Annotated in this window: 51 protein-coding genes, 2 pseudogenes and 1 riboswitch (1 of these 54 running past the window's edge); of the genes and pseudogenes, 12 read left to right on the top strand and 41 right to left on the bottom strand. The window is 71.0% G+C overall.

Annotated elements, in window-relative coordinates:
- Positions 1 to 19: 19 nt before the first annotated feature.
- Genes ACFY0T_RS14805 through ACFY0T_RS14775 form a run of 7 tightly spaced genes read right to left on the bottom strand, consistent with a single transcriptional unit; the run spans position 20 to position 4741 of the window.
- A complete protein-coding gene (locus ACFY0T_RS14805; protein ID WP_388869209.1) occupies positions 20 to 475 on the bottom strand; it encodes a PH domain-containing protein in 456 nt (151 codons plus the stop codon).
- Positions 476 to 489: 14 nt separating this feature from the next.
- The gene (hisG, locus tag ACFY0T_RS14800; RefSeq protein WP_388869206.1) at positions 490 to 1338 is read right to left on the bottom strand and encodes an ATP phosphoribosyltransferase; all 849 of its coding nucleotides are present in this window, start codon (positions 1336 to 1338) and stop codon (positions 490 to 492) included.
- A 50-nt stretch (positions 1339 to 1388) separates the two neighbouring features.
- Entirely contained in the window at positions 1389 to 1661 is a 273-nt protein-coding gene (locus ACFY0T_RS14795) for a phosphoribosyl-ATP diphosphatase (RefSeq protein ID WP_266530748.1), read from the bottom strand.
- Positions 1662 to 1694: 33 nt separating this feature from the next.
- Positions 1695 to 2180, bottom strand: coding sequence for a 6,7-dimethyl-8-ribityllumazine synthase (gene ribH / locus ACFY0T_RS14790; protein WP_388869203.1), 486 nt, complete (start codon positions 2178 to 2180; stop codon positions 1695 to 1697).
- A 19-nt stretch (positions 2181 to 2199) separates the two neighbouring features.
- Positions 2200 to 3489 (bottom strand): bifunctional 3,4-dihydroxy-2-butanone-4-phosphate synthase/GTP cyclohydrolase II, encoded by a 1290-nt coding sequence (locus ACFY0T_RS14785; RefSeq protein ID WP_388869200.1) that lies wholly within the window; start codon positions 3487 to 3489, stop codon positions 2200 to 2202.
- Entirely contained in the window at positions 3486 to 4130 is a 645-nt protein-coding gene (locus tag ACFY0T_RS14780) for a nicotinamide riboside transporter PnuC (protein WP_388869197.1), read from the bottom strand. Before ACFY0T_RS14780 ends, ACFY0T_RS14785 begins: the two co-directional genes overlap by 4 nt.
- Complete coding sequence (locus ACFY0T_RS14775; protein WP_388869194.1) at positions 4127 to 4741, bottom strand: riboflavin synthase; 615 nt, start codon at positions 4739 to 4741, stop codon at positions 4127 to 4129. The genes ACFY0T_RS14780 and ACFY0T_RS14775 overlap by 4 nt, the downstream gene beginning before the upstream one ends.
- 153 nt (positions 4742 to 4894) lie before the next feature.
- A riboswitch (FMN riboswitch) is annotated at positions 4895 to 5025 on the bottom strand.
- A 312-nt stretch (positions 5026 to 5337) separates the two neighbouring features.
- Between ACFY0T_RS14775 and ACFY0T_RS14770 the strand changes: the two genes are divergently transcribed.
- Both ACFY0T_RS14770 and ACFY0T_RS14765 read left to right on the top strand, forming a co-directional pair.
- The gene (locus ACFY0T_RS14770) at positions 5338 to 6234 is read left to right on the top strand and encodes an RNA polymerase sigma-70 factor (RefSeq protein ID WP_388869192.1); all 897 of its coding nucleotides are present in this window, start codon (positions 5338 to 5340) and stop codon (positions 6232 to 6234) included.
- A gap of 170 nt (positions 6235 to 6404) precedes the next feature.
- On the top strand, positions 6405 to 7160 hold the full coding sequence (locus ACFY0T_RS14765) for an SDR family oxidoreductase (protein ID WP_388869189.1): 756 nt from the start codon (positions 6405 to 6407) through the stop codon (positions 7158 to 7160).
- Between the two features lie 284 nt (positions 7161 to 7444).
- Here the strand turns inward: ACFY0T_RS14765 and ACFY0T_RS14760 are convergent, their stop codons facing one another.
- Positions 7445 to 8635 carry an ROK family transcriptional regulator gene (locus tag ACFY0T_RS14760; protein WP_388869417.1) on the bottom strand — a complete coding sequence of 397 codons (1191 nt, stop codon included), beginning with the start codon at positions 8633 to 8635 and terminating at the stop codon, positions 7445 to 7447.
- A 168-nt stretch (positions 8636 to 8803) separates the two neighbouring features.
- On the opposite strand from ACFY0T_RS14760, the gene ACFY0T_RS14755 reads away from it, so the two are divergent.
- The gene (locus ACFY0T_RS14755; RefSeq protein WP_388869186.1) at positions 8804 to 10015 is read left to right on the top strand and encodes an MFS transporter; all 1212 of its coding nucleotides are present in this window, start codon (positions 8804 to 8806) and stop codon (positions 10013 to 10015) included.
- On the opposite strand, the gene ACFY0T_RS14750 is transcribed toward ACFY0T_RS14755, so the two are convergent.
- Together ACFY0T_RS14750 and ACFY0T_RS14745 are read right to left on the bottom strand one after the other, a co-directional pair.
- Positions 9975 to 10436 carry an acyl-CoA thioesterase gene (locus ACFY0T_RS14750; RefSeq protein ID WP_388869183.1) on the bottom strand — a complete coding sequence of 154 codons (462 nt, stop codon included), beginning with the start codon at positions 10434 to 10436 and terminating at the stop codon, positions 9975 to 9977. The two genes, ACFY0T_RS14755 and ACFY0T_RS14750, sit on opposite strands and share 41 nt — an antisense overlap.
- A gap of 87 nt (positions 10437 to 10523) precedes the next feature.
- A pseudogene (locus ACFY0T_RS14745) lies at positions 10524 to 10673 on the bottom strand (alginate lyase); the annotation flags it as partial.
- Positions 10674 to 10924: 251 nt separating this feature from the next.
- Here ACFY0T_RS14745 and ACFY0T_RS14740 point away from each other — a divergent pair.
- Positions 10925 to 12319 (top strand): uracil-xanthine permease family protein, encoded by a 1395-nt coding sequence (locus tag ACFY0T_RS14740; protein ID WP_388869180.1) that lies wholly within the window; start codon positions 10925 to 10927, stop codon positions 12317 to 12319.
- Here ACFY0T_RS14740 and ACFY0T_RS14735 read toward each other — a convergent pair.
- Positions 12301 to 13416, bottom strand: a complete 1116-nt coding sequence (locus tag ACFY0T_RS14735; RefSeq protein ID WP_388869414.1) for a glycoside hydrolase family 6 protein — start codon at positions 13414 to 13416, stop codon at positions 12301 to 12303. The genes ACFY0T_RS14740 and ACFY0T_RS14735 overlap by 19 nt on opposite strands.
- Positions 13417 to 13606: 190 nt before the next feature.
- On the opposite strand from ACFY0T_RS14735, the gene ACFY0T_RS14730 reads away from it, so the two are divergent.
- A complete protein-coding gene (locus ACFY0T_RS14730; protein ID WP_388869178.1) occupies positions 13607 to 14281 on the top strand; it encodes a DUF5995 family protein in 675 nt (224 codons plus the stop codon).
- Between the two features lie 97 nt (positions 14282 to 14378).
- Positions 14379 to 15308: an LLM class F420-dependent oxidoreductase gene (locus ACFY0T_RS14725; RefSeq protein ID WP_388869175.1), complete on the top strand. Its 930-nt coding sequence runs from the start codon at positions 14379 to 14381 to the stop codon at positions 15306 to 15308.
- 27 nt (positions 15309 to 15335) lie between these two features.
- Here the strand turns inward: ACFY0T_RS14725 and ACFY0T_RS14720 are convergent, their stop codons facing one another.
- The 7 genes from ACFY0T_RS14720 to ACFY0T_RS14690 all read right to left on the bottom strand — a co-directional run bounded on the left by ACFY0T_RS14720 (position 15336) and on the right by ACFY0T_RS14690 (position 24071).
- Complete coding sequence (locus ACFY0T_RS14720) at positions 15336 to 17030, bottom strand: flavin monoamine oxidase family protein (protein ID WP_388869173.1); 1695 nt, start codon at positions 17028 to 17030, stop codon at positions 15336 to 15338.
- Positions 17031 to 17085: 55 nt separating this feature from the next.
- Positions 17086 to 17874 (bottom strand): carbon-nitrogen hydrolase family protein, encoded by a 789-nt coding sequence (locus ACFY0T_RS14715; protein WP_388869171.1) that lies wholly within the window; start codon positions 17872 to 17874, stop codon positions 17086 to 17088.
- A 551-nt stretch (positions 17875 to 18425) separates the two neighbouring features.
- Entirely contained in the window at positions 18426 to 19901 is a 1476-nt protein-coding gene (locus ACFY0T_RS14710) for an HAD-IA family hydrolase (RefSeq protein WP_388869168.1), read from the bottom strand.
- Between the two features lie 212 nt (positions 19902 to 20113).
- Complete coding sequence (locus ACFY0T_RS14705; RefSeq protein WP_388869165.1) at positions 20114 to 21193, bottom strand: ABC transporter ATP-binding protein; 1080 nt, start codon at positions 21191 to 21193, stop codon at positions 20114 to 20116.
- A 3-nt stretch (positions 21194 to 21196) separates the two neighbouring features.
- A complete protein-coding gene (locus ACFY0T_RS14700; protein WP_388869162.1) occupies positions 21197 to 22015 on the bottom strand; it encodes an ABC transporter permease in 819 nt (272 codons plus the stop codon).
- Entirely contained in the window at positions 22003 to 22917 is a 915-nt protein-coding gene (locus ACFY0T_RS14695; RefSeq protein ID WP_388869159.1) for an ABC transporter permease, read from the bottom strand. The genes ACFY0T_RS14700 and ACFY0T_RS14695 overlap by 13 nt, the downstream gene beginning before the upstream one ends.
- Entirely contained in the window at positions 22914 to 24071 is a 1158-nt protein-coding gene (locus tag ACFY0T_RS14690) for an ABC transporter substrate-binding protein (protein ID WP_388869156.1), read from the bottom strand. The genes ACFY0T_RS14695 and ACFY0T_RS14690 overlap by 4 nt, the downstream gene beginning before the upstream one ends.
- Before the next feature lie 211 nt (positions 24072 to 24282).
- On the opposite strand from ACFY0T_RS14690, the gene ACFY0T_RS14685 reads away from it, so the two are divergent.
- Positions 24283 to 25023 (top strand): GntR family transcriptional regulator, encoded by a 741-nt coding sequence (locus ACFY0T_RS14685; protein ID WP_388869153.1) that lies wholly within the window; start codon positions 24283 to 24285, stop codon positions 25021 to 25023.
- Positions 25024 to 25124: 101 nt separating this feature from the next.
- Here the strand turns inward: ACFY0T_RS14685 and ACFY0T_RS14680 are convergent, their stop codons facing one another.
- Positions 25125 to 25577 (bottom strand): Lrp/AsnC family transcriptional regulator, encoded by a 453-nt coding sequence (locus tag ACFY0T_RS14680; protein ID WP_015661832.1) that lies wholly within the window; start codon positions 25575 to 25577, stop codon positions 25125 to 25127.
- 10 nt (positions 25578 to 25587) lie between these two features.
- Complete coding sequence (locus ACFY0T_RS14675) at positions 25588 to 27078, bottom strand: amino acid permease (protein WP_388869149.1); 1491 nt, start codon at positions 27076 to 27078, stop codon at positions 25588 to 25590.
- Positions 27079 to 27451: 373 nt separating this feature from the next.
- Between ACFY0T_RS14675 and ACFY0T_RS14670 the strand changes: the two genes are divergently transcribed.
- The 3 genes from ACFY0T_RS14670 (at position 27452) to ACFY0T_RS14660 (ending at position 30383) form a co-directional block, all read left to right on the top strand.
- The gene (locus ACFY0T_RS14670; protein WP_388869145.1) at positions 27452 to 28564 is read left to right on the top strand and encodes an LLM class flavin-dependent oxidoreductase; all 1113 of its coding nucleotides are present in this window, start codon (positions 27452 to 27454) and stop codon (positions 28562 to 28564) included.
- Positions 28565 to 28659: 95 nt separating this feature from the next.
- Positions 28660 to 29442, top strand: a complete 783-nt coding sequence (locus ACFY0T_RS14665; RefSeq protein ID WP_388869143.1) for an SDR family NAD(P)-dependent oxidoreductase — start codon at positions 28660 to 28662, stop codon at positions 29440 to 29442.
- Positions 29439 to 30383: a GDSL-type esterase/lipase family protein gene (locus ACFY0T_RS14660; protein WP_388869140.1), complete on the top strand. Its 945-nt coding sequence runs from the start codon at positions 29439 to 29441 to the stop codon at positions 30381 to 30383. Before ACFY0T_RS14665 ends, ACFY0T_RS14660 begins: the two co-directional genes overlap by 4 nt.
- Positions 30384 to 30596: 213 nt before the next feature.
- Here the strand turns inward: ACFY0T_RS14660 and ACFY0T_RS14655 are convergent, their stop codons facing one another.
- From ACFY0T_RS14655 to rpe, 7 genes and pseudogenes are all read right to left on the bottom strand, one after another.
- Positions 30597 to 30992, bottom strand: a complete 396-nt coding sequence (locus tag ACFY0T_RS14655) for a hypothetical protein (RefSeq protein WP_388869137.1) — start codon at positions 30990 to 30992, stop codon at positions 30597 to 30599.
- Positions 30993 to 31023: 31 nt separating this feature from the next.
- Positions 31024 to 31454 (bottom strand): annotated as a pseudogene (locus tag ACFY0T_RS14650) (GNAT family N-acetyltransferase).
- 84 nt (positions 31455 to 31538) lie between these two features.
- Positions 31539 to 32981 (bottom strand): GuaB1 family IMP dehydrogenase-related protein, encoded by a 1443-nt coding sequence (locus ACFY0T_RS14645; RefSeq protein WP_388869134.1) that lies wholly within the window; start codon positions 32979 to 32981, stop codon positions 31539 to 31541.
- A gap of 107 nt (positions 32982 to 33088) precedes the next feature.
- A complete protein-coding gene (locus ACFY0T_RS14640; RefSeq protein WP_388869131.1) occupies positions 33089 to 33466 on the bottom strand; it encodes a barstar family protein in 378 nt (125 codons plus the stop codon).
- Complete coding sequence (locus tag ACFY0T_RS14635) at positions 33463 to 33882, bottom strand: ribonuclease domain-containing protein (RefSeq protein ID WP_388869128.1); 420 nt, start codon at positions 33880 to 33882, stop codon at positions 33463 to 33465. Before ACFY0T_RS14635 ends, ACFY0T_RS14640 begins: the two co-directional genes overlap by 4 nt.
- A gap of 51 nt (positions 33883 to 33933) precedes the next feature.
- Positions 33934 to 34977 (bottom strand): sugar-binding transcriptional regulator, encoded by a 1044-nt coding sequence (locus tag ACFY0T_RS14630; protein WP_388869125.1) that lies wholly within the window; start codon positions 34975 to 34977, stop codon positions 33934 to 33936.
- A 78-nt stretch (positions 34978 to 35055) separates the two neighbouring features.
- Positions 35056 to 35742 carry a ribulose-phosphate 3-epimerase gene (rpe, locus tag ACFY0T_RS14625; protein WP_388869123.1) on the bottom strand — a complete coding sequence of 229 codons (687 nt, stop codon included), beginning with the start codon at positions 35740 to 35742 and terminating at the stop codon, positions 35056 to 35058.
- Positions 35743 to 35876: 134 nt separating this feature from the next.
- Here rpe and ACFY0T_RS14620 point away from each other — a divergent pair, with 134 nt between their 5' ends.
- On the top strand, positions 35877 to 38048 hold the full coding sequence (locus tag ACFY0T_RS14620) for an MMPL family transporter (protein ID WP_388869120.1): 2172 nt from the start codon (positions 35877 to 35879) through the stop codon (positions 38046 to 38048).
- 74 nt (positions 38049 to 38122) lie between these two features.
- Here the strand turns inward: ACFY0T_RS14620 and ACFY0T_RS14615 are convergent, their stop codons facing one another.
- Positions 38123 to 39556, bottom strand: a complete 1434-nt coding sequence (locus ACFY0T_RS14615) for an RsmB/NOP family class I SAM-dependent RNA methyltransferase (protein ID WP_388869117.1) — start codon at positions 39554 to 39556, stop codon at positions 38123 to 38125.
- Positions 39557 to 39818: 262 nt separating this feature from the next.
- Complete coding sequence (fmt, locus tag ACFY0T_RS14610) at positions 39819 to 40751, bottom strand: methionyl-tRNA formyltransferase (protein WP_388869115.1); 933 nt, start codon at positions 40749 to 40751, stop codon at positions 39819 to 39821.
- Positions 40752 to 41178: 427 nt separating this feature from the next.
- Between fmt and ACFY0T_RS14605 the strand changes: the two genes are divergently transcribed.
- Positions 41179 to 41721 (top strand): hypothetical protein, encoded by a 543-nt coding sequence (locus tag ACFY0T_RS14605; protein ID WP_388869112.1) that lies wholly within the window; start codon positions 41179 to 41181, stop codon positions 41719 to 41721.
- 209 nt (positions 41722 to 41930) lie between these two features.
- On the opposite strand, the gene ACFY0T_RS14600 is transcribed toward ACFY0T_RS14605, so the two are convergent.
- From ACFY0T_RS14600 to ACFY0T_RS14545, 12 genes are all read right to left on the bottom strand, one after another.
- Entirely contained in the window at positions 41931 to 44078 is a 2148-nt protein-coding gene (locus tag ACFY0T_RS14600; RefSeq protein WP_388869109.1) for a primosomal protein N', read from the bottom strand.
- A 434-nt stretch (positions 44079 to 44512) separates the two neighbouring features.
- Complete coding sequence (gene metK / locus ACFY0T_RS14595) at positions 44513 to 45721, bottom strand: methionine adenosyltransferase (RefSeq protein ID WP_388869107.1); 1209 nt, start codon at positions 45719 to 45721, stop codon at positions 44513 to 44515.
- Between the two features lie 239 nt (positions 45722 to 45960).
- Positions 45961 to 47163 (bottom strand): bifunctional phosphopantothenoylcysteine decarboxylase/phosphopantothenate--cysteine ligase CoaBC, encoded by a 1203-nt coding sequence (coaBC, locus tag ACFY0T_RS14590; protein ID WP_388869104.1) that lies wholly within the window; start codon positions 47161 to 47163, stop codon positions 45961 to 45963.
- 96 nt (positions 47164 to 47259) lie between these two features.
- The gene (gene rpoZ / locus ACFY0T_RS14585; protein ID WP_003982715.1) at positions 47260 to 47532 is read right to left on the bottom strand and encodes a DNA-directed RNA polymerase subunit omega; all 273 of its coding nucleotides are present in this window, start codon (positions 47530 to 47532) and stop codon (positions 47260 to 47262) included.
- A gap of 37 nt (positions 47533 to 47569) precedes the next feature.
- A complete protein-coding gene (gmk, locus tag ACFY0T_RS14580; protein ID WP_388869101.1) occupies positions 47570 to 48127 on the bottom strand; it encodes a guanylate kinase in 558 nt (185 codons plus the stop codon).
- 37 nt (positions 48128 to 48164) lie between these two features.
- The gene (locus tag ACFY0T_RS14575; RefSeq protein WP_016638838.1) at positions 48165 to 48488 is read right to left on the bottom strand and encodes an integration host factor; all 324 of its coding nucleotides are present in this window, start codon (positions 48486 to 48488) and stop codon (positions 48165 to 48167) included.
- A 310-nt stretch (positions 48489 to 48798) separates the two neighbouring features.
- Positions 48799 to 49641, bottom strand: a complete 843-nt coding sequence (pyrF, locus tag ACFY0T_RS14570; RefSeq protein WP_388869099.1) for an orotidine-5'-phosphate decarboxylase — start codon at positions 49639 to 49641, stop codon at positions 48799 to 48801.
- Positions 49638 to 50744 (bottom strand): quinone-dependent dihydroorotate dehydrogenase, encoded by a 1107-nt coding sequence (locus ACFY0T_RS14565; protein ID WP_388869411.1) that lies wholly within the window; start codon positions 50742 to 50744, stop codon positions 49638 to 49640. The genes pyrF and ACFY0T_RS14565 overlap by 4 nt, the downstream gene beginning before the upstream one ends.
- A gap of 91 nt (positions 50745 to 50835) precedes the next feature.
- Positions 50836 to 54144: a carbamoyl-phosphate synthase large subunit gene (carB, locus tag ACFY0T_RS14560; protein ID WP_388869096.1), complete on the bottom strand. Its 3309-nt coding sequence runs from the start codon at positions 54142 to 54144 to the stop codon at positions 50836 to 50838.
- A complete protein-coding gene (carA, locus tag ACFY0T_RS14555) occupies positions 54137 to 55279 on the bottom strand; it encodes a glutamine-hydrolyzing carbamoyl-phosphate synthase small subunit (RefSeq protein ID WP_388869093.1) in 1143 nt (380 codons plus the stop codon). Before carA ends, carB begins: the two co-directional genes overlap by 8 nt.
- On the bottom strand, positions 55276 to 55818 hold the full coding sequence (locus tag ACFY0T_RS14550; protein ID WP_388869409.1) for a hypothetical protein: 543 nt from the start codon (positions 55816 to 55818) through the stop codon (positions 55276 to 55278). The genes carA and ACFY0T_RS14550 overlap by 4 nt, the downstream gene beginning before the upstream one ends.
- Before the next feature lie 14 nt (positions 55819 to 55832).
- Positions 55833 to 56803 carry the 3' portion of a dihydroorotase gene (locus ACFY0T_RS14545; RefSeq protein WP_388869090.1) on the bottom strand. It continues 316 nt past the right edge of the window, so the window shows 971 of its 1287 coding nt (coding positions 317-1287); its start codon lies beyond the right edge, outside the window; it ends in the stop codon at positions 55833 to 55835.

Here is a 56803-nt window from a genome sequence, read left to right as displayed (position 1 = left end):
CAGGGTGGAAGGCTGAGAGTCAGCCCTCATGTTTCTCGGAGTCTGCGATGGAACGGGCCTCGGCGAGCGCGCGCAGGGCGCGGGCGTCCTCGATCGCGCGCTGCTTGGCGATGCCCGGCTGGATGCCGAGCGCGGGAAGGCTGGTGCCGTCGCTGAGGTTGAGGAACACCCAGGGGTCGCCCGGGCGCAGGTTGACCTGGAGGATCTCCGCCCAGTCCAGATGCCGCTTGCTGGCGATGTTGACGACGGTGACCCCCCTCTCGTCGGCGACGACCTTGGGCCGGGAGAGCAGCAGGAGTACGCCGAAGAGCAGCGCCGCGGTGAAGACGAAGCTGAGCCGCTCCCCCGGGCCGAGCTGCTCCAGGAGCATCGCGACCGTCGTGATGACCACGAAGATCGCGGCGCCCGCGGTGAGCAGCACGGCCCGAGTGCGGGACGGGCGGAAGGTGACGGGAAGGGTGGGAAGGTCTGACATGTCCGGCGGTCCCGTCAGAGCCGGCAGGCGTGGATGGCCGTGGTCAGGATGGCCCGCGCGCCGAGCGCGTACAGGTCGTCCATGATCCGCTGGGCCTCCTTGGCGGGGACCATGGCGCGCACGGCGACCCAGCCCTCGTTGTGCAGCGGCGAGATGGTCGGCGACTCCAGGCCCGGGGTGAGGGCGACGGCCTTCTCCAGGTGCTCGGCGCGGCAGTCGTAGTCCATCATCACGTACGTCCGTGCCACCAGGACGCCCTGGAGGCGGCGCAGGAACTGCTGCACCTTGGGCTCTTCGGTGTCGGCTCCGACGCGGCGGATGACGACGGCCTCGGACTTCATGATGGGGTCGCCGAAGACCTCCAGGCCGGCGTTGCGCAGCGAGGTGCCGGTCTCGACGACGTCGGCGATGACCTCGGCGACGCCCAGTTCGATGGCGGTCTCGACGGCACCGTCGAGGTGCACGACGGAGGCGTCGACGCCGTGGTCGGCGAGGTGCTTGGCGACGATGCCCTCGTACGAGGTGGCGACCGTCATGCCGTTCAGCTCCTCGACGCCGTTCGCCGTGCCCGGCTTGGTGGCGAAGCGGAAGGTCGAGCGGGCGAAGCCGAGCGGGAGGATCTCCTCCGCGTTGGCACCCGAGTCGATGAGCAGGTCGCGGCCGGTGATGCCGATGTCGAGGCGGCCGGAGGAGACGTAGATCGCGATGTCGCGGGGGCGGAGGTAGAAGAACTCGACCTCGTTCTCCGGGTCGACGATCCTGAGCTCCTTGGACTCCCGGCGCTGCTGGTAGCCGGCCTCATGCAGCATCTCCGCCGCAGGGCCTGACAGGGAACCCTTGTTGGGGACGGCGATGCGCAGCATGAGGTCGGCTTCCTTTGTTCGTTTCGTACGGGGATGTGTGCGGGTGCGGATCAGAGGTGGGCGTACACGTCGTCGAGGGAGATCCCGCGGGCGACCATCATCACCTGGACGTGGTACAGCAGCTGCGAGATCTCCTCGGCGGCCGCCTCCTTGCCCTCGTACTCGGCGGCCATCCAGACCTCGGCGGCCTCCTCGACGACCTTCTTGCCGATGGCATGGACGCCCTTGCCGACCAGCTCTGCGGTGCGGGAAGTGGCGGGATCGCCGTGGGCGGCCTTCTGCTGGAGCTCGGTGAAGAGCTCCTCGAACGTCTTATTGGACATGGTGGCGCCCACTTTACGCGTGTGCCGGCCGACCTAGCGCCACGGTTCAGATACTGAGCGGAGGGTGGCCGCGGTCGCCACCGCCGCCGTCACCGCCTCGTGCCCCTTGTCCTCGTTGGAGCCCTCCAGACCCGCGCGGTCCAGGGCCTGCTCCTCGGTGTCGCAGGTGAGGACGCCGAAGCCGACGGGGACGCCGGTGTCGATCGAGACCTGGGTGAGGCCGTTGGTGACGCCCTGGCACACGTACTCGAAGTGCGGGGTGCCGCCGCGGATGACGACGCCGAGGGCGACGATCGCGTCGTAGCCCCGTCCGGCCAGCACCTTGGCGACGACCGGGAGCTCCCAGCTGCCGGGGACCCGGAGCAGGGTCGGCTCGTCGATCCCCAGGTCGTGCAGGGCGCGCAGGGCGCCGTCCACCAGACCGTCCATTACCTTTTCGTGCCACTGTGCCGCGATGACGGCGACCCGCAGGTCACCCACATTGCTCACGGACAGTTCCGGTGCACCCTTGCCGCTCACGTCTCTCCTCGTTGGTCTCTTACTGGTTGCCGCAGGCCGACACGGGGGCCGTGTCCAGCCAGGGCAGGTCGTGCCCCATCCGGTCCCGCTTGGTGCGCAGGTAGCGGAGGTTGTGCTCGCCCGCCTGTACGGGCATCGGCTCCCGCCCGGCGACCTTGAGGCCGTGCCGGACGAGCGCGTCGGTCTTGTCGGGGTTGTTGGTCATCAGCCGCAGGCTGCGGACGCCGAGATCCTCCAGGATCTGCGCGCTCGCGCCGTAGTCCCGGGCGTCGGCGGGCAGGCCCAGCTCCAGGTTGGCGTCGAGGGTGTCCCGCCCACGCTCCTGGAGCTCGTACGCGCGCAGCTTGGAAAGGAGGCCGATGCCACGGCCTTCGTGCCCGCGCAGGTAGACCACGATGCCGCGGCCCTCGGCCTGGATGCGCTCCATGGCCGTCTGCAGCTGGGGGCCGCAGTCGCAGCGCAGCGAGTGGAAGACGTCGCCGGTGAGGCATTCGGAGTGGACGCGGACGAGAACGTCCTCGCCGTCGCCGATCTCGCCGTGCACGAGGGCGACGTGCTCGACGCCGTCGACGGTGGAGCGGTAGCCGTACGCCGTGAACTCGCCGAAGGCGGTGGGCAGGTTGACCTCGGCCTCGCGGCGGACGGTCGGCTCCGCGGTGCGGCGGTAGGCGATCAGGTCCTCGATGGAGATGATCGTCAGGCCGTGCTTGCGGGCGAAGGGGATGAGCTCGGGCAGCCGGAGCATCCGGCCGTCCTCCCCCGCGATCTCAACGATCGCGCCGGCCGGGCGCAGACCGGCGAGGCGGGCGAGGTCGACAGCGGCCTCGGTGTGGCCGTTGCGGACGAGGACGCCGCCGGGCTTGGCGCGCAGCGGGAAGATGTGGCCGGGGCGCACGAAGTCGTCCGCCTGGGCGGTGCCGTCCGCGAGGAGCTGAAGCGTGGTGGCGCGGTCGGATGCCGAGATGCCGGTGGTCACACCGTGAGCGGCGGAGGCGTCCACCGACACGGTGAACGCGGTCTTCATCGACTCGGTGTTGTCGTCGACCATCTGGGGGAGCCGGAGCCGGTCCAGTTCGTCGCCCTCCATGGGCGCGCAGATCAGCCCGCGGCACTCGCTCATCATGAAGGCGACGATCTCGGGGGTCGCCTTCTCGGCGGCGATGACGAGGTCGCCCTCGTTCTCCCGGTCCTCGTCGTCGACGACCACGACCGGGCGGCCCGCCGCGATGTCGGCGATGGCCTTCTCGACCGGGTCGAGCGCGAAGTCCTCGATGTTGTCGGTGCTGTACCAGACCGGCGCGGTTGTCATGCCGGGGCTCCTTCCAGGACGGGCTGCCCGGCCTTGCGGGAGCGCAGCCACCAGTCGCGCAGGCCCCACAGGACGAGCGCGCCGTACAGGACGTAGACGAAACCGGAGAAGGCGAAGCCGTTGGCGAAGTTGAGCGGCACGCCCACCAGGTCGACCAGCAGCCAGGCGAACCAGAACTCGACCATGCCGCGCGCCTGGGCGTACATGGCGACGATGGTGCCGACGAATATGTACGCGTCCGGCCACGGGTCCCAGGAGAGGGACGGGTACGCGAGGAACAGGCCGGCGACCACGAGGGTGCCGACGGCCGCGGCGCCGATCATGTAGCCGCGCTCGCGCCAGGTGGCGAAGCGGACGGCGATGGAGCCGTCCTCCGTCTGCCCCTTGCCGCGGTTCCACTGCCACCAGCCGTACCCGGCGACGAGCATGACGACGACCTGCTTGCCGGCGCTGCCGGACAGGTGGGCCGTCGCGAAGGCCGCGAAGAGGACGACGCCGGACAGGAACTGTGCGGGCCAGCTCCATATGGAGCGCCGCCAGCCGAGGGCGAGGGCGATCAGACCGATCACGTTGCCGATCATGTCCGACCATTTGATGTGCTGGTCGAAGAGGACGAAGGCCTCGGAGTTGAGCCAGTTCACTTCCCGGCCCCCTCGGCGGCGGCGCGGTCACCGAGCAGCCGCTCGACGTACTTGGCGATGACGTCGACTTCGAGGTTGACCGGGTCGCCGGGCTGCTTGAGGCCGAGCGTGGTCAGCGAGAGGGTGGTCGGGATGAGGCTCACGGTGAAGTAGTCCGGGCCGGCGTCGACGACGGTCAGGCTGATGCCGTCGACGGTGATGGAGCCCTTCTCGACCACATAACGGGAGAGGTCCGCGGGCAGCGAGATCTTGACGATCTCCCAGTTGTCGGACGGCTTGCGCTCGATGACCGCGCCCGTGCCGTCGACGTGTCCCTGCACGATGTGCCCGCCGAGGCGCTCGCCCACGGCCATGGGGCGCTCCAGGTTCACGCGAGAGCCGACGGCCAGAGCGCCGAGGCTGGAGCGGTCCAGGGTCTCCGCCATGACGTCGGCGGTGAATTCGTCGCCCTCGTGCTCGACCACCGTGAGACAGACGCCGTTGACGGCGATGGAGTCGCCGTGCTGCGCGCCCTGCGTGACGACGGGGCCGCGCAGACGGAAACGGGAGGCGTCGTCGAGGATTTCGACGGCGGTGACCTCACCCAGCTCTTCGACGATTCCGGTGAACACTTCCCGGGTCCTCCTGCCTCATGGGGCACGGACTCCGGGGCCTGTCGATGACGACAGAATGAAGCGGACGACGACACCGGGAGCGACGCCGAAAGAAGACTCGTCCCACAGGACGAGTCGCATCAAACGGCGGCGCGCACGAATGCCCGCCCGCCGCGCACTGCCTCCCATCCGGACTTTAACCGTCGGTCCAGGAATTTCACCTGGTCAACCGGCCGCTGGAAGCGACCGGGTCGCGGACTGTAACCGCCGGTTCGGAATTTCACCGACCCCGGAGTGCGCTGCTTCTGGTACAGGGCCAGTGTGCCACGCCTGATCGACACCTATGCGGGCGAACGCCTGTGGGGTGCCTCACAGGCCATACGGATGGACTTCTCGAGCGACGCGCGGGCGCCCAACTTCCGCCCCGCTCCCCCTCCTTGATGATGGTCCATACCTATTGACGCTTTGGTCTAGTCCATTTAAGGTCGGCGATCACTGCTTGTTGAAACCGGTTTGCCGACACCGAATGGTCGCCCCCGATCGACCCGGCGGCGGTGACGGAGGCCCTTGCCCCGCCGCCGGGTCTCCAACCCGGTCTCTGCCAGGCTGGGGGCGTGACGACGAGCCTCGCCGATGAGTTCGAGACGTATCGCCCGCGGCTGTTCGGGCTGGCCTACCGCATGCTCGGTTCCGCCGCGGACGCGGAGGACACCGTGCAGGACGCGTATCTGCGCTTCAGCGGCGCCGACCGCGCGGCCATCGGGCAACTCGGCGCCTGGCTCGCCAAAGTCGTCACCAACCTCTGCCTCACCCGGCTGGCCTCGGCCCGCGCACGGCGCGAGCAGTACGCCGGGCCGTGGCTGCCCGAGCCGGTGATCACCTCGGACGGCACGCTCGGCCCCCTGGAGTCGGCCGAGCGGCGCGACGCCGTGTCCCTGGCCCTGCTGGTCCTCCTGGAGCGGCTCACCCCGACCGAACGCGCGGTGTACGTGCTGCGGGAGGCCTTCGCGTACGGCCATCGGGAGATCGCCGGCGTACTGGAGCTGAGCGAGGCCAACTGCCGTCAGCTGTACCGGCGGGCGGTGCGGCGGGTCGCCGCGCCGGAGGCCCGCTTCGAGGCCGCGCCCGAACAACAGGCCGGGCTCGTCGCGTCCTTCCTCACGGCGGCCCGCGAGGGCGATCTCGCCGGTCTGGAGAGTCTGCTCGCGGCCGAAGTGACCTGGTGGTCCGACGGCGGCGGCAAGGTCTCCGCGGCGCTCCGGCCGATCGAGGGGCGCGAGAAGGTCCTGCGTTTCCTGGCGGGCATCGTGGGCTCGTTCGCGAGGGACGACGTCGACGTCACGGTGGCCGAGGTCAACGGAAGCGCGGCGCTGCTCGCCCGGGCGGACGACCGTCTCCTCGGTGTCGTCACGTTCGAGGTCCACGACGGCCTGTGCACGCAGGTGCGGGCGGTACTGAACCCGGACAAGCTGGAGTTCGTGGGGCGCCAGGTGGCGCGGGCCCAGGCCTGATCGAGGTCTGATCCACGGCTTCGGATCCGGCGAAGGCCTGGTCGGCCGCAGAGTCGTGTCGGCCGCGACGTCATGGCCGGACGTTGTCACATTCGCGGTGCCTGCCTCGGTCTCAACTGACAGAGGGCGCTCCACCTGGGAGCGTCCGACGTCCGAAGGGGCTGAAGAGCATGACCACGATCCTGGTGACCGGCGGCACCGGAACCCTCGGCCGGCTCGTCACCGAGCGGCTGCGGGCGGACGGCCACGAGGTGCGGGTGCTCAGCCGGCACGCGCAGCCGTACGCCGTCGATCTGCGCGAGGGCGGGCCGGGGCTGGACGCCGCCGTGGCCGACGTGGACGCCATCGTGCACTGCGCGAGTTCGCCGCGCGGGGGCGACGAGCGGGCGGCCGCGCATCTGATCGGGGCCGCGCGCGAGGCGGGTGTCGCGCACCTGGTCTACATCTCGATCGTCGGCGTGGACGTGGTGCCGTTCGGCTACTACAAGACCAAGCTCGCCGTGGAAAAGCTGGTCGAGGAGTCGGGGCTCGGCTGGACGATCCTGCGCACCACCCAGTTCCACGACCTCGTACTCCAGGTCCTCGCGGCGCTGGCCAAGCCGCCGGTCCTGCTCCTCCCCGCCGGCGTCAGCGACCAGCCGATCGAGGTCGCCGAGGTCGCCGACCGGCTGGCCTCGCTGGCGGTCTGCGCTCCCGTGGGGCGGGTGGAGGACATGGGCGGGCCCGAGGTGCGTACGTTCCCCTCGCTGGCCCGTGCCTATCTCCGGGCCGCCGGGAGGCGGCGCCCACTGGTCAATGTCCCCCTTGCGGGGAAGGGGTATCGGGCGTTTCGGGCTGGGGGGCATCTGACGCCGGGGCACGCCGTGGGGAAGGGCACGTTCGAGGAGTACCTGGCGGCGCGGTTCGGGGGCGGACGGCAGGGGTGACCCGGGCGGGGTGCTGGTGACCAGGGTTTTCGCCCCCTCCGCCCCTACCCGTCCCGTACCTGGGGCTCCGCCCCAGACCCCGCTCCTCAAACGCCGGAGGGGCTGAATCTTTCACCGGCCGGGGCTGAAAACTTTCAGCCCCGGCCGGGCATCTTCAGCCCGTCCGGCGTTTGAGGACGAGCGCGTCAGCGCGATAGCGGGGGTCTGGGGGCGGCAGCCCCCAAGGACGAGACCGGGTAAGGGCGGAGGGGGCGAAAAACCACCCCCAGTCACCCACCCCCGGGCTACCCGGCGCGCGGTGCGAAGAGTTCCTCCTGCGCGCCGTCGCGGGCGGTGAGCAGCGCGCCGCGCAGTACCGCCCCGCCGCCCAGCGCACTCGCACGCACCTCGGTAGGAAGGGGCGACATCCGCACCAGCCGCGAGGCGACCCGCGCGGCGAGCACGTCCCCGCCCGCCCGGCCGACCTCACCGCCCAGGACCACGCAGCCGGGGTCCAGCACGGCAATCACGGAGGCGGCGCCGATGGCGAGGCGGTCGGCGAGGGCGTCGAGGAAGCGGGCGGAGGCCGGGGCGTCGGAGGTCGCGGCCGCCTGCCGCACCAGGGTCGCCGCGTGCGGTTCGTGCGGCGCGGCCTCCGCCACGACGACGCCGCACTCCGCCGCGAGCCCGGCGACGGCCGCCGCCCCCGCCAGCGAGTGGAAGCCGCCCTCGCAGTCCGTCGCCGAGGGCAGGGTCGACGTGCCGGGCACAGGGAGGAAGCCGATTTCGCCGGTGCCGCCGGAGGCACCGCGGCGGAGCTTTCCGTCGAGAATCACCGCGGCACCGGTGCCGTGGCCCAGCCACAGCAGCACGAACGTGTCGCGGTCGCGCGCGGCACCGTCGCGCTGTTCGGCGAGCGCGGCGAGGTTCGTCTCGTTCTCGACCAGGACACGGGCGGGCAGGCGTTCCTGAAGGGCGGCGACCAGACGGCGGTGCCACTCGGGCAGGCCCGAGGAGTCGCGCAGTTCGCCGGTCGCCGGGTCGATGAGACCGGGGGCCCCGATGCCGACCGTGTGCAGACGCTCGGCCCCCGCCTCCTTGGCCGCGCGCTCGACCAGCGTGACCGCCTGCTCGACGGCGGGCCCCGTGCCGGTGTCGTCCGCGATGGGCACCGACGCCCGGGCGAGCTCCGCGCCGAGCAGGTCGGAGACGACGACGGACACGCCCTCGGTCCGCACGTCGAGGGCGGCGAGATGGGCCCGGTCGGCGACGATCCCGTACAACCGGGCGTTCGGGCCGCGCCGCTGCTCCCCGGACTCCCCCACCACGGAGATCAGCCCGGCCGCCGTAAGGCGTTCCACGAGGTCGGCGACCGTGGGCCGGGACAGTCCGGTGAGCTGCTTCAACTGCCCTGCCGTCAAAGGGCCTTCCTGCTGGAGCAGGCGCAGGGCGAGCCGGTCGTTGATGGCCCGGGCGGTGCGCGGTGATGCGGGCATGCCGGGATCCTCCCAGATCGCGGAATCCTTCCGGCTCACGGGTTCCTCCCGGATCAGTGGGGCTGGACCCCGGACTCCCCCTCCCTTAAATCCGCTATTTATCAGGCAGGGTTCCTGATAGTTTACGGCGGCAGCATGGGGAGGACGTCCGGGAGGGGCAGCGGCACCATGGGTGAAGTGGTCTACGACATGCGCGAATTGAAGCGCGCACGGTACGCGGTGGCCGCCGTGTTCGCGGTGCACGGCGCGGTCACAGGGTCGTTCGCGACCCGCGTGCCCTGGATCCAGGACCACGCCTCGGTGGGCGCGGGGCAGCTCGGCATCGCCCTCGCGTTCCCGGCGATCGGCGCATCCGTGGCGATGCCGCTCGCGGGCCGGATCAGCCACACCTTCGGCGCCCGTACGGCGCTGCGGGGACTGATCTCGCTGTGGACGCTGGCCCTGATCCTGCCGTCCCTCGCGCCGAACCTGTACACGCTGTGCCTGGCGCTCTTCACCTTCGGTGCCACGGCGGGCATGGCGGACGTCGCGATGAACGCCCTGGGCGTGGAGGTCGAGAACCGCCTCGACAAGTCGATCATGTCCGGGCTGCACGGCATGTGGAGCGCGGGCGCCCTGATCGGCTCGGCGGCGGGCACGCTCGCCGCGCACCTGGGCTCGGACGCACGCCTGCACCACGCGCTCGCCGCCGCGGTGCTGACCGTGCTGGGCCTGGTCGCCTGTCAGTGGGTGCTCGACATCAAGCCGACCGAGGACGAGGAGCCGCCGCCGCGCTTCACCCTGCCGCCCAGGTCGGCGCTGCTCATCGGCGCGGTCGGGTTCTGCGCGGTGTTCGCGGAGGGCGCGAGCCTGGACTGGTCCGCGGTCTATCTGCGCGACCAGCTGGACACGTCGGCGGGTCTCGCGGCGGCGTGCACCACGGGCTTCACACTCACCATGGCCCTCGCGCGGATCGCGGGCGACCGGATCGTGGACCGCTTCGGCGCCGTACGCACCGTACGCGTCGGTGGTGTCTGCGCGGCGCTCGGCGGACTGCTCGTCGTGGTCGCCGACACCCCGGCGGTCGCCATGGGCGGCTTCGCCCTGCTGGGCCTCGGCATCGCGGTCGTCGTCCCGCTCTGCTTCGCCGCGGCCGGCCGCAGTGGCCCCAACCCCAGCCAGGCCATCGCGGGCGTCGCCACCATCACGTACACCTCGGGGCTGGTCGCGCCCGGCGCGATCGGCACGCTGGCGCAGGCGACGAGCCTGGTGGTGTCGTTCGGGCTGGTGACCGTGCTGGCCTGCGGGCTCGTCGCGTTCGCGGGGGTGCTGCGGGCGGGTGACCGGGGTCGGCCGAAGGTCAGCCCCGCGAGCGCAGCAGTTCCCGACCCAAGGCCCTGAACCTGTCGCTCCACGGCGTCGGGCGCAGCGTCCCGGCGTCGAGCCGGACGAGGACCCGGGTGCCGTGCGCGTACGTCACCGCGCCGTCGGCCGAGCAGAAGCGGAACCCGTACGTCAGTCCGGTGTTCCCGAGCCGCTCCAGCCAGAGGTGGACGGCGTACGCGCCCGGCCGGTTGACCGGGGCCTCGTAGCTGATCCGCAGCTCCTTGACGGCGTTGCAGAAATCGCCCGCCGCCTCCCAGTCGCCCGCGAAGCCGAAGCCGCGCTCGTTCCACAGCGTGGTCCACGCTCGCTCGACCATCACCGGGTAGCGGGCGTTGTGCAGCAGCCCGAGCGCGTCGAGGTCGTCGAAGTGGACGGTGACGGGGATCAGCCGTCCGTAGGCGAGGACGGGGGCGGCGGGTGGTGCTTCGGCGGTCACGGGCGGGGCTCCTGAGGTGCCGGAGGGGACGGCGGGGTCACCCCATCCTAAGCGGCCGCTCAGGAGCCCCTGTCTGTGCGGGACTGGTCAGCCCGCGATCGAGTCCAGCTGCTCCGCCGCCGGTCGTAGCACCCACAGGTCGCCGCCGGGCGGCGTTTCGAGCTGCGGCACGGCGGCCTGCGCGGCCCGGTCCCCCGCGTCGGCGGCCGCGTGCACGACGTCGCTCGCCGCGAACCGGTGCTTGTCGACGACCGTCCAGGGGCTCCTTCGGGACCTTGGGCGCGGCGTGCGCCGAGGCGGAGGGGACGACGACGGCCGCCAGGTCACCACGGCGGCGACGACCACGCCCAGTCGGGGTCTGGCACTCATTGACCACTCCGATCAGCGATATGAACGCAGTTCATCAGTAGGGCCGAGCGAGCGTAGGGCGGCTGGTTACCCCTGACAATGGTCCGGACAGATTCACGTACAGAAAGCGAAGCCTCACTATGGACCTCGGCGTGCGCTGGAAACTGCACGGCGACGGGCGCACGCCCGCCCCCGGAGCGGTCGTCCGCCCCGATGAACGCCTCTCCTGGCCCCGCACGGCCGGGCTCGGCGCCCAGCACGTGGTGGCCATGTTCGGGGCATCCTTCGTCGCCCCCGTCCTCATGGGCCTCGACCCGAACCTCGCGATCATGATGTCCGGCGTCGCGACGGTCATCTTCCTGCTCGCCACCCGCGGCCGTGTGCCCAGCTACCTGGGCTGTTCGCTCTCCTTCGTCGGCGTCGCCGCGGTGATCCGCGCGCAGGGCGGCACCAGCGCGACGGTGACGGGCGCGGTCTTCGTGGTCGGGATCGCCCTGTTCCTGGTGGGACTCGCCGTGCAGCGCTTCGGGGCGCGGATCATCCACGCCGCGATGCCGCCGATCGTGACCGGCGCGGTCGTGATGCTGATCGGCTTCAACCTGGCGCCCGTGACCGCGTCCACGTACTGGCCGCAGGACCAGTGGACGGCGCTGCTGGTGATGCTCTTCACCGGTCTGGCCGTGGTGTGCCTGCGCGGTTTCTGGTCACGGATCGCGATCTTCCTGGGTCTGGTCTTCGGATACGGGATCTCCTGGGCCTTCGACCGGATCTTCGGCAAGATCCACTCGGTGGACGCGAGCGGCAAGCTCACCGACCACTGGCGGCTCGATCTGTCCGGTGTGGGCAAGGCGGACTGGATCGGGCTGCCCAGCTTCCACGGCCCGTCCTTCCAGTGGTCGGCGATCCTCGTCGCGCTGCCCGTCGTGATCGCGCTGGTCGCCGAGAACGCCGGTCACGTCAAGGCCGTCGGTGAGATGACCGGCGACCCGCTGGACGACAAGCTGGGCACCGCGATCTCCGCGGACGGCGTCGCCTCGATGCTCTCCACCGCGGTCGGCGGCCCGCCCAACACCACCTACTCCGAGAACATCGGCGTGATGGCCGCCACCCGCGTCTACTCGACCGCCGCCTATTGGGCCGCCGCGGGCTTCGCCCTCCTCTTCGGCCTCTGCCCCAAGTTCGGCGCGGTCGTGGCGGCGATCCCGGGCGGCGTCCTCGGCGGCATCACCGTCATCCTGTACGGCATGATCGGCCTGCTGGGCGCCCAGATCTGGCTCCATGCCCGGGTCGACCTGCGCAACCCGCTGAACCTGGTGCCGGCCGCCGCGGGCATCATCATCGGCGTCGGCGGCGTCACGCTGAAGTTCACGGACACCTTCTCGCTGAGCGGCATCGCCCTCGGCACCCTCGTCGTGATCACCGGCTATCACGCGCTGCGGGCGATGGCACCGGCCCACCTCAAGACGCAGGGGCCGCTCCTCGACGAGGGCACGTCCTCGTACGACGAGTTCGAGGATCAGCGCGCCAACTCATAGGCGTACTCCGCCGAGAAGGTCCCCGGCGTGCCCTTGCAGCCGTCGGACTCGCCCGGCAGCTTCACCCACAGATAGGCGTCGATCCTGGCCTGCCCGGTGGTCAGGGTCGGCGCCTGGCCGATCTTCCGGCCCGGAGGATCGCACCACTCGCCGTCGGCCGGGGCACCGGCGCCGTTCCGGCTGGTGTCGATGACGGCGCCCAGGCCCGCGGGGCCACCGAGCGCGGACAGCACCTGTCGGGCGTACGCGATCTCGTCGCTCGTACGGTGGAAGTTGGACACGTTGGTGAAGATGCCGTCGGAGGAGGCGGGTGAGGCGGCGCCCGCCTGGTCGAGCAGCGAGGCCTGTTTGACGGCGGGGTTCCAGTCGGAGTGGCCGGCGTCGTAGTAGACGCGGGCCTTGGGGTTCGCGGCCTTGAAGACGCGGCCCGCGCGGGCCAACGAGGCGAACCGGTCGGCCTGTTGGCCCTCGCTGAGACAGTCGGACTGGGCGATCGAGTCGGGCTCAAGGACGATGACGACCTCGCCGGAGCCGAGCCCCGCCGCGAATTTGTCGATCCAGCCGTCGTAAGCGGCGAGGTCCGGCGCCCCGCCCTCCGAGGCGCCGCCGCAGTCGCGCTGCGGGACGGTGTACGGCACGACGACCGGGACCCGGCCCTGCGCGGCGGCGGCCGAGGTCACCGCCCTGACCTGTGCGGTGATGGTGGACGGTGTGAAGTCGGCGAACCAGACGGCGGCCGGGCGGTCGGCTATCCGGGACTCGATCACCTCGTGCCGGGAGTCGCCGGGATGGGCCTTGACCCAGTCGAGGACCTGGGAGTCGGGGTGGCGGTAGAGCAGGGCGGGCGCGGCCGCGGTCTCCGGCTTCCTCTTGCTGGTGGACGGCTTGGGGCTCGGCTTCGGGGACGCTGACGTGGGCGAAGTCGGCGACGGCGAGGCCGACGTGGGTGACGGGCTCGGTACCGCGGGCAGCGTCCGGAGGCTGGGCGAGCGGGTCACCAGCGGTCTGGCGTCGTCGGAGGGGCGCCCGTCGTCGAGCGCGGACAGCATCCCGGTCACCGTACCGACGGCGACCACGACCGAGGCCGCCGCGACCATGGCGCCGCGCCGGGCGGCCCGCCTGCGCTCTGCCCTGCGCGCCGCCAGCCGCTGGGCACGTAAGCCTGACACGTACTGCTCCCCCCACTCCCGCCACGGACCCACTCCCGCCACGGACGCGTTCCCCCGTTCTGGGGAAGCGTCCGGCCCGGCGGCGCTCCCGCCAGCCTAGGACTGGGACGCTGCCCCTATGGCGCAGTTGGCACAGTTCACCACTCCTGTAGACGCGGTCGTCTCCCGTATGCGCACCCTCGACGCGACGCTGCCCGAGCGGGACGGGATCGCGGTCTTCAACCGCGTCTACCTCACCGTCACCGAGGAGGTCGACCGGCGCCTGGACGCCGGGGAGTTCCCGGATCCCGAGGCCGCGATCACGCTGGACGTGCGGTTCGCGGAGCGCTATCTGGCGGTGGCCGAGGAGGGCCGTCCACCGGCCTGCTGGCGCCCGCTGCTTCAGTTCCGGCGTCATCCCGGTGTACGTCCGCTGCAGTTCGCGCTCGCGGGCATCAACGCGCACATCGGGCACGATCTGGCGCTGGCCGTCGTGGACACCTGTCGTACGCTCGGCTGCGAACCGGCCGATCTGGAGGACGAGTTCGACCGCGTGGGCGACCTCCTCGTCTCGCTGGAGGAACGCGTCCGCGAAGATCTGATGCCGGGCCCCGACCTGCTCCAGATCGCCGATCCGCTCACCCATCTGCTCGGCTCGTGGAGCCTCGAGCGAGCCCGCGACGCCACCTGGTCGGCGGCGCGGGCCCTGTGGGCGCTGCGCGGCCTGCCCGACCTGGCGGAAGAGTTCGGCGACCGCCTCGACGCCGCGGTCGGCTTCGCCGGCCGGATGCTGCTCACACCGCTGCCGGGCTGATCAGGTCACACCACCGCGTACGGCGCGGAACGCGACGTAGTAAGCGATACGTTGCTGATCGATACGTCTGATGCATCTGATGCAAAGGAGCACAAGCATGGCCACTCGGCTCGGGCTGAGTCTTCCGCAAACGCACCAGTACGACATCGGACGCGATGTGCCGGACGTGGCGCGCCTGGCCGAGGAGATCGGCTACGAGAGCCTGTGGGTGTTCGAGCGCGCCCTGTTCCCGGAACCCGCGACTCAGGGGCTGTACGGCATGCCGGGAGTGCCCTGGCCCTCGTCGTACCGCGGCCTCGCCGAGCCACTGGTGACGCTGACGCTGGCCGTCCCGGCCACTCGGCGGGTCCGGCTCGGCACAAGCGTCCTGGTCGCCCCGCTGCACGGCCCGTTCCAGCTGGCCAGGGCCCTGGGCACGCTGGACGCGGCGAGCGGCGGCCGGGTCGTCGCGGGTCTGGGCACGGGCTGGTCGCTCGACGAGTACGCGGCAGCGGGGGTGGCGCCCTTCGAGGAGCGCGGTCAGGTCCTGGACGAGGTCCTCGACGTGTGCCGCGCGGTATGGGGTCCGGACCCGGTGGAGTACGAGGGCCGCTTGACCAAGATCGCGTCGGCCGTGGTCTCCCCCAAGCCCGCCCGGCCGATCCCGATCCTGCTGCCCGCCTTCACCAAGAAGTCGCTGTCCCGGCTCGTCGAGCGCGGAGACGGCTGGATGCCGGTGGCCATGGGGGCCGAGCAGCTCGCCACGCAGTGGCAGGGAGTGCGGAACTACGCGGCCGAGCGCGGGCGGACGGAGCCCATCCAGTCGGTGGCGCGGGCGAACCTCCAGTACACGGCCAAGGCGTACGACGGCTCGGACCGCGCCCCCTTCCAGGGCAACATCGACCAGATCGTGACGGACCTCGCGGCCCACGCCGAGGTCGGCCTCGACGAGTTCTTCCTCGACTTCGGCGACGCCCCGCGGGACGCCGGGGAACTCAAGGACCTGGCCGCCGAGCTGTACACGGCGGCTCGGGCGGCCGGAATCTGAGCCCCGGGGACGAACCCGCCCCCGGCCTCAGTCCTCGGGCAGCTCGACCGGCGCGATCTCGTCGTAGACGTCGCCGGGCCCGGGGTTGGTCGGGTCGGTCGTCCCGCCCAGCTGGTGCATGACGCCCCAGACCGCGTTCAGCGCGGTCTGCACGGCGCCCTCGGCCCAGCCGGCCGTCCAGGAGATGTCGTCGCCCGCGAGGAAGATACCCCGCTTGTCCTCGGGCAGCCGGTCCTGCATGAAGTGGGTGAACAGGCGCCGCTGGTAGCGGTAGTGGCCCGGCAGGTTGGCCTTGAACGCGCCCATGAAGTAGGGCTCGTTCTCCCAGGACACGGTCACCGGGTTGCCGATGATGTGCTTCCGGATGTCGACCTTCGGGTAGATCTCGCCGAGCGACTTCAGCATGACCTCCATCCGCTCGTTCGCGGACAGCGGCAGCCACTTGAGGCTGTCGTCGCACCACGTGTACGAGAGACAGATGACGGCGGGCTTGTCCGGACCGTCGTCCAGCAGGTAAGTCCCGCGCGTCATACGGTCGGTGAGCGTCATCGACATGACGTCCCGGCCGGTCTCCTCGTCCTTGTCCAGCCAGAAGGGCCGGTCGACCGGCACGAAGAGCTTCGAGGACTCCATGTAGTGAGTGCGCTCGATGGCGGTCCAGTGGTCGATCGGGAAGAGCGAGTCGTCGCAGGCGATCTTGGAGAGCAGCATCCAGGACTGGGCGGTGAAGACGGCCGCCTTGTACGTACGGATGTCGCCGTTCGCGTCCGTGACGGTGATCTGGTTGCCGGCGGTGCGGTGCAGGCGGGTCACGGCCGGGCGCGGGGTGCCGTCGTGCAGCTTGGCGAGCGACGTGCCGTACGCCCAGTGCACGATCTTCTCCGGCTCGCGCTCCCACAGGCGCAGCGGCAGCTGCTGGGAGCCGCCGACGATGCCGCGGTGGTGGTCGTCGGCCTCGGTGTAGACGACGCGCAGGATCTCGAGGATCGAGTTCGGGAAGTCGGTGTCCCAGCCGCCGGTGCCGAAGCCGACCTGGCCGAAGATCTCGCGGTGCCGGAAGGACTTGAAGGCCTCCGAGTCGCACAGGAAGCCGTAGAAGGTCTGGTTGTCGAGCTTCTCGACGAGCTTCGCCCAGATCTCGCGGATGCGCGGGACGTCGCGCTCGCGCATGGCCTGGTTCATGTCGGAGAAGTCGGCGCCGTCTTCGAGGCAGGCGTTCCAGGCGTTCATCACATCGCGGTAGACCTGCGGCAGGTCGTCGACGGTGGTCGCGTAGTGCGACTCGCCCTTGAGGTCGACGACCGTCGAGGGCGTCGCCTCGGCGAGGGGGTTGGGGAACGGCCGGGTCTGAAGGCCCACCAGGTCGATGTAGTGCTGGAGGGCGGTGGAGGACGGCGGGAAGCGCATGGCGCCCATCTCGGCGGTCAGCGAGGGGTCGCACCCGTCGAAGCCGACCGTCCGCAGCCGGCCGCCGATCTCGTCGGCCTCGTACACGACGGGCTTGAGGCCCATCTTCATCAGCTCGTACGCGGCCACGATGCCGGACAGGCCGCCGCCGATGACCGCGACCTCGGTGCCGTGCTCGGTCGCGGGTATCTGGCCGAGACCCGCGGGGTGCGCGAGGAAGTCGTCGTACGCGTACGGGAAGTCCGGGCCGAACATGGTGATCGGCGGCTGCTGCACATCGGCGTGCTGGACGGCGTTGGGCACCGTGGACGTCATGGGGTACGGACTCCTTGCGGGAAAGCTGGTGAGGGGGAAGCTTGGCGAGTGACCGTCAGATGAGGGACCCGTAGAGACCGGGGCGGCGGTCCTTCAGATACGGGTTCTCCTCGCGCGAGGCCGCGAGGAAGACGGGGTCGGCGTCGGCGAAGACCAGTTCCTCACCGCGGCCGGCCCGGACGCGGGCGACCCCGTCGGGTCCGGCGAGGGTGGAGAGCCCGACGAACTCGAACTCCCCTTCCTGGCCGACCCGGTTGACGTACGCGACGTACATCTGGTTCTCGAAGGCGCGCACCGGGACGACGGACTCGGCGACGAACTGGAACGGGTGCATCTGCGCGGTCGGCACGAGCAGGAGGTCGGTACCGGCGAGGGCGTGCCCGCGGACGTTCTCCGGGAACTCGACGTCGTAGCAGATCATGAGGCCGACGCGGAGGCCGTTCAGCTCGGCCTGCACGACCGGCTGCTCGCCGGGCGTGAAGTGGTCGCGCTCGAAGCAGCCGAAGAGGTGGGTCTTGCGGTAGTTCGCGAGGCGGGTGCCGTCGGCTGAGATCAGCTGGGCGGAGTTGAAGACGGACTCGCCCGCGCGCTCGGGGTAGCCGTAGACGACCGCTACACCGTGCCGGGTGGCGATCTCGGCGATCGCGTCCGCGGAGTCGCCGTCAGCGGGCTCGGCGAGGCGGGCGATGTCGTCGCCGATGGCGTACCCGGTCAGGAACATCTCCGGCGCGACCAGGAGCCCGGCGCCAGCGGCGGCGGCACGACCCGCGGCCTCGTCGAGCACCTTGAGGTTCTCGACGATCGAGCCGGGGCGGCCGGAGCTCTGGAGCAGGGCTGTGCGCATGCGTGTTCCTCACCGGTACGGAGGGGTTGGGGGTGAGCGGCGCCGGGGAACTGCGGGTGCGTTCCCGCGTCGTGCGGCACGTGCCCTCGGCGTGCCGGACGAAGGCCCTCGTAGCGCGGAGCTACTTGGGCCTTTGACTGGTGCGGCGAGAGTGCGTGCCGGGCGGCGTGGGGCCTGCCCGCACTTCCCCGGGGTCGCTCAGTTAGACGGTACGGTCGGCGGGCTCGGCCGGACAAGAAGGAGCCGTTGCGCGCCACTGAACGAATCGTTGCGTGGACCATGGGCTCCGCGGCGATTCGTTGCGCGCCCTCAGTCGGAGCCCGGATCCCCCTTGAGACGCAGGTCACAGACACGGCCCCGGGCCGGACGGCGGGAACCTGCCCGGGGCTCCCCCGGAGCTGCCCCTGGCCCCCTTGGGGCTCCGCCCCTGGACCCCCGCTCCTCTCCAGCCCGTCCGGCGTTCGAGGACGAGCGCGAAGCGCGACACGGGGGTCTGGGGGCGGAGCCCCCAGAACGGGACGGGTAGGGGCGGAGGGGGCGAAGAAACGCTTCTAGCGGAGCCCGAACGTGGTGAGCACCGCCGCGTGGTCCGACGGCCAGTCGTTGCCGGCGACGTCGGGCCACACCCGCGGGGCGCCCGTGACGACGGTGCGGGAGTCGAGCACGCTCAGGCCCCGGTGCAGCACGAAGTCGATCCGGTCCTGCGGCTCCGGACGTCCACTGCCGTCCTCGTGCTCCACGTGGACCGGCGACCAGGTGTACCCGGGATCCCGGACGGGATCGGGGTGGGCCTCGCGGTACGAGTCACGCAACCCCGCGTCCTCGGCGGCCTTCGTCACAGGCCACTCGACATCCGCCCAGTCCAGGTGCGAGGGGGCATTGAAGTCACCGACCAGCAGGACGGGGACACCGTCCGCCGCGGATTCGGCGATCTGCCGCAGGATCTCCCGCATCTGCGCCAGCCGCCCGCCCTCGTGGGCGACCAGCTCAACCGCCAAAAGCCCGTCGAAGCGGGCCTCGTAGGGCCCGTACGGCGTGTAGTCGAGGTGGGCGCTCCAGACGTCCACCTCCTCCCCGCCGTCCAGCCGAATCCGTACCCCGGTCCCCCCGTAGAAGCCGACGTCCGGGTCGCCGAGACGGGCGGTGATCGGGTACCGGCTGATGACGCCGAGGTTCTCGCCCGCCCGGTGGTGGTGCCAACCGAGGGCGGCGGCGAGTTCGGCCGCCGAGTTCCCGTACGTCTCCTGGAGACCGACCACATCCGCACCGGTCTCCACGATGACCTTGAGCTGCTTCTCCCGGTGGTCGTCGACCTTGGTTCCGCCGTACCAGAGGTTCCAGGTCATCACCCGCAGCGCGCGGGGCGCGACCATGGCGCGCAGCCGTGCCGGTGTCACCTGCTCCAGGCTGGCGAGGATGGTGCGCCCGGCCGCGGGGGCGATCGGCGCGAGGGAGGGCACCGCGAGCACGGCGCAGCCGGCGGCCTCCGCGGAGGTGACGCCGGTCTGGGTGTCCTCGACGGCCACGCACGCGGCGGGGTCGACGCCGAGGGCACGGCAGGCGGCGAGGTAGGGATCGGGGGCGGGCTTGGTGCGCTCGGTGTCGTCGGCGGTGACGGAGGCGGCGAAGCGTTCGGCGCCGAGGGCTTCGAGGACCGTGTCGGCCACCGCTCTGGGGGACGCGGTCACCAGGGCGGTGGGGACGCCGTCACGGGCCAGGGCATCCAGCAATTCGGTCGCCCCCGGGCGGGGCACGATGCCGGTGCGGACCCGGTCCGCGAACTCCCGGTGCAACTCGGCGGCGATCCCCTCCGCCGACGCACCCGTGATCCCGCCGAGCCACCCGGCCGTGTACTCGACGGGCCGCCCGAGCACCTCCGGCTGATCGGCGCGGGCCAGCGGCCGCCCGAGCCCGTCGGCCACCTGCTCCACCGCCTCCCACCACAGCCGCTCGGTGTCCACGAGCGTGCCGTCCATGTCGAACAGGACGGCCTGGAGCGGAAGTTGGGGGGTGGTGCGGTGGGTCACGGTGCTCTCTTTCGTCGGTGGGGAGATCTCGGCGAGGGGCCTCGGCGGGGACCTCACCGGAATCCAGTGGGACCCGTGGGACCCACTGGGATCCAGTGGGATCCAGTGGGATCCAGTGGGATCCAGCGAGGTCCAGTGGGATCCTCAGTGGTGACCCCACTGAAGACCTGGGCCGGGGCGGCCGGGCCTCAGCGTGCGAAACCCGGCCCCCTTCACTTCGTACGCTCGGCGACCAGCACCGCCCGCTCCGGCAGACTCACCGTCACGGCGGCCCCCGATCCGAGCACCGCGGCCTCGTGCGTGGGCAGGTCGGCCTTGACCTCGGTGCCGTCGGCGAGCCGCACGGTGACCCGGGTGGCCGCCCCGAGGAACGCGGTGGCCATGACCCGCGCGTCACCGGCGTCGTCCGCACGCACCCGCACCGCCTCGGGCCGTACGAGCACATCCACCTCCCGTACGGCGGGCGCGTCCCCGTCCACCGGCAGCCGCTGGCCCAGCACCTCGACCACGCCGGAGTCCAGCCGACCCGGAATCCGGCTCATCGTGCCCACGAACTCGGCGACGAAGGCGGTCGCGGGCCGCCCGTACAACTCGGCGGGCGCGGCGCACTGTTCGAGCCGCCCGGCCCGCATGACCGCGACCCGGTCCGCCATGGACAGGGCCTCTTCCTGATCGTGTGTCACGAAGAGCGTGGTGATGCCGAGTTCCTGCTGGAGTCGGCGGATCTCCTCGCGCAGGGTGAGTCGCACCTTGGCGTCCAGCGCGGACAGCGGTTCGTCGAGCAGCAGGACCCGGGGCCGGAGGGCGAGTGCGCGGGCCAGGGCGATGCGCTGCTGCTGGCCGCCGGAGAGCTGGTGCGGGAAGCGCTCGCCCTTGTCGGCCAGGCCCACGAGGTCGAGCAACTCTGCGGCACGGGCCCGCCGTTCGGCCGTACGCACCTTGCGCATGCGCAGTCCGAAGGCCACGTTGTCGAGGGCGCTGAGGTGCGGGAAGAGGCTGTACGACTGGAAGACCATCCCGGCGTCGCGGCGGTGCGCCGGGACGCGCGTGACGTCCTCGCCGTCGACCAACACCTCGCCGGAGTCGGGGTGTTCGAACCCGGCGAGCATGCGCAGCGCGGTGGTCTTGCCGCAGCCGGACGGGCCGAGCAGGGCGAGGAGTTCGCCGGGCCGGACGGTCAGGTCGAGCCCGTCGAGGGCAACGGTCGGACCGAACTCCCGCCGCAGGCCCCGGAATTCAACGGTGGCGGCCTTCTCAAGGGCCTCAAGGGTCTCAGGCGTGGCGACAGTCATGGTTCATCCCCGGGAGGCGGAAGCGGTACGGGAGCGCCCGCCGAGCCCGGCGAGCGAGAGGAGCAGTGCCCAGGTGACGAGCAGGCTGAGCACGGAGACGGCGACGGACAGCTGGGCCTGTGAGCCGCCGACGCTGTAGATCCACACGGCGAACGGCTGGAAGCCGAGCAGCTGGGCGACCGTGAACTCGCCGAGGACCAGCGCCAGTGTGAGGAAGGAGGCGTTGAGCAGCGCTCCGCGCAGATTGGGCAGCACGACCCGGACCAGCGCCTGCGGCCAGCCCGCGCCGCAGCTGCGGGCGGCCTCGACGAGGGTGCGTACGTCGATGGCGCGCAGCCCGGCGTCCAGGGCCCGGTACACGAACGGCAGCGCCATCACGACGTATGCGAGGACGAGCACGAACGGGAAGTCCGGGTTCTGGATGGCCACGAACGTCTGGAACAGCGGCGTACGGGAGAGGTGTTCGGGCCCCCACTTCAGCACGGTGGCGATCCCGGCGACGAAGGCGATCGGCGGAACGACCAGCGGCAGCGAGCACACCACCTCGACGACCGGCCGCAGCCGGGGCGCGCCGAGCCGCAGCGCGACCATGGCGGGCACCATCAGGACCAGCACCACGGCGATGGTGGCGGCGGCCAGTTCCAGTGAGAGGAGCAGGCTGGAGACGAAGCCGTCGGTGGAGACGATCTGGCTGTACGCGTCGAAGGTGACGCCCTGGCCGGGCACGTCCACCGTGAAGATCACGGACGCGGCGAGCGGGACCAGGAAGTACAGCGCGGCGCAGCCGAGGACGACCCAGCGCCACAGGTTCAGGCGAGCCATCGCGCACTCCGTCGTTGCAGGGGCAGGTACACGGCCATGACCAGGCCCGCGATGAGGACCATGTCGAGGCTGAGGGCGAGCGCCACGTTCTCCTGGCCGACCAGGACATTGCCGGAGATGGCGTCGGCGATCTGCAGGGTGACCAGCGGGACCGCGCTGCCCACCATCGCCGCGGCGGTGGCGTACGCGGCGAAGGCGCTGCCGAAGAGGAGCACCAGACCGCCGAGCAGCGAGGGCGCGAGGACGGGCAGCGCCACGTGCCGCCAGTACTGGACGGAGGTCGCGCCGTTGTTCTGCGCGGCCTCGCGCCACTGGGAGCGGAGGCCGTCGAGGGCGGGCGTGATGGTGAGGACCATCAGCGGAATCAGGAAGTACAGGTAGACGATCACCAGACCCCAGAAGCTGTAGAGGTTCCAGCCCTTGTCGGTCAGGCCCAGGTGCCGGGTCAGCACACCGGAGTTGCCGAGGGTGGCGACGAACGCGAAGGCCAGCGGGACGCCGCCGAAGTTGGCGAGGACACCGGACGCGGTGAGCACCGCCTCGCGCAGCGCGCGGAAGCGGGAGGTCACCACGGCCTGGGCGAGCGGCAGTCCGAGGATGGTCGCGATGCCCGCGGAGACCGCGGACAGTTTGACGCTGCCGATCAGGGCGGTGAGGTACGCGCCCTTGAGGGAGCCGGTCAGATTGGCCGTGGTGTACGAAGTGGCGCCGGTGGCCTGGTCCTTGACGGTGAAGGCGCCGTTCAGCATGGCCAGAGCGGGGATCCCGAAGGCGATCGCCACGAAGGCGAGCAGCGGGACGACGGCGAGCCAGCCGGGGGCGCGGCGCCGCCGCTGCTGCTGCCGTGCAGCAGCAGCGGCGGACGCCACGTCGGCCTCGGCCTCGGTGAGGACGGCGGTCATCCGGAGACGGCCTTGCCCCAGCCCTGGGCGAGGACGCCCTTGGCCTTGCTCTGCTGGGCCTCGGTCGGGAAGCTCGGCGTGCCCGAGACCTCGGGGAGCTTGGCGGCGGCGGTCTTGTCGAGCGTGCCGGCCTTCTCCATGGCGGTCATCAGGGCCGGGCGGGCGTACCCCTTGAGCCAGAGGTTCTGGCCCTCGGCGCTGTAGAGGTACTCCTGCCACAGGCGGGCGGCCGCCGGGTGCGGGGCGTCCTTGTTGATGGCCTGCGAGTAGTACTGGGAGAACTTGCCGTCGGTCGGGACGGTGACCTTCCAGTCGACGCCCTTGGACTTGAACTCGTCGGCGTAACCGGCGTTCAGGTAGTCCCAGTCGATGCTGATCGGGGTCTCGCCCTTCTCGACGGTGGCCGGGGTCGACTCGACGGGCGTGTAGTTGCCGTTCTTCTTCAGCTTGGCGAAGAAGTCGAGGCCGGGCTGGATGTCGTCGAAGGAACCACCGTTGGCCAGCGAGGCCGCGTACACGCCGCCGAAGGCCGAACCGGACTTGGTGGGGTTGCCGTTGAGGGCGACCTGGCCCTTGTACTGCGGCTTCAGCAGGTCCTTGAAGGTCGTCGGGCACTCCTTGACCTTCTTGGCGTCGCAGCCGATGGAGATGTAGCCGCCGTAGTCGTTGTACCACTGCCCCTTCGGGTCCTTCTGGCCCTCGGGGATGTCACCGAAGGAGGCGACCTCGTAGGGCGCGAGCAGCCCCTGCTGGGCGGCGCTCAGCGCGAAGGAGCTGCCGAGGTCGAGGACGTCGGGGGTCCGGTCCTGGCCCTTGCGCGACGTGACGGCGTTGATCTCGTCCTGGCTGGAGCCGTCCGGGTTCTCGACCTCGACCTTGATGCCGTACTTCTTCTTGAAGCCGTCGATCAGGGCGCCGTAGTTGGCCCAGTCACGGGGCAGCGCGATCGCGTGCAGCGTGCCCTCCTTCTTGGCGGCCTTGACCAGGGCGTCGAGGCCGCCGAAGTCCGCGGCCGAGGTCGCGGTGGCCGCGCTCTTGCCGTTGGCGGTGGTCGCCTTGTCGTCGGGAGCGGCGCCACAGGCGCTCAGGGCGAGTGCGGCGGCGACGGCGAGGCCGCCGGTGAGGACGGCGGTCCTCGGCAGGAACACGGTCACGGTCTCTCCAGGAGTACGCACGAGGGTGGGGTGGGACGGAGAACTTGTCTGAACAAGTTGGCCCCAGTAGGCCCGTCGCGGGTGTCCTGTTCGTAAACTTTGACGAAACCGTAACCCCCGATTCCCTGCACAATCGCGGCCCGCGCCGATCATCCTCGGCTCTCGATTAGGCTGGTCATGCTGTGCACAGCAGTCGGATCAGAGGGGAAGCATGGCGGCGCGACACGAGGAGATCGCCGACGAGCTGCGGCGGGCGATCGACCGCGAGGAGTACACGGTGGGCAGTCTGCTGCCCGCGGAGACGGACCTCGCGGCCCACTACGGCGTCTCGCGCGGCACGGTCCGCCAGGCCGTCGCCGCCCTGACCGCCGAGGGGCTCATCGGCTCCCGCCAGGGCGCCCGCCGTGTGGTCCTGGCCAGCCGCCGCAGCCAGAGCTTCGCCGAACTGCGCAGCTTCGCCCAGTGGGCGCGCGCGATGGGCCGCGAGGCGACGGGGCACGTGGTGACCCAGGAGTACCACCCGGCGACCGCGGAGGACGCCGTCCGCCTCCAACTCCGTGAGAACACGCCGGTGTTGCACGTCCTGCGCGTCCGCGGCCTGGACAGCGAACCGGTCCTGCTGGAGCGGACGGTGTACGCGGACTGGATCTCCCCCGCCGTCGAGGCGATCGAGCCCGACTGTCCCTCCGTCACCCAACGACTCTTCGAGGACACCGGTCTCGTCTTCGCCTACGGCGAGCACGTCATCGACGCGGTAGCGGCGGGCGCCCAGGACGCCGACCTCCTCGACGTCCGCCGCACCAGCCCCCTCCTCCGCGTCCGCCGCGTCACCACCACACGCGAAGGGCGCCCGGTGGAGTGGTCGGACGACCGCTACCGCTCGGACGCCGTGAGCTTCAGCGTGCACAACTCGATCGGGAACAACGCGCTGGCGAGAAAAACAGCGGAGTAACTTCGTGAGCCCCGCGAGGAGGAGCGCCCCTTTAGGGGCGCGGGGAACTGCGCGACAAGCCACAACCAACCCGCAGCCGCCAACGAATCCCCCAGAGGCACCTACGTAGGCGACCCGGACGAAAACCTCCGCAGCAGCGGCGAGAGGACAAGCACGGACTTCGTCCGTTCCACGAACGGCTCCCCGGCGATCCGCTCCAGCACCCGCTCGAAGTGCCGCATGTCCGAGGCGAAGACCTGCACCACCGCATCCGCCTCCCCGGTCACGGTGGAGGCGGCCACAACCTCCTGATACCGCTCAAGACCGCGCTGAATCGTCTCCGGCGAGGTATTCCGGCGGCAGTAGATCTCGACGAACCCCTCGGTCTCCCACCCGAGCGCCGCCGGGTCCACCCGCACGGTGAACCCGGTGATGGCCCCGGTGGCCCGCAACCGGTCCACCCGTCGCTTCACCGCGGGCGCGGACAGCCCGACAAGTTGCCCAATGTCGGCGTAGGAGCGACGCGCATCCTCGGCGAGGGCGTGCACGATGCGTTCGTCGAGATCGTTCAGCACTGCGGGTGGTTCACTTTTCTGCGAGGGTTTCTGCGGTGGTGTCTGCCGTTGCGATACGGGACCGGCGGTAGCCGTAACTGAAGTAGAACACGAGCCCGACGGCCATCCAGACTCCGAAGACCACCCAGGTGACGGTCGACAGGCTGCCCATCATCCACACGCACAGGACGAAGCCGATCGCGGGCAGCACGGGCGACAACGGAACCCGGAAGGTGCGTCGCATGTCCGGGCGCGTCCGGCGCAGCACCACGACGGCGATGTTGACCAGCGCGAAGGCGAAGAGCGTACCGATGCTGGTGGCGTCGGCGAGTTGGCCGAGCGGAATCGCGGCGGCGAGGACACCGCAGAACAGCGAGACGATCAACGTGTTGGCACGGGGCGTACCCGTCTTCGGGTGGACCCGTGCGAAGACCTTGGGCACCAGCCCGTCACGGGACATCGCGAAGAGGATGCGGGTCTGGCCGTACAGCACGGTCAGGACGACGCTCGCGATGGCGATGACGGCGCAGGCGGCCAGCAGCGTGCCCCAGAAGGTCTGCCCGGTGACGTCCTTCATGATCTCGGCGAGCGCGGCCTCCGAGTCGTTGAACCGCTGCCAGGGCTTCGCGCCGACGGCGACGGCCGCGACGAGGACGTACAGCGCCGTCACGATGACCAGCGAGAGCATGATCGCGCGCGGCAGGTCGCGCTGCGCGTTCTTCGCCTCTTCACCGGCGGTGGAGGCGGCGTCGAAGCCGATGTACGAGAAGAAGAGCGTGGCACCGGCGGCGCTGACGCCCGCCATGCCGAGCGGCATGAAGTGCTCGTAGTTGCCCGAGCGGAAGCCCTGGATGCCGATGGCACAGAACAGCACCAGCGCGGCGATCTTCACGACCACCATGATCGTGTTGGCGCGCGCCGACTCCTTCGCGCCGCCGATCAGGAACGCCATCGCGAGCAGCACCACGATCAGCGCGGGCAGGTTGAAGATGCCGCCGTCGCCGGGCGGCGCGGACAGGGCGTCCGGGATGGTGACGCCGATCGTGCCGTCGAGCAGCTCGTTCAGGTATTCGCCCCAGCCGACCGCGACCGCGGCCACCGACACGCCGTACTCCAGGACCAGACACCAGCCGCAGATCCAGGCGATCAACTCGCCCATCGTTGCGTACGCATACGAGTACGAGGAGCCGGAGACCGGGATGGTGCCCGCCAGCTCGGCGTACGAGAGGGCGGAGAAGAGGGCCGTGAGGCCGGCGATCACGAAGGACAGGGTGACCGCGGGGCCGGCCTTGGGGACGGCTTCGCCGAGGACGACGAAGATGCCGGTGCCGAGCGTGGCGCCGATGCTGATCATGGTCAGCTGCCACAGCCCGAGGGAGCGCCGGAGCGACCCTCCCTCACCCTGGCCACCCTCGGCGACCAGGCGTTCTACGGGCTTGCGGCGCATGAGGCGCGCGCCGATCCCCGGGGACGGTGGGGCGGATGTGGTGCGGGACTGCGGGGGTGCGCCTTGGTCGAGCACGCGCTGGCTCCTTCATCGCTGCCGGTCGGGACGGCGGGGACCAGCGGCACCCCTGCGAGCAGGAACCCACCGAGCGGGGTCCCCGCCACGCCTATGTACAGCGCTTGACCCTATGAGTCCGGCCTTCACGGGCGTAATGCAGCAACCTTGCGCATCTCCGCAAGATCGTTGCGTTCATCGCATCTCGGCGCATGTTCGTTGCGCGGGGCCTTTCGATGGTTGCGTGGGGCGCCTTTCGCCCCGGACCGTCGGCGCCTCTCGGCCCGGACCGCGGGCGCCTTTCGGCCCCGGCGGGCGGTTGCGGAGGCCGTGTGGATTGACACCTCGTCAGGTCTGTTTCACGGTGTTCGCCGGTCGATACGGGAGGCACGGCATGGACCTGGATGTCCTGTACGAGATCGACGTACCGAAGCCCTGGAAGGGACCGCACCCGTACGGTCAGCGCGCGGCCGAGCAGCGGGCGTACCGCGAGGCCGTCGAGCAGATCCGGCTCGCGGACAGGATGGGCTTCCGCACGGTGTGGGCGGTGGAGCACCACTTCCGCGAGGGACGCTCGCACTGCCCCGCCCCTGAGGTGCTGCTCGGCCATCTCGCGGCGCTGACCGAGCGCATCCGCCTCGGCTTCGGCGTGACCCTGACCCCCTTCGGTTTCACTCCCCCGCAGCGGATCGCGGAGAAGGTCGCCGCCGTCGACGTACTGTCCGACGGGCGCGTGGAGTGGGGCACGGGCCGCTCGACGCCCATGGAACAGACGGCGTTCGGCGTCGACCGGCCCAAGTCGCGGGAGGACTGGCGCGAGGCCATCGAGATCGTCACCGGGATGTGGCGCGAGGAGTACTTCGCGTACGAGTCGCCGCGCTTCTCCTTCCCCCGCCGCATGGTCACGCCGAAACCGGTCCAGGATCCGCATCCGCCCTGCTGGATGGCGGCGACCTCGCCCGGCTCGGCGGAGGTGGCGGGCACGAGCGGCCTCGGCCTGCTCTCCTTCTCGATCATGCAGCCGCTGGAGGCGATGGCCCGCCAGGTCGCCGCCTATCGCGAGGCGGCCCGCACCCCGCACCCGATCACGGACGTCACGACGGACCGCGTCGCCGCGTACACCCTCGTCCACGCGGCCGACCGCCCGGGCAAGCGCGTCTGGGACTCGGTCGCCTGGTGGTACGAGAACCTCGCCCGCTTCACCCTCGACTGGGAGCTCCCGCACCTCTCCCCCGAGGAACGCGAGCGCGCCTTCCCGCTCCTGAACCCGATCATCCAAGGAGCCGTCCCCGTAAGGGAGTTCAACGACGGGGACATGATCCTCATCGGCGACGCCGAGACGATCGTCCGCAAGGCGAAGCACTACGCGGACCTCGGCATCGACCAGCTCATCTGCTACGTCCAGTGGGGCTATCTGGAGCACCGGGAGATCCTGCGCACGCTCGAGATCCTGGGCAAGGAAGTCATCCCGGAGCTGGCGGGGTACCGGCCGAAGGCGGCGCCGTGACTCCAGGCACCGCGACCCCAGGCCCCATGACCCCAGAAGCCGCGCCCCCAGGCCCCATGCCCCCTGACCCCAAGTCCCCTTTGGACACGTCCCCGGTGCCCGACTACGCCTCCCTCCACCGCCTCGACGGCCGGTCGTTCGTCCTCCTGGGCGCCGGCAACGGCATCGGCCGCCAGACCGCGCACGCGCTCACCTCGGTGGGCGCCCGGGTGCTCTGCGTCGACGTGGACAAGGAACGCGCCGAGGCGGTCGCGGCCGAGACGGGCGGGGTCCCGTACGTCGCCGACGCGACACGTCGCGAGGCCGTACGGGACCTTTTCGCTTATGCCGTACGGGAGTTGGGGCCGGTCCGCGGAGTCGTCGACATCGTCGGCATGGCCCAGTACGCCCCCCTGGACGCGATGGACGACCAGAGCTGGGACTGGCACTTCGACCTGGTGCTGCGGCACGCCTGGCTCGCGGTCCAGTACGGCGGCACGGCGGTCGCCGAATCCGGCGGCGGCCCCCTCGTGTTCGTCGCCTCCGTCTCCGGCCTGACCTCGGCACCGCTGCACGCCGCGTACGGCGCCGCGAAGGCCGGTCTCGTGTCGCTGGTCCGCTCGGCGGCGGTGGAGTTCGGGCCACGCGGAGTACGGGTCAACGCCGTTGCGCCCGGGGCGGTGTGGACCCCGCGCGTCGCCGCACTGCTCGGCGAGGAGGGCCGCCGCCGCAACGCCGAGAACGCCCCGCTCGGCCGCATGGCCGAACCCGCCGACATCGCCTCGGCCCTGCTCTTCCTGGCGTCCCCGCTCTCCTCGTACGTCACCGGCCAGACCCTTGTCGTGGACGGCGGCGTCACGGTCAAGTTCCCTTACCCGACGATCGGCGGCCCACGATGAAGAACCTCCTGCGCGGCATCGCGTGGTGGTCGGACGACGGCCGCCCGCTGCGCGCCGACCCGGCCGACCGTGACCGGCTGCCGGCCGACACCTGGTCGCGGGCGCTCGTACCGGCGGGCGTACGCCTGGAGTTGAGGTGCCGCGGGGTGTCCGCGCTGCGGATCCGGTACGCGGCGACGGAGCCGTCCCTCGTGGACGCGTACCGCGCCGCCGACCCCGCCTTCACCCTGCTGTCGGGCGAGGAGGTGGCGGCCGAGGTCCGGGCGCGCCCGACGGACGACGGCACGGCGGTACTCGAACTCCCCTACTCCGACGGCGAGTTCACAGTGCATCTGCCGGAGGCGCTGTGCCCCCTGATCCGCGCCGTCTCCGCCGACGCGGGCACGGTCGAGCCCACTCCCGCACGCCGACGCTGGCTCGTCTACGGCGACTCGATCGCCGAGGGCTGGGCGGCCTCCCGCCCGCATCTCGCCTGGCCCGCGATCGCCGGACGCGCGCTGGGCGTCGACACGGTGAACCTCGGATACGCGGGCGCGGCGCGCGGCGAACTCGCCTCGGCCGAGCAACTGGCCTCGCTCGACGCCGACTTGATCACCGTCGCCTTCGGCACCAACTGCTGGGCGCGGCCGGCGTATTCGGCCGCGCTGCTGTACGAGGTGGTGCGGGCGTTCCTGACGGTGCTCCGCCAGAGCCACCCGCACACTCCGCTCCTGGTCGTCTCCCCCGTCGTACGCCCCGACGCGGAGACCACCTCGAACCGCCTCGGCGCCACGCTGACGGACCTGCGCGAGGCGCTGGAGCGGGCCGCACACGACGTACCCCTGCTTCCCGGAGCCCCACTCCTGGACGCGTCCCACCTGGTGGACGGGGTACATCCGGGCGACGCGGGTCACACTCTGCTGGCGGAGGCGGTGGTGGAGGCACTACGGAAGACGAGCTGAGGCCAACCGTGGCGCACCGTGGTTTTTCGCCCCCTCCGCCCCTACCCGTCCCTGGGGCTCCGCCCCAGACCCCGCTCCTCAAACGCCGGAGGGGCTGATTCTTTCAGCCCGTCCGGCGCTTGAGGACGAGCGCGTCAGCGCGATAGCGGGGGTCTGGGGGCGGCAGCCCCCAGGTACGGGACGGGTAGGGGCGGAGGGGGCGAACACACGGCCTCAGCCTCCGTCCGGCCCCCCGGCAATCGCCCGCGCCCGCGCCACGTCATCGTCGTCGAACCCCATCTGCCCGGGCCGCCCGTACGCCGCCGCCTGCGCGTCGATCCACCGGGTGTGGGCCTCCCACGCGGCCTGCTTGCTGGTGCCCAGCGCGGCCCCGATCTGCGACCAGGAGGCCCCGGCCTCGCGGGCGGCGCGGACGGTGAGCTGACGGCCGTACGCGGCCTTGCGGGCGACCACCTCGCTCAGTGCGAGGAGTTCGAGGAGTTCGGCCCGGTCGAGCGCCTCAGCGTCGCTCCCGGCCCCGGCGAGCGACTCCCGTACACGCAGCTCGTCGAGGCGGGCCACGGCGGTCAGCAGGGTGTACTGCGGCTCGATGCTCTGCGGCGTAGTCATGCCATCAGCGTCGCGTCAAGCCGCCTTGACGTCAAGAGTGCTTGACGTCAGCTCGACGAGGGGCCAGCTCCTTGACCAGGAAGGTGCACGGGTCGGCGCACTCACGGGTCTTACCGTCGGCGTCCTCGTACGACCAGCGGTCGACGTACCCGGTCAGGGGCCGGTACCCGAGCCGCGCGTACAGCTCCGCCGCGCGCGGGTTGTCCGCGCCCACCCCGAGCTCGATCACGTCGCCTCCGCGCTCACGCGCCGGCTCCTCGGCCGCCCGGATCAGCGCGCTGCCGATACCCGCGAGCGCAGGTCCTCGGGCCAGACGCCCAGCCCGTTGATTTCGGGACAGCCGGAGCGCGCGGCCCGTACCTCGGGGGCCGAGCAGCCGATCCAGCGCACCTCCGCGTGCTCGTCGAGCCAGGCCGCGAGATAGGTGCTTGCGCCGACGGCCCCGCACACGGCGATCCCCATCCGGCCGGCCCTAGTGGCCCACGTACGCCGACGGCCCCCGTGGTCGCACCACGGGGGCCGTCCGGAAAAGCACAAGGAAGCGCGTCAGCTCCAGCTGGCGTGCAGCGGCTTGCCCTCGGCGTAGCCGGCCGCGCTCTGGATGCCGACGATGGCCTTGTCGGCGAACTCCTCGAGGGAGTTGGCACCGGCGTAGGTGCAGGAGGAGCGGACGCCCGCGATGATCGAGTCGATCAGGTCCTCGACGCCCGGGCGGGACGGGTCGAGGAACATGCGCGAGGTGGAGATGCCCTCCTCGAACAGCGCCTTGCGGGCACGGTCGTACGCCGACTCGTCGCTGGTGCGGTTCTTGACGGCGCGGGACGACGCCATGCCGTAGGACTCCTTGTAGAGGCGCCCGTCGGCGTCCTGATGGAGGTCGCCCGGCGACTCGTACGTGCCCGCGAACCAGGAGCCGATCATGACGTTGGACGCGCCCGCGGCCAGCGCCATGGCCACGTCGCGCGGGTGACGGACACCGCCGTCGGCCCACACGTGCTTGCCGTACTTCTTCGCCTCGGCGGCGCACTCCAGGACGGCGGAGAACTGCGGTCGGCCGACGCCGGTCATCATGCGGGTGGTGCACATGGCGCCGGGACCGACACCGACCTTGACGATGTCCGCGCCCGCGTCGATGAGGTCCTTGACGCCCTCGGCGGCGACGATGTTGCCCGCGACGATCGGCACCTGCGGGTCGAGCGCCCGCACCGTCCTGATCGCGCTGATCATCGACTCCTGGTGGCCGTGCGCCGTGTCGATGACGAGCGTGTCGACGCCCGCGTCGAGCAGCTGCTTGGCCTTGCCCGCGACATCGCCGTTGATGCCGACGGCGGCGGCGATGCGCAGCTTGCCGTTGGCGTCGGTGGCCGGGGTGTAGAGCGTGGCGCGCAGGGCGCCCCTGCGGGTGAGGATGCCGGCGAGCTTGCCGTCCGCGTCCACGGCGGGGGCGTAGCGGCGGTTGGCGTGGTCGAGCTTGTTGAAGGCATCGCGCGGCTCGATGTCGGCGTCGAGAAGCAGCAGGTCCCTGGACATGACCTCGGTGAGCTGCGTGAAGCGGTCCACGCCGGAGAGGTCGGCGTCGGTGACCACACCGATCGGGCGGCCGTCCTCGTCCACGACGACGCCCGCGTTGTGCGCGCGCTTGTTCAGCAGCGCCAGCGCGTCGGCGACGGTCTGGTGGGGGGCGAGGACGATCGGGGTGTCGAGCACCAGGTGGCGTCCCTTGACCCAGGAGATGACCTCGGTGACGACCTCGATCGGGATGTCCTGCGGGATGACGACGAGGCCGCCGCGGCGGGCGACGGTCTCGGCCATCCGGCGACCCGCGATGGCGGTCATGTTGGCGACGACGAGCGGGATCGTGGTGCCCGTGCCGTCCGGGGAAGCGAGGTCCACGCCCTGACGCGAGCCGACCGCGGAGCGGCTGGGCACCATGAAGACGTCGTCATACGTCAGGTCGTACGGGGGCTGGATGTCATTGAGGAAACGCACGTGCTGCACATCCCAGTCGATCAGAGGTGGCCCCCGGACAGGTCAGCCAGGGGGAAGAGCACGTACTTCATTGTCCCATGTCGGCCGCTATGCGATGCCCTCACAGATCATCCAGGCTGGTCAGAGGGCAGTTCGTCGGATCCTCCAAGGGAGAGGACGACGGACAGCGTCGCGTCGTGCTCCTGGTAGTTTCCCGCGGCGGACGCCAGGACCTCCTGGACGATCTCCCACTCGTCGGGCCGTGCGAGCGCGTAGGGCCGCCAGCCGGTCAGCACGAGCAGTCTGCCCGGGCTCGCGGGCCCCCAGTCGGGGTCGCCCAGGACGTCCGCGAGCGCGTCCCAGTTCCGGCCGAACCAGTCGGGCAGGTCGAGGGCGCGGACGCAGCGCTCCATGAAGCCGATCTTGTCCCTGACTCCGGTGAGGTCGAGCTCGGTGATCTGCCATCCGGCCGCGCGGCACACGTTCGCGAAGGGCCCGTGGGTCATCTCAGCACCGCCCTGAACGAGTTGTAGTGATCATCGGTGTAGTAGATCTCACCGCCCTGCCCGGCGACAATGCGCCGGGCTCCCCGGTCGCGCTCGCCGGGCGTTCTGACCGTGTACTCGTGGTAATAGCCGCGTGGCTGCCGCGGCAGCTGCCGCTCGAAGTTGCCGAAGACGGCACCGTCCTTGGCGTACGGGAAGGGGCCGCCCTGGTCGATGAGGGCAAGAGTCTCGCGGGCCTCGGCGGGGAGCCGGTCCTCGGCGACGGTCCGCATGTCGCCGACCCATGACGGAGTCGACACCGCCGTACCGGCGTCCGCCGAGGACGCACCGGTGTCGGTTGACGCGCAGCCCGTCAGCAGCACTCCGAGGCACAGGAACAGGCCCGCGAACGCGCGAGGGACGGACCGCAGCAGCATGACGTCGATGCTGCCACGACCGTCTCCTCACAGCGCGGGCGCGCGGAACCCTCAGGGCCCGTCGGGGTCCGCCCGGTTCAGGGCCGGGCGGGGCGTCGGCCCCGCCGTCATCAGATAGTCCGCGGCCGACGTGTCCGTCACCAGGCTGGTGACGAGCCCGGAGCGCAGTACCGCGTCGATGGCGGCCGCCTTCCGCTGCCCGCCCGCGATGGCGACGACCTCGGGGATACGCCGCAGCCGGTCGGCCTCGACCGTGATGCAGCGCTCGCCCAGGTCACGGCCGACCCGACGGCCCTCGGCGTCGAAGAGGTGCGCGGACATCTCGGCGGCCACACCGAGGGACGCGTAGTGGGCGCGCTCCTCGTCGCTGAGCATGTCGTGCACCGTGGAGATGCCCGGCTCCCAGGAGCCGATGGACACGCACGCGACCGTGACCTTGTCGAAGTACTCGAAGGCGCGCGCGATCCCGGTCTGGTTGCGCAGCGCGGCCGCGGTGGCCGCGTCGGGCAGCAGCATCGGCGCGTAGATGGGGTGGGCGTCCCCGCCCGACACCTGGGCGGCGCGCCGCACCGCCTCCACCGATCCGCGCTCGGCCGTCCCGGCGTCGTACACGCCCGTCAGCTGCACCACCGTGCACGGCGGCAGCCGGTCGAGGGCGGCCGCCATGTGGATGGTGGAGCGGCCCCAGGCGAGGCCGAGGACATCGCCCTCGTTGACGAGCTCGCCGAGCAGGTCGGCGGCCACTTCTCCGAGGTTCTCGGGATCGGGCGACTCCTCGGCGTCGGCCGGGGACTCGACGACGACGGCGTGCCTGAGGCCGTAGCGGGCGCGCAGCGCGTCGGAGCGCTCCGCGTCCAGCTCGGCGGGCACACGGATCTCGATCCTCACCAGATCCCGTTCGAGAGCGGTCTCCAGGACCCGGGCCACCTTGAAGCGGCTGACGCCGAACTCCTCCGCGATCTGGATCTTGGATTTGCCCTCGAGGTAGAAGCGGCGGGCCATGGCCGCCGCCTGCACCAGCTCAGCGGGTCCCATCCGCATGGCTGACCGGCCCGCCGACATACCCGACACGGCGATCTCCTCACTGCTGTTCACACTCTGGATTCGCCGTTCATCCTTGCAGATCCGGCGTACTTGATCAGCCCTGATGGGCGGCGTTCACGTTCCCTTGGCTCAGTGGTCGCACGCCCAGGCCGCGTGGGCCGTGGCGGCCTGGGCCTGACTGCGCAATGCACGTACCGCCTGGGCCGGGTCCGCCGCCCCGTAGACCGCCGAACCGGCGACGAAGACGTCGGCTCCCGCCTCCGCGCACCGCTCGATGGTGGACGCCGACACACCGCCGTCGACCTGGAGCCACAGTTCGAGGCCGTGCTTGCTGATCAACTCACGGGTGCGGCGGATCTTGGGAAGCATGATGTCAAGGAACGCCTGGCCACCGAAACCGGGCTCGACCGTCATGATCAGCAGCATGTCGAGCTCGGGGAGCAGGTCCTCGTACGGCTCGATGGGGGTCGCGGGCTTGAGCGCCATGGAGGCGCGGGCGCCCTTGGCCCGGATCTCGCGGGCGAGTCGCACCGGCGCGGCGGCCGCCTCGGCGTGGAAGGTGACGGAACCGGCACCCGCTTCCACGTACTGAGGCGCCCACCGATCGGCGTCCCGGATCATCAGATGGCAGTCCAGCGGCGTGTCCGTCGCACGGGCGAGCGACTCTACGACCGGCACACCGAGCGTGAGGTTCGGTACGAAATGGTTGTCCATGACGTCGACATGGAGCCAGTCGGCTCCTTCCACCGCCCTTGCCTCCTCGGCAAGACGGGAGAAGTCGGCGGACAGGATGCTGGGGTTGATCTGCACGGCCATGACCCAAGACTGCCATGCCCGGCACCGGTTGCTCTCCTCGGTCCAGACCTAGGCCGTTCTACGGATGTTGTGGCGCCGTCCGACATGCCATGCTGGGCGCCCCACCGGCACCAGAAGCGGCTACGGGGGTGGCCATGACGGACGGGAAAGAGCGCCACGTGCGCCAGGGACTCATCGGGTTCGTGTGCGGGCGGCGCAGCAAGTGGCTGATCGTCGGCCTGTGGCTGGTGGCGCTCGTGGTGGCGGCGCCGCTCGCCTCCAAGCTCACCGACGCCCAGGACAACGACGCGGCCTCCTGGCTGCCCGGCTCCGCCGAGTCCACCCAAGTCCTCGACACGTCCAGCAAGTTCAGGCCGGAGCAGATCCCCGCGGTCGTCGTCTACGCCCGCGAGGGCGGACTGACCGCCCAGGACAAGCAGGCGATCGCCCAGGACGTCCAGCAGATCAAGGGGCTGACCGCCCACGGCGTACGCGGCGCCGAGACGCGCGGCCCCGTCTACAACACCCCGACCTCGCCCCAGGCCGCCCAGATCTACGTGCCGATCACGATGGACAAGAAGGGCTGGGAGGAGATCGCGCCCGCGGTCGACTCCCTCCGCGACCAGGTCGGCAAGGGCGGCGGCGGGCTGTCCGTCCACATCACGGGACCGGGCGGCACCTCCGCCGACTTCTCCAAGGCCTTCGAAGGCATCGACTCGACGCTGCTGTTCTCCGCGATGGGCGTCGTGATCGTGATGCTGCTGCTCACCTACCGCAGCCTCAGCCTGATCTTCGTGCCGCTGATCGGTGTGGTCGCCGCGCTCTTCACGTCCCAGGCGCTGATCTATCTTCTCGCGAAACACGCGGGCCTTACCGTCAACGGTCAGAGCGCGGGCATCCTCACCGTCCTCGTCTTCGGTGCGGGCACGGACTACGCGCTGCTCCTGGTCGCCCGCTACCGCGAGGAGCTGCGCCGCCACGACGACCGCCACGAGGCGATGGCCCTCGCCCTGAACCGCGCGGGCCCGGCGGTGCTCGCGTCCGGCGCGACGGTCGTGCTGAGCATGCTGGTGCTGCTGGGCGCCGAGATGAACTCGACGCGGGGCCTGGGCCCGGTGGCCGCCATCGGCGTGGCGGTCGCCCTCCTCGCCATGCTCACGCTCTTCCCGGCTCTGCTGCTGGTCTTCGGCCGCTGGATCTTCTGGCCGGCGATCCCGCACTTCGGCTCGGCCGACCCGACCGCGAGTGGTGTCTGGGCCCGCATGGGCCGCCGTATCGCCCACCGCCCGCGCGTCGTCTGGGGCGCCACGGCCCTCGCCCTGGCCGCCCTCTCCCTCGGCCTGCTCCAGATCCGCGCCGAGGGCATCAGCAACGCGGACGCATTCACCGGCAAGCCGGACTCGATCACCGGCCAGGAGATCTCCGAGCGGTACTTCCCGGCAGGCAGCGGCGATCCGCTGGTCATCGTCTCCGACCAGGCCCAGGGCGACCGGGTGCGCGCCGCGGTGGCCGGTACGAAGGGCGTGGTGCCCGACAGCATCACCGTGCCCCCGGGCACGAAACCCTCGTACGACGGCAAGGTGCTGTTCGAGGCGACGATGACGGCCCCCGCCGACAGCGAGGCCGCGAAACAGACGGTCGAGCGCGTACGGGACGCGGTGCACGCCGTGCCGGACGCCGACGCCCGGGTGGGCGGCGGCACCGCGGCCCTGCTCGACATGGACGCGGCGACCACCCACGACAACATCCTGATCATCCCGGCGGTCCTGCTGGTCGTCCTGCTGATCCTGGGGGTGCTGCTGCGCGCCCTGGTGGCCCCACTGCTGCTGATCGGCACGGTTGTGCTGTCCTTCGCGGCGGCGCTCGGCGCCAGCGCGCTCGCCTTCCGGCACCTCTTCGACTACGCGGGCGAGCAGACGGACTTCCCGCTGTTCGTCTTCGTGTTCCTGGTGGCCCTCGGCATCGACTACAACATCTTCCTGACCACCCGGATCCGCGAGGAGGCGACCCACCAGGGCACCCGCGCGGGCGTGGTGACGGGCCTGGCGGCGACGGGCGCGGTCATCACGTCCGCGGGTCTGGTCCTGGCCGGCACCTTCGCCGCCCTCGGCACCCTCCCGATGGTCGCCTTCGCCGAGATCGGCTTCGCGGTCGCCCTGGGCGTCCTGCTGGACACGTTCATCGTGCGGTCGATCCTGGTGACGTCGCTGTTCCTGGACGTCGGATCGAAGGTGTGGTGGCCGCACCGGCTGGCACACGAGGACGGCTCGGCGCGGCCCTCGGTGACGCCTTCGGAGGCTCCGGAACCGGCGTCACGGCCTGACTAGGACGGCCCTGGGCCAGGTGCCGGACCAGGACGGCCCTGGGTCCAGGTGCCGGACCAGGACGGCCTATCGCCGGGTCAGCCGGTCCTGCGGATCAGCGCCAGGTACATGGCGTCCGTCCCGTGCAGATGCGGCCACAGCTGTACGTCGGGGCCGTCGCCCAGGCCCGGTACGCCTGGCAGGAGCGGGCGGGCGTCGAGCAGTTCGGCGGAGCCGCCGTCGTAGTGCTTGAGCACGTCGTCGACGACCGCGCGGGTCTCGGCGAGGTGCGGCGAGCAGGTGGCATACCCGACGACACCGCCGACCCGTACGGAGTCGAGCGCCGTGCGCAGCAGCCCGCGCTGGAGCGGCGCGAAGCCGTCCAGATCCTCGGGGCGGCGCCGCCAGCGGGCCTCGGGACGGCGGCGCAGGGCGCCGAGGCCCGTGCAGGGCACGTCCATGAGGACACGGTCGAAGGTGCCGGGCCGCCACGGCGGACGGGTGCCGTCGGCGGCGATGACCTGATACGGCCCGGGGTTCCCGGCGAGGGCCTTCGCCACCAGGCCCGCCCGGTGCGGCTGCTTCTCGGAGGCGAGCAGCACGGCACCACGTTCGGCGGCGAGCCCGGCGAGCATGGCGGCCTTGCCGCCGGGTCCGGCGCAGCCGTCCAGCCAGGTCTTGTCGGGCCCGTCGAGCGGCGCGTTCGCGAGGGCGAGCGCGACCAGCTGGCTGCCCTCGTCCTGGACGCCCGCACGGCCCTCCCGTACGGCGTCGATGGCGCCCGGCTCGCCGCCCTCGGTGAGCCGCACGGCGTACGGCGACCATCGTCCGGGGAGCGCGGACTCCTCGCCGAGTACGTCGAGGAGCTCATCGGCGGTGGCACGCCCTGGCCGGGCGACGAGGGTCACCTCCGGCCGTTCGTTGTCGGCTTCGAGCAGATCCTCGATTCCGGCGCGGCCACCGCCGAGCGAGTCCCACAGCGCGGAGACGACCCAGCGCGGGTGTGAGTGCACGACGGCGAGATGGTCCTCGGGGTCCTCGTCGTAGGGCGGCGCGACCTGCTCCAGCCAGCCGTCGAGATCCTGCTGCGCGACCTTGCGCAGTACGGCGTTGACGAACTTCGCCCGCCCGTCGCCGAGCACGACACGGGCGAGTTCGACGGAGGCGGAGACGGCGGCGTGCGTGGGAATCCGCGTCCCGAGCAGCTGATGCACACCCAGGCTGAGCACATCGAGCACCGGCGGGTCGACTTCCCTGAGCGGCCGGTCGACACAGGCCGCGATGACGGCGTCGTACGTCCCCTGCCGGCGCAGCGTCCCGTACACCAACTCGGTTGCCAGCGCCGCGTCCCGCCCGTCGAAGTCGCCCTTGGCGCGCGCCTTGCGCAGCAGCGGCGGCAGGACGAGGTTCGCGTACGCGTCCCGCTCGTCCACGGCCCGCAGCGCCTCGAAGGCGAGCATGCGGACCGGGTCCTTCTGAGGACGGCGATGGGGCTTGCCGGGCTTGCGCGGCCGACGGGACTGCTCACTCACGAAAAAGGTGCTCCGGATCCTGGATGGTTCGACCCGTCCAGCCTACGTCCGGACAGGCAGGGGCGGGCTTACGGGTCGCATGCGCCGGAAGGCCGCCAGAGTTCCAGCCCGTCGGGCGTTTGAGGACGAGGCCGTCCAGGCCGATTCAGGGGGCGGAGCCCCCTGGTACAAGGGAAGGGTAGGGGCGGAGGGGGCGAAAGGATCCACGTTTCGCACCGCCCCGCTCCGTGCCCCCGGCGGCCCTCGCGGTCGCCGCCGCCTCTCAGACCCCGAGCCGCTCCCCGGACGGGATCCGCACTCCGCGCGCCCAGTCGGCGGCCCGCATCGGCTTCTTGCCCTGGGCCTGGACCCAGAGCAGCTCGACGGCGTACGAACCGGTCCCGACATACACGTTGTTCTTGCCGACGGACAGCTCGCCGGGGGCGAGGTCCGTGTGGTCGGGCACGGGCGCGACCTGGATGAGCTTGAGCCGCTCGCCCCGGAAGACGGTCCACGCGCCGGGCGCGGGCGTGCACCCGCGGACCACCCGGTCGACGCGCAGCGCTGGGGCGGACCAGTCGATGTGGGCGTCCTCGACGGTGATCTTCGGCGCCATGGTGATGCCGTCGGAGGGCTGCGGCACGGCCTTGAGGCTGCCGTCCTCGATCCCGTCCATCGTCGCGGCGAGCAGCCCGGACCCGGCGAAGGCGAGCCGCGTGAGCAGGTCCCCGCTGGTGTCGGTGGGCCGGATCTCCTCGGTGACGGTCCCGTACACCGGCCCCGAGTCGAGCCCTTCCTCGATGAGGAACGTGGACGCACCGGTGATTTCGTCGCCGGCCATGATCGCGTGCTGCACGGGGGCGGCACCGCGCCAGGCGGGCAGCAGCGAGAAGTGCAGATTGACCCAGCCGTGGGCGGGGATGTCGAGGGCGACGCGCGGCAGCAGCGCCCCGTACGCGACGACGGGGCAGCAGTCGGGCGCGATCTCCCGGAGCCGGGCCAGGAACTCCTCGTCCCGCGGCTTCACCGGCTTCAGCACCTCGATCCCGGCCTCCTCCGCCCGCTCGGCGACCGGACTCGCGACGAGCCGTCGCCCGCGCCCGGCCGGCGCGTCGGGCCGCGTGACGACAGCGGCCACCTCGTGCCGCCCGGAGGCGATCAGGGCGTCCAGAGCGGGAACAGCGACCTCGGGGGTACCTGCGAAGACAAGCTTCATGGGTGGCGGTTGGCCTCTCGGGCGGGAGTTCTTGAGCCCCCGCACGCATGCCGCTCGCGGCGAAGTACGGGGCAGCGCACCAGTCTATGCGGCGCCGGGCGCTGAGGGCTTGAGGGTGTACGGGCAGGACGCCTGCCGCCCACGCCCCGCAGCCGCCGACGGCGTCCCGCCCCCACGAGAGACCCGCACTGGACACCCAACTCGCACGGGCGGTGCGCGGATGGGAGAACAGACGAGCCAAGGCCGAACGCCGAGGCGAGCCAACCCCCACCGGGGGCGTACGCGTCAACATGCGCCCCGTACATATGCCCTTACGCCCCCAGTGCGTGACCAGCGGAGCGGAAAGGCGTTGGTCAAGAAAGAGTTGACCACAACGGGCCGCAATCGCGGCCCGATCCTTTTCAACGCCGGTTCGAGAGGCTTGTTCATGGCCGACCACGCAACCCACGACGCCCAGGCTCGGGCCAGCCTGCACTTGCTGGTGCGGGACATCGAGCGGGTCCGCCGGCAGGTGGACGCACTGCGCACGCTCACCGCCCAGTTGGGCAACGTCTACCGTCCGCGCCGCTCCGGCCCGTCCACGGGCTTCGTCGTCTACGGACGCGCCCCCGCCCCGACCGTCCGCCTCGCCCAGGAGCTGCGGGACAGCGTCGAGACCCTGGTCACCGCCGCCGTGGACTTCGACCGCTCACTCGGTTTCTCGTGGGACGCGGTGGGCTCGGCCCTCGGGGTCACCAAGCAGGCCGTGCACCGCCGTTACGGCGCCCGCCGCGCCGCCGCCCAGGCAGCCGCCGAGGCCGAGCGGGCCACGGAGACGTCGGGCACCCGCACGGTAGCCGTCAACACCGGTATCCCCACGGTGCCGACGGTCCCCGCGGCCCGCTCGATGCCGACCCAGCCGACGGCGGGCAGCCCCACCCTCCGCGACGAGGTGAGGTCCACCGCGTTCCCGGGCCCGCGCAACGGCTGATCCACACCCCGTCTGCCTCCCGGAGCCGACCGGCCTGGGAGGCAGCCTCATGGTGAGACGGCTCTGCGTTGAAACGGCCCTGCGTTGAGACGGCCCTACGCTGACACGGCCCTACGCTGACACGGCCCTGTGCCGAGGCGGAAGTGCGCTGAGGCGCCCCTACCCCACCCCTGAGGCAGCCCTGGGCGCACGCCTCCACCAACGCGCCGTCACCCAATGTCCAGCGGATCGACCCGAATCCGTACGAGCGCACTTCCCCCACGCGCCATCCGCGCCGCCTGCGCGGTCTTCAGCGCGGCCGCCAACGCGGCACCGCTCCCCGGGGGCACCCGAATGAGCGCCCGCTCCCAGTGCTCCCCCGGAGGCGGCCCCCCGACGCGCCGTGGCCGCCCCGCCTCCGTGACGGGCATCGGCACAGGCCCCAACACCTCGGCGTCCCGGGGCAGTTCGGCCGCGGCGAGAAAGCCTGCGAGAGCTTCCGGCGTACCGGAGACGGCCGCCATCCGCGAGACGGGCGGAAACCCCAGCTCGGCCCGCTCGGCGAGCTCCCGCACCGCATGCCCGACGGGATCCCACCGTACGAGCGCCTGAACGGGGCGCAGGGTCGGCTCGGCGACCACCACCACCGTGCCCCCGGCCCCCTGCGGACGTACGAGCGCCGCAGCGCCTATCCACCGCCGCAACGCGTCCTCACCGGCCCGCAGATCGGGCCGCCCGAGCATCGCCCAGCCGTCGAGCAGCAACGCGGCGGCATACCCACCCTCGGCGACGGGCTCGGCCCCCGGCGTACTGACGACGAGGGCGGGCGCCTCGGACACGGTGTCCAGCACCTGCTCCCGCCCGGACGTCCGCACCGGCACGGCGGGAAACGCCCGCCCCAGCTCCTCGGCGGTCCGCCGCGCACCCACGACCTGCGCCCGCAGCCGGAAGCCGCCGCACTCGGGGCAGTGCCACGCCGCCTCGTCCCGCCCGCACCACGCACACCGCAGCGCCCCCGCGTCCTGCGCCTCCAACGGCCCGGCGCAGTGCCGGCACCGCGCGGGCGCCCGGCACTGCGCACAGGCCATCCGCGGCACGTAACCCCGCCGAGGCACTTGCACGAGCACGGGCCCGTGCCGCAGCCCCTCCCTGACGACCTGCCAGGCGAGCGTGGGCAACCGCGCGGCCCGGGCGGCCTCGTCCCGCGCGAGATCCGCGTCCCCCACGGTCCGCACCAGCGGAGCGGTCTCCCGCACCTGCTCCCGCCCCGCCACCAACGGCAACGCCCACCCGCTCTCGACCAGCTGCGCCGCCTCGACGGTGCAGCTCCAACTCCCCAGCAGGAAGGCGGACTTGTCATGGGCGGCTCTCAGCAGCAGCACTTCCCGCGCATGCGGCTGGGGCGCGTGCTGCTCGCTGTGGCTGCCGTCCCCGTCGTCCCAGATGGCGACGAGCCCCACATCACGCACGGGTGCGAACATGGCGGCCCGGGTCCCCACGACGGCCCGCACGGACCCACGCCGGACGGCGAGCCACTCCCGATACCGCTTCTCGGGCCCGGCCTCGGCGGTGAGCACCGCATGCCGCCCCTCCCCCAGCAACGAGGTCAGCGCGGCATCGACACGAGAGACGGCCCGCCCATCCGGTACGACGACGAGGGCGCCCCGCCCGGAGGCGAGCGTCGCGCCCACAGCGCGCGCCAACTCCTCGGCCCAGCCTGGCCCCGGCAACGCGTGCCACACGGCTCGCGGCGCTCCGCCCGCCGCGAGCGACTCCACAAAGGCCGCCCCCCGCCCGTACCTCGCCCAGGACCCGACCGCGGGCACCGCGGGGGCGGGAAGCGGCGCGGGCGAGGGCTTCTGCTCGGCCCGCGCGCTCCTCGGCGGCACGGCGAGCTGCAGCACGTCGGCGAGACTGCCCGCGTACCGATCGGCGACGGCCCGCGCGAGCCCCAGCAATTCGGGCCCGAGCACGGGCTCGGGAGACACCACTTGGGCCAGTGCGGCGAGCGGCCCGGAGTAGTCGGAATCGGCGAGCCGCTCGACGAGAAACCCGTCGATCAGACCGCCGCCCTCGCGGCGCCCCTCCCGCACCCGGTGCCGCCCGGCCCCGAACCGCACCCGGACCCGCACCCCCGGCTGTGCGGCGGCATCAAGCTCCTCCGGCACGGCGTAGTCGAAGTACCGATCAAGATGCAGTACGCCCTTGTCGACCAGCACACGCGCGACGGGCAGTTCCTTGGCGAGCGCGGCTCCCCGCCACGTCCGCGGCTTCGCCTTGGGCTCCCGGGCTTTCCGCACGCCCTCCCGAATCAGCGCAAGCTGCTCGGGCGGCGCATCCTCCGCGCCACCCTCACCCCGCCCATTCGCGCTGCTCACAGCAACATTCCTACCAGACCGCACTGACATCGCCAGGCGCCCGAGATCAAGCCGGCCGCGGATCGCGAACGCCCTGAGGGCGCTTCTGCCATGGGCCGCTCGGCCATACCGGTCCAGGACCGGCAGCAGGATTCGAACCTGCGAGGGTCATCACCCGGAAGTACCCGCAACCATCGCACCGGGCGCCACGACGTCAGTTCCTCCCGAGTTCCAAGCGGCAGCGGACCATGATCCAGATTCACCGCGCACCACTGGGTGCACTCCACCGAAGTAACCGCGGCCATCGCACCGGGAGATCCCCAGCGTACGAACCTCGGGCCGCCCGTACCAGCCATTTCTCGCGGGGGAACGACCCCACAGACGGCATCGGAGTGCCTGAAACGACAAGGCCCGGCGCCCCCGAAGGGGCGCCGGGCCTTGTCGTACGGCTGGTTCTACAGTCCGGCAGCCTTGCGCAGCGCCTCCACCCGGTCCGTCCGCTCCCACGTGAAGTCGGGCAGCTCCCGGCCGAAGTGGCCGTAGGCGGCGGTCTGGGAGTAGATCGGGCGGAGCAGGTCGAGGTCGCGGATGATGGCCGCCGGGCGGAGGTCGAAGACCTCGGTGATGGCGGTCTCGATCTTCTCGGCGTCGACCTTGGCGGTGCCGAAGGTCTCGACGAAGAGACCGACGGGCTCGGCCTTGCCGATGGCGTAGGCGACCTGGACCTCGCAGCGGGCGGCGAGGCCCGCGGCGACGACGTTCTTGGCGACCCAGCGCATCGCGTACGCGGCGGAACGGTCGACCTTGGACGGGTCCTTGCCGGAGAACGCACCGCCGCCGTGGCGGGCCATGCCGCCGTAGGTGTCGATGATGATCTTGCGGCCGGTCAGGCCGGCGTCGCCCATCGGGCCGCCGATCTCGAAGCGGCCGGTCGGGTTGACCAGGAGGCGGTAGCCCTCGGTGTCCAGCTTGATGCCGTCGTCAAGGAGGGCCTTCAGCTCCGGCTCGACCACGAATTCGCGGATGTCGGGGGCCAGGAGGGAGTCCAGGTCGATGTCCGAAGCGTGCTGGGACGAGACCACGACCGTGTCCAGACGGACCGCCTTGTCACCGTCGTACTCGATGGTGACCTGGGTCTTTCCGTCGGGACGGAGGTAGGGGATCGTGCCGTTCTTGCGGACCTCGGAGAGGCGGCGGGAGAGGCGGTGCGCGAGGTGGATCGGGAGCGGCATCAGGTTCGGCGTCTCGTCCGTCGCGTACCCGAACATCAGGCCCTGGTCGCCGGCGCCCTGCCGGTCCAGCTCGTCATCGTCGCCCTCGACCCGGTTCTCGTACGCCGTGTCGACACCCTGCGCGATGTCCGGAGACTGCGAGCCGATCGACACCGACACACCACAGGAGGCTCCGTCGAAGCCCTTCTTCGACGAGTCGTAACCGATCTCCAGGATCTTCTCACGGACCAGCTGGGCGATCGGCGCGTACGCCTTGGTCGTGACCTCGCCGGCCACGTGCACCAGGCCGGTCGTGATGAGCGTCTCCACGGCGACCCGGGACGTCGGGTCCTCTCGCAGAAGCGCGTCGAGAATGGTGTCGCTGATCTGGTCAGCGATCTTGTCGGGGTGACCCTCGGTCACGGACTCCGAGGTGAACAGGCGACGGGACACAACGCTCCCTGTGGTTGCAGCGGCTGCTGGCTGATCATTGGCGGACGGGACGGAGGCTGCGCCCGGCGTCGTCCGAGAACAGTTTATCGGTCGCGCTCGCCCGCAGGACCCCTGTCTCGCTTCTCGGAAGCGCTGTGACCTGCGGCACGGGCATTCTGCGCCATGTCACTCGGTCTCCACCAGGGTCGCCACGCCGGATTTCGCGCGGATGGAGGCGTCGGTTGAGGTTAGTGAGACATTCACCGCAGACGGCGTGCCACCAGGTCCCACACGGTCTCGGCCAGAGCTTCCTTGGGGCCGTACGGCACCGGAGTCTCACTGCCGTCGGCCCCCAGCACCACGGCCTCGTTCTCCTCGGAGCCGAAGGTCTTGCGCTCCCCCACCTCGTTCACCACGAGGAGATCGCAGCCCTTGCGCGCCAGTTTCGTACGGCCGTTGGCGAGGACGTCGTCCGTCTCGGCGGCGAAGCCGACGACCACCTGGCCGGGGCGCGGGCGGTCCGCCGAAATCTCCGCGAGGATGTCCGGATTACGGACCAGAACGATCGGCTCCGGTTCCTGGCCGTCCTTCTTCTTGATTTTTCCGGCGGCGTACGCGGCCGGGCGGAAGTCCGCCACCGCCGCGGCCATCACCACGGCATCGGCGTCGGAAGAGGCCTTCAGCACCGCCTCGCGCAACTGCACGGCGGTTCCGACCTGGACGACGTCCACGCCCGCCGGGTCCGGCAGCCCGGTGTTCGCGGCGATCAGCGTGACGCGGGCGCCCCGGGCGGCCGCGGTGCGGGCGAGGGCGTACCCCTGCTTGCCGGAGGAGCGGTTGCCGAGGAAGCGGACCGGGTCGAGCGGCTCGCGCGTGCCGCCCGCGCTGACGACGACGTGCCGACCGGTGAGATCGGGCTCGGTCGCGCCGCGCGCGAGCACCCGGCGGCAGGTCTCGAAGATCTCCGAGGGGTCGGGCAGCCGCCCCTTGCCTGTGTCGACGCCGGTCAGACGCCCCACCGCGGGGTCGATGACGACGGCGCCGCGGCGGCGCAGCGTCGCCACGTTCTCCTGGGTGGCCGGGTGCTCCCACATCTCGGTGTGCATGGCGGGCGCGAAGACGACCGGACAGCGGGCGGTGAGCAGGGTGTTCGTCAGGAGGTCGTCGGCCAGGCCGTGCGCCGCCTTGGCCAGCATGTCGGCCGTCGCGGGGGCCACCACCACCAGGTCGGCCTGCTGCCCGATACGGACGTGCGGGACCTCGTGGACGTCGGACCAGACCTCGGTGGACACGGGGTGGCCGGAGAGCGCGGACCAGGTGGCGGCGCCGACGAAGTGCAGCGCGGACTCGGTGGGGACGACCCGCACATCATGACCAGACTCGGTCAAACGACGCAGCAGCTCACAGGCCTTGTAAGCGGCGATGCCGCCACTGACCCCCAGAACGACCTTCGGCTTGTCCACCGGGCCTCCCCAACACTCGAAAACGTACAACCCCATGACACACCACAGGCCCGACAGTCGCGCTGCCGGGCCTGGGATGAAGGAAAGAAGCGGTGACTACTGCGCGGGACCCTCAACGGCCTCGGACGTCAGCAGACCCGCGTTGATCTCGCGCAGGGCGATCGAAAGCGGCTTCTCGTGGACGTGGGTGTCCACGAGCGGACCGACGTACTCGAGGAGACCCTCGCCGAGCTGCGAGTAGTACGCGTTGATCTGACGGGCACGCTTGGCCGCGTAGATCACGAGGCTGTACTTCGAGTCGGTGGCCTCGAGGAGCTCGTCGATCGGAGGGTTGATGATGCCCTCGGGCGCAGTGATGGAAGAGGACACGCTTGGCCTTCCGAAAGGTGGGATTGATCAGTGAAGATCACACAACGTCCATCAAGGCTAGCAGCTCGCGCGCCACGTCCTCGACGGAGGTGTTGACCAGGGTGACATCGAACTCCGGCTCGGCCGCCAGCTCGATCTTGGCCGCCTCCAGGCGGCGCTCGATCACCTCGGGCGGCTCGGTGCCCCGCCCGGTGAGCCTGCGCACCAGCTCCTCCCAGGAGGGAGGAGCCAGGAACACCAGCAGGGCCTCGGGCATGGACTCGCGGACCTGACGCGCCCCTTGGAGGTCGATCTCCAGGAGGACCGGCACACCGGCCTCCAGGTGCTCGAGGACGGCCGCACGGGGCGTCCCGTAGCGGTTGCCGGCGAATTCGGCCCACTCCAGCAGCTCGCCGTTGGCGATCAGCTTGTCCATCTCCTCGTCGGTGACGAAGAAGTAGTGGACTCCGTGCTTCTCACCGGGGCGCGGCTTGCGGGTCGTCGCCGACACCGAGAGCCAGACCTCGGAGTGTTCCTTGCGCATATGGGCGACGACCGTGCTCTTGCCGACCCCTGAGGGGCCGGAGAGCACGGTCAGCCGCGGACGTTCACTCATGCAGCGATTATTCCAGCAATCCCGGTATGCCCAGGACTCAGGCGCCGGAGCCGCCGAACTCGCGCTCCAGGGAGGCGATCTGGTTCGAGCCGAGGCCACGTACGCGGCGGCTCTCGGAGATCCCGAGTCGCTCCATGATCTGCTTGGCGCGGACCTTGCCCACGCCCGGCAGGGACTCGAGGAGAGCGGAGACCTTCATCTTGCCGATGACGTCGTTCTCCTGGCCCTGCTTGATGACCTCGTGAAGGGAGGCGCCGGAGTGCTTGAGTCGATTCTTGACCTCGGCCCGCTCCCGGCGAGCCGCGGCGGCCTTTTCGAGCGCGGCTGCGCGCTGTTCAGGGGTAAGGGGCGGAAGAGCCACGCCTACGTCACCTCGGATGTCGAACTGTCGGATACGGACCGGTGAGGAACCTAGTCGCCCCACACCTGGGGAGCTACGAGCAACACGCTTGCCCGTTCTCCCCCACTACCTAGAGGGCGTGGGAGGTGCCCCCACTCGACGGAGACTAGCGGGCAAGTCCGCCAGAGTCAGCGAGAACAGCGGAAAAGTCCTGGTCAGCCTCCCTGGAGCCGGACATTTCCGACATTACGCCCTGGATTTGAGGATGTATTCAGACTCAAGGCGCTCCGAAGACACTCATCGGAGGACTGCCGAGCGACTGTCCGAAGGCTCAGGCGGCCGCCACAGCGGCCCTGATCTCCTCCGCGAAGCGTTCCGCGGAATCCCTCAGCGCGACGACGTCGGGACCGTGACGAAGAACACCTCGGCTCACGTTCGGGACGACATTGCGCACCGCCGCGCCGAAGACACCCGCCAGATCGGCCGCCGTCGCCCCCTGGGCACCGATTCCGGGCGCGAGGAGCGGTCCGTTGATGTCCAGGTCGTACGAGGAGAGGTCGCCCAGCGTGGCCCCGACGACCGCGCCGAAGGAGCCCAGGGGCGCCTCCCCCGCGTTCTCGGCGGCCAGATGCGCGAGCATCGTCGCTCCGACGTTCCGGCCGTCCGCACGGACCGCGTGCTGGACCTCTCCGCCCTCCGGGTTGGAGGTGAGCGCGAGGACGAAGAGCCCGGCCCCGCTGTCGCGCGCGAGCTCCACCGCGGGCTTCAGCGAGCCGTAGCCGAGGTACGGCGACACGGTCAGCGCGTCCGAGAAGAGCGGCGCGCCCTTGCGCAGGAAGGTCTCCGCGTATGCCGCCATGGTCGAGCCGATGTCGCCGCGCTTGGCGTCCATCACGACCAGCGCCCCGGCCGCCCGCGCCTGTTCGACCGACTTCTCCAGGACGGCGATCCCGCGCGACCCGAAGCGCTCGAAGAACGCGCTCTGCGGCTTGAGGACGGCGACCCGGTCGGCCAGCGCCTCGACGACGGTGCGGCTGAACCGCTCCAGGCCCGCGACGTCGTCGTTCAGCCCCCAGCCGCTGAGCAGGGAGGCGTGCGGGTCGATGCCGACGCACAGGGGGCCGCGCTCGTCCATGGTGCGGCGAAGACGCGCACCGAAGGGTTCCAGGCTCATGCGGACTTCCTCACGTCGGCGCCGACGGCGTCGGCGAGGGTGGCGTACGGGCTCGTCCGAAGGCGCGCGGCGAGCCCCTTGTGGATGGCGCGGCCCCAGAAGGGGCCCTCGTAGATGAAGGCGCTGTAGCCCTGCACCAGCGTGGCGCCGGCCAGGATGCGCTGCCAGGCGTCCTCGGCGTTCTCGACGCCGCCGACGCCCACGAGGGTGATCCGGTCGCCCACGCGCGCGTAGAGGCGGCGCAGCACCTCCAGGGAGCGTGCTTTCAGCGGCGCGCCGGAGAGTCCGCCGGTCTCCTTGACCAGAGAGGGTTCGGACTTCAAACCGAGTCCCTCGCGCGCGATGGTGGTGTTCGTGGCGATGATCCCGTCCAGGCCGAGCTCGACGGCGAGGTCCGCGACGGCGTCGACGTCCTCGTCGGCGAGGTCGGGCGCGATCTTGACGAGCAGCGGTACCCGTCGGTCGGTGACCGCACGGTCGGCGGCCTCGCGGACCGCGCTCAGCAACGGCCGCAACGACTCCGTGGCCTGGAGGTTGCGCAGGCCGGGCGTGTTCGGGGAGCTGACGTTGACCACGAGGTAGTCGGCGTGCGCGGCCAGCCGCTCGGTGGACTTCACGTAGTCGGCGGCGGCCTCGGCCTCCGGTACGACCTTGGTCTTGCCGATGTTGACGCCCACGACGGTCCTGAAGACGGGCGTACGGGCCGCCAGGCGCGCGGAGACGGCCGCGGAGCCCTCGTTGTTGAACCCCATGCGGTTGATCAGCGCGCGGTCCGGCACAAGGCGGAACAGCCGCTTCTTGGGGTTGCCGGGCTGCGGCTCCCCCGTGACCGTGCCGATCTCGATGTGGTCGAAGCCGAGCATCGACATCCCGTCGATCGCGACGGCGCTCTTGTCGAAGCCCGCGGCGAGCCCGAAGGGGCCGTGCATCCGCAGCCCGAACGCCTCCGTGCGCAGCTCCTTGTAGCGAGGCGCGAGCGCGGCGGCGATGAAGGTGCGCAGGACGGGGACGCGGACGGCCAGGCGGATCCAGCGGAAGGCGAGGTAGTGCGCCTGCTCGGGGTCCATCCGCTTGAAGACGAGGTTGAAGAAGAGCTTGTACATGGTCATGTCCTCAAAAGAGCCTCACGAAGGGGCTTCACGAAGGGGCCTCACGAAGAGGGGGACACCGTTTCCGATGTCCCCCTCAGGGCTGCTAGTCGCGGGCCGCGGTCAGATGCTCGGCGTGTTCCTGCAGTGAACGCACGCCCACGTCACCGTGGTTGAGCGCGTCGATGCCCTGGACGGCGGCGGCGAGCGCCTGAACCGTCGTCAGGCACGGCACGGACCGGGCCACGGCGGCCGTACGGATGTCGTAGCCGTCGAGGCGGCCACCGGTGCCGTACGGCGTGTTGACGATGAGGTCGACGTGGCCGTCGTGGATGAGCTGGACGATGGTCCTCTCGCCGTTCGGGCCCTCGCCCTCGCTCTGCTTGCGCACGACCGTGGCGTTGATGCCGTTGCGCTTGAGCACCTCGGCCGTGCCGGACGTGGCGAGCAGCTCGAAACCGTGGGCCACGAGTTCACGCGCCGGGAAGATCATCGAGCGCTTGTCGCGGTTGGCGACGGAGATGAAGGCGCGGCCCTTGGTCGGCAGCGGGCCGTATGCGCCCGCCTGCGACTTGGCGTACGCCGTGCCGAACACGGAGTCGATGCCCATGACCTCGCCGGTGGAGCGCATCTCCGGGCCGAGGACGGTGTCCACGCCACGCCCGTGGATGTCGCGGAAGCGCGACCACGGCATGACGGCCTCCTTGACGGAGATCGGCGCGTCCAGAGGCAGTTCGCCGCCGTCTCCGACCGCCGGCAGCAGCCCCTCGGCGCGCAGCTCGGCGATGGTCGCGCCCAGCGAGATCCGGGCGGCGGCCTTCGCCAGCGGCACCGCGGTCGCCTTCGAGGTGAAGGGCACGGTGCGCGAGGCACGCGGGTTGGCTTCGAGGACGTACAGGATGTCGCCCGCCATCGCGAACTGGATGTTGATCAGTCCGCGCACGCCCACGCCGCGGGCGATGGCCTCCGTCGAGGCCCGCAGCCGCTTGATGTCGAACCCGCCGAGCGTGATCGGCGGCAGCGCGCACGCCGAGTCGCCGGAGTGGATGCCGGCTTCCTCGATGTGCTCCATGACGCCGCCGAGGTAGAGCTCCTCGCCGTCGTACAGCGCGTCGACGTCGATCTCGATCGCGTCGTCGAGGAAGCGGTCGACCAGCACCGGCCTGGAGGGGCTGATCTCGGTCGACTCGGCGATGTACGAGGACAGCCGCGTCTCGTCGTACACGATCTCCATGCCGCGCCCGCCGAGCACGTACGAGGGCCGTACGAGGACGGGGTAGCCGATCTCGTCGGCGATGGCCTTGGCCTCGGCGAAGGTCGTGGCCGTGCCGTGCTTGGGGGCCGGGAGACCGGCCTCCGCGAGGACCCGTCCGAAGGCGCCGCGGTCCTCGGCGGCGTGGATCGCCTCGGGCGAGGTCCCCACGACCGGCACGCCGTTGTCCTTGAGCGCCTGCGACAGACCCAGCGGGGTCTGGCCGCCGAGCTGCACGATCACACCGGCGATGGGACCGGCCTGCGCCTCCGCGTGGACGATCTCCAGCACGTCTTCGAGCGTCAGCGGCTCGAAGTAGAGGCGGTCGGACGTGTCGTAGTCGGTCGACACCGTCTCCGGGTTGCAGTTGACCATCACGGTCTCGTAGCCCGCGTCGCTCAGCGCGAAGGAGGCGTGGACGCAGGAGTAGTCGAACTCGATGCCCTGGCCGATGCGGTTCGGGCCGGAGCCCAGGATGATGACGGCCGGCTTCTCGCGCGAGGCGACCTCGGTCTCCTCGTCGTACGAGGAGTAGAAGTACGGCGTCTTGGCCGCGAACTCGGCGGCGCAGGTGTCGACCGTCTTGTACACCGGGCGCACGCCCAGCGCGTGCCGCACCTCGCGCACGACGTCCTCGCGCAGCCCGCGGATCTCGCCGATCTGGACGTCGGAGAAGCCGTGCCGCTTGGCCTCGGCCAGCAGTTCCGGGTCCAGCTTGTCGGCGGCGGCCAGCTCGTCCGCGATCTCCTTGATCAGGAACAGCTGGTCCACGAACCACGGGTCGATCTTCGTCGCCTCGAAGACCTCCTCGGGGGTGGCGCCCGCGCGGATGGCCTGCATGACGGAGTTGATGCGCCCGTCGGTGGGCCGCACGGCCTCGCGCAGCAGCTCGGCCTTGTCGCCGGGCTCGCCCACGAAAGTGAACTGGCTGCCCTTCTTCTCCAGCGAGCGCAGCGCCTTCTGCAGCGCCTCGGTGAAGTTGCGGCCGATGGCCATGGCCTCGCCGACGGACTTCATGGTGGTGGTGAGGGTCGAGTCGGCGCTCGGGAACTTCTCGAAGGCGAACCGCGGAGCCTTGACGACGACGTAGTCGAGCGTCGGCTCGAAGGACGCCGGGGTCTGCTCGGTGATGTCGTTCGGGATCTCGTCGAGGGTGTAGCCAACGGCGAGCTTGGCCGCGATCTTGGCGATCGGGAAGCCGGTCGCCTTGGAGGCGAGGGCGGAGGAGCGCGACACGCGCGGGTTCATCTCGATGACGATCACGCGACCGTCCTCGGGGTTCACCGCGAACTGGATGTTGCAGCCGCCGGTGTCGACGCCGACCTCGCGGATGACGGCGATGCCGATGTCGCGCAGGATCTGGTACTCGCGGTCGGTGAGCGTCATTGCCGGGGCGACGGTGATCGAGTCACCGGTGTGCACGCCCATGGGGTCGAAGTTCTCGATGGAGCAGACGACCACGACGTTGTCGTGCTTGTCGCGCATCAGCTCCAGCTCGTACTCCTTCCAGCCGAGGATGGACTCCTCCAGGAGCACCTCGGTGGTCGGCGACAGCGTCAGCCCCTGTCCGGCGATGCGGCGCAGCTCCTCCTCGTCGTGCGCGAAGCCGGAGCCGGCGCCGCCCATGGTGAAGGAGGGACGGACGACGACGGGGTAGCCGCCGAGCGTCTCGACGCCCTTGATGACGTCGTCCATCGTGTGGCAGATGACCGAGCGTGCACTCTCGCCGTGCCCGATCTTGCTGTGAACCGCGTCAACGACCAGCTTGAACTGATCGCGGTCCTCACCCTTGTGAATCGCTTCCACATTGGCGCCGATGAGCTCGACGCCGTACTTCTCCAGGACACCGTTCTCGTGCAGGGAGATTGCGGTGTTGAGCGCCGTCTGACCACCCAGGGTGGGCAGCAGGGCGTCCGGCCGTTCCTTGAGGATGATCTTCTCGACGAACTCCGGGGTGATCGGCTCGACGTACGTGGCGTCGGCGATCTCCGGGTCGGTCATGATCGTCGCCGGGTTGGAGTTGACGAGGATGACGCGCAGACCCTCGGCGCGCAGGACGCGGCACGCCTGGGTGCCGGAGTAGTCGAACTCGGCGGCCTGGCCGATGACGATCGGGCCGGAGCCGATGACCAGGACGGACTGGATATCGGTGCGCTTAGGCACGCTGGCCCTCCATCAGGGATACGAAGCGGTCGAACAGGTAGGCGGCGTCGTGCGGGCCTGCTGCCGCTTCGGGGTGGTACTGGACGCTGAAGGCCGGCTGGTCGAGCAGTTGGAGGCCCTCCACCACGTTGTCGTTGAGGCAGACGTGGGAGACCTCGGCGCGGCCGTAGGGGGTGTCGGACACCTTGTCGAGCGGGGCGTCGACGGCGAAGCCGTGGTTGTGTGCGGTGACCTCGACCTTGCCGGTCGTACGGTCCTGCACCGGCTGGTTGATGCCGCGGTGGCCGTACTTCAGCTTGTAGGTGCCGAAGCCGAGCGCGCGGCCCAGGATCTGGTTGCCGAAGCAGATGCCGAAGAGCGGGGTCTTGCGGGAGAGCACTTCCCGCATGACCGCGACCGGACCGTCGGCGGTGGCCGGGTCGCCCGGGCCGTTGGAGAAGAAGACTCCGTCCGGGTTCACAGCGTAGACGTCCTCGGCCGTGGCGGTCGCGGGCAGCACGTGCACCTCGATGCCGCGCTCGGCCATCCGGTGCGGGGTCATGCCCTTGATGCCCAGGTCGACGGCGGCGACGGTGAAGCGCTTCTCGCCGATCGCGGGGACGACGTACGTCTCCTTGGTGGCGACCTCGGCGGCGAGGTCCGCGCCCTGCATCTCGGGCGCCTGGCGTACCTCGGCGAGCATCGTGCCCTCGTCGGGGAGCGCGTTGCCGGAGAAGATGCCGACGCGCATGGCGCCGCGCTCGCGCAGATGGCGGGTCAGGGCGCGGGTGTCGATGCCGCTGATGCCGACGACGCCCTGGTGACGCAGCTCCTCGTCCAGCGAGCGCTTGGCCCGCCAGTTGGAGGGCACGCGCGCGGGGTCGCGTACGACGTAACCGGAGACCCAGATGCGCTTCGACTCGGGGTCCTCGTCGTTGACGCCGGTGTTGCCGACGTGCGGGGCGGTCATCACGACGACCTGGCGGTGGTACGACGGGTCGGTGAGGGTCTCCTGGTAGCCGGTCATGCCGGTGGAGAACACCGCTTCGCCGAAGGTCACCCCCACGGCCCCGTAGGCACGGCCGCGGAAGGTCCGGCCGTCCTCCAGGACGAGTATGGCGGGAACCTTCGCGGCTCCCCTGGTGGAGGTCGTCATCGTGCGCCTTCCGTCTTGTTGATCATGCTGTTCAGGGTGTCGACCCACTCGTTGTGCTCGGCCGCGCGGTCCGAACGGAAGCCGGAGTCGAGCAGTTTGTCGCCGTGCGCCCAGGTGACGACGAGCAGTCCGCCCTCGGTGAGGACCTTGCCGGCGATGCCCTTGTCGAGCCGGGCCTCGCGCAGCGCGTCCGCCGGGACGAAGAAGTCGGTCGCGCCGGGGCGTACGACGTCCAGTCCCGCGTCCGTCAGCGTGAGCTCGACCCGGCTGCGGGTGCCCAGGCCGTGCGCCACGATGCGGTCGAGCCACTGCCCCGCGGTGGTGGAGCCGTGGTAGCGGCCGCTCATCGTCAGTTTCGCCGGACCCGGCTCGGATGGCGCGGCAGGCAGCTCGGGCAGGTCTCCCTGGAGGGTGCCGCGCCACTTCCAGCCCTCGCGCATCAGCCAGTAGACGAGCGCGACGAACAGGGCGAGGCCGACGAGCCAGCCGGCCCGGGCGGCCCAGTCGGTCACTTCCGCCGACTTCTGTTCGGCGGCCATCGAGATGAGAGGTGTCACGCGAGCTTCCCGTCGACGAGGGTGGCCTTGCCCCGCAGCCAGGTGTGCGTGACCCGGCCCGGCAGCTCACGGCCCTCGTAGGGGGTGTTGCGGCTGCGCGAGGCGAAGCCCGCGGGGTCCACGGCCCCACGGTATGCCGTGTCGACCAGGGTGAGGTTGGCGGGCTCACCTGCCGAGACGGGACGGCCGTGGCCCTTCGCCTGCCCGATCCGCGCGGGCTTGACGGACATACGGTCCGCGACACCGGCCCAGTCCAGCAGCCCGGTTTCGACCATCGTCTGCTGCACGACGGACAGCGCGGTCTCGAGCCCCACCATGCCCATGGCGGCCGCGGCCCACTCGCAGTCCTTGTCCTCGTGCGGGTGCGGGGCGTGGTCGGTGGCGACGATGTCGATGGTGCCGTCGGCGAGCGCCTCGCGCAGCGCCATGACGTCACGCTCGGTGCGCAGCGGCGGGTTGACCTTGTAGACCGGGTTGTACGTGCGCACCAGCTCGTCGGTGAGGAGCAGGTGGTGCGGGGTGACCTCGGCGGTGACGTCGATGCCGCGGGACTTGGCCCAGCGCACGATCTCGACCGAACCGGCGGTCGACAGGTGGCAGATGTGCACCCGCGAGCCGACGTGCTCGGCGAGCAGGACATCCCGGGCGATGATCGATTCCTCGGCCACCGCCGGCCATCCCCCGAGCCCCAGCTCGGCGGAGACGACACCCTCGTTCATCTGGGCGCCCTCGGTGAGGCGGGGCTCCTGCGCGTGCTGCGCGACCACGCCGCCGAAGGCCTTCACGTACTCCAGGGCCCGGCGCATGATCACCGCGTCGTCGACACACTTGCCGTCGTCGGAGAAGACGGTCACCCCGGCGGCGGACTCGTGCATCGCACCCAGCTCGGCGAGCTTCTTGCCCTCCAGGCCGACCGTGACGGCGCCGATGGGCTGCACGTCGCAGTAGCCGTGCTCCTGGCCGAGCC

The sequence above is a fragment of the Streptomyces sp. NPDC001530 genome (genome assembly GCF_042894545.1).
Classification (GTDB): Bacteria; Actinomycetota; Actinomycetes; order Streptomycetales; family Streptomycetaceae; genus Streptomyces.
The sequence above is the reverse complement of the archived record's forward strand: the minus strand, read 5'-3'. Positions and strand labels throughout refer to the sequence as shown.

Bases quoted from the DNA above. Each gene is read 5' to 3' on its own strand.
- ACFY0T_RS14805 (WP_388869209.1), bottom strand. From the start codon at position 475: ATGTCAGACCTTCCCACCCTTCCCGTCACCTTCCGCCCGTCCCGCACT.
- hisG (WP_388869206.1), bottom strand. From the start codon at position 1,338: ATGCTGCGCATCGCCGTCCCCAACAAGGGTTCCCTGTCAGGCCCTGCG.
- ACFY0T_RS14795 (WP_266530748.1), bottom strand. From the start codon at position 1,661: ATGTCCAATAAGACGTTCGAGGAGCTCTTCACCGAGCTCCAGCAGAAG.
- ACFY0T_RS14785 (WP_388869200.1), bottom strand. From the start codon at position 3,489: ATGACAACCGCGCCGGTCTGGTACAGCACCGACAACATCGAGGACTTC.
- ACFY0T_RS14765 (WP_388869189.1), top strand. From the start codon at position 6,405: ATGACCACGATCCTGGTGACCGGCGGCACCGGAACCCTCGGCCGGCTC.
- ACFY0T_RS14760 (WP_388869417.1), bottom strand. From the start codon at position 8,635: ATGCCCGCATCACCGCGCACCGCCCGGGCCATCAACGACCGGCTCGCC.
- ACFY0T_RS14755 (WP_388869186.1), top strand. From the start codon at position 8,804: ATGGGTGAAGTGGTCTACGACATGCGCGAATTGAAGCGCGCACGGTAC.
- ACFY0T_RS14740 (WP_388869180.1), top strand. From the start codon at position 10,925: ATGGACCTCGGCGTGCGCTGGAAACTGCACGGCGACGGGCGCACGCCC.
- ACFY0T_RS14735 (WP_388869414.1), bottom strand. From the start codon at position 13,416: ATGGTCGCGGCGGCCTCGGTCGTGGTCGCCGTCGGTACGGTGACCGGG.
- ACFY0T_RS14730 (WP_388869178.1), top strand. From the start codon at position 13,607: ATGGCGCAGTTGGCACAGTTCACCACTCCTGTAGACGCGGTCGTCTCC.
- ACFY0T_RS14725 (WP_388869175.1), top strand. From the start codon at position 14,379: ATGGCCACTCGGCTCGGGCTGAGTCTTCCGCAAACGCACCAGTACGAC.
- ACFY0T_RS14720 (WP_388869173.1), bottom strand. From the start codon at position 17,030: ATGACGTCCACGGTGCCCAACGCCGTCCAGCACGCCGATGTGCAGCAG.
- ACFY0T_RS14715 (WP_388869171.1), bottom strand. From the start codon at position 17,874: ATGCGCACAGCCCTGCTCCAGAGCTCCGGCCGCCCCGGCTCGATCGTC.
- ACFY0T_RS14705 (WP_388869165.1), bottom strand. From the start codon at position 21,193: ATGACTGTCGCCACGCCTGAGACCCTTGAGGCCCTTGAGAAGGCCGCC.
- ACFY0T_RS14700 (WP_388869162.1), bottom strand. From the start codon at position 22,015: ATGGCTCGCCTGAACCTGTGGCGCTGGGTCGTCCTCGGCTGCGCCGCG.
- ACFY0T_RS14695 (WP_388869159.1), bottom strand. From the start codon at position 22,917: ATGACCGCCGTCCTCACCGAGGCCGAGGCCGACGTGGCGTCCGCCGCT.
- ACFY0T_RS14685 (WP_388869153.1), top strand. From the start codon at position 24,283: ATGGCGGCGCGACACGAGGAGATCGCCGACGAGCTGCGGCGGGCGATC.
- ACFY0T_RS14670 (WP_388869145.1), top strand. From the start codon at position 27,452: ATGGACCTGGATGTCCTGTACGAGATCGACGTACCGAAGCCCTGGAAG.
- ACFY0T_RS14660 (WP_388869140.1), top strand. From the start codon at position 29,439: ATGAAGAACCTCCTGCGCGGCATCGCGTGGTGGTCGGACGACGGCCGC.
- ACFY0T_RS14655 (WP_388869137.1), bottom strand. From the start codon at position 30,992: ATGACTACGCCGCAGAGCATCGAGCCGCAGTACACCCTGCTGACCGCC.
- ACFY0T_RS14640 (WP_388869131.1), bottom strand. From the start codon at position 33,466: ATGACCCACGGGCCCTTCGCGAACGTGTGCCGCGCGGCCGGATGGCAG.
- ACFY0T_RS14635 (WP_388869128.1), bottom strand. From the start codon at position 33,882: ATGCTGCTGCGGTCCGTCCCTCGCGCGTTCGCGGGCCTGTTCCTGTGC.
- rpe (WP_388869123.1), bottom strand. From the start codon at position 35,742: ATGGCCGTGCAGATCAACCCCAGCATCCTGTCCGCCGACTTCTCCCGT.
- ACFY0T_RS14620 (WP_388869120.1), top strand. From the start codon at position 35,877: ATGACGGACGGGAAAGAGCGCCACGTGCGCCAGGGACTCATCGGGTTC.
- fmt (WP_388869115.1), bottom strand. From the start codon at position 40,751: ATGAAGCTTGTCTTCGCAGGTACCCCCGAGGTCGCTGTTCCCGCTCTG.
- ACFY0T_RS14605 (WP_388869112.1), top strand. From the start codon at position 41,179: ATGGCCGACCACGCAACCCACGACGCCCAGGCTCGGGCCAGCCTGCAC.
- gmk (WP_388869101.1), bottom strand. From the start codon at position 48,127: ATGAGTGAACGTCCGCGGCTGACCGTGCTCTCCGGCCCCTCAGGGGTC.
- pyrF (WP_388869099.1), bottom strand. From the start codon at position 49,641: ATGAGCCTGGAACCCTTCGGTGCGCGTCTTCGCCGCACCATGGACGAG.
- ACFY0T_RS14565 (WP_388869411.1), bottom strand. From the start codon at position 50,744: ATGTACAAGCTCTTCTTCAACCTCGTCTTCAAGCGGATGGACCCCGAG.
- carA (WP_388869093.1), bottom strand. From the start codon at position 55,279: ATGACGACCTCCACCAGGGGAGCCGCGAAGGTTCCCGCCATACTCGTC.
- ACFY0T_RS14550 (WP_388869409.1), bottom strand. From the start codon at position 55,818: ATGGCCGCCGAACAGAAGTCGGCGGAAGTGACCGACTGGGCCGCCCGG.